Raw genomic sequence first — 56066 nt, forward strand, 5'->3', positions numbered from 1 at the left:
GTGCTCGGGGAGGCCGGCGTGTTCTCGTTGCGGCTGCCGGAGGCCGACGGTGGGGTCGGGCTCGGGCTCGCCGACGCCGCCGTCGTCTTCGAGGACCGCGATCAGAAGTAACGAGCTCCGCATCCGCGGGATCTCGGGATCCCCGGAGGCCACCATCGCGGCCAGGACCGCAAGTTCGTCCTCGGCAATCGCCCGGTCCCCGAACTCGGCAGGGTACCCGGCCAGTTCGCGCCGGAGCCGGGAGACGGCAGCGCGCAGCTCCGTGGCTCTCGGGTCCTCGCCGCTGCCTGTCACCCGCGTCTGCCCCACGCTCCGCAACAAAGCCCTGCCCCTCGCACGTCCTTGCGCCCGGCCCGACGACCCTGGGTCATCGGCCGAGCGCCCTGGGTTGCGGGCCAGTTAACGCCATCCGGCCCGCGACGCGCCACCGTACAGACAGAATTCAGTACGAGGGGGCTGGATCCATGGCGTTGCGCCACACCGTCACATCAACGGTGATGAACTGACTGGGGTCGGTGTCGGACGACTTCCCCTGGTAGGTGACCACGCCGACATGGCCGGAATCCGTCAGCACACAGATCTTCGAGCCCTTCGACAGCAGGTTCAGGTCGATGCTGTCGGTGAAGCGGGTGTCGTTCCTGCAGGTGTCCAGGTCCCCGGTCTGCCCGGTGCGCAGCAGGATCAGCCGGCCGTTCGTCGCCTCCACCTGCCGCAGGTCCCACTCGAACTCGAAGTCCGCGTTGGAGTCGTCGTTGAGGGGCTTGACCGGGTCGTCGTCGAGCCTGATGTGGTAGTCGGTCACGATGTCGAGCCCGGTGTACGTCTTGGGCGCCGGGTCCGCCGCCGGGTCGTCGGGCGGCGTGTCCAGCCCGTCGCCCTCGTCGGCCGGCGTCGATGCGTCGTCCGCGGGGGTCTCGTCCTTCGGGGTGGTGTCCGGGCTCGAGTCGCCCTTGTCCTGGCCCTGGCTGCTCTCGTCCTTGTCCTTGTCCTTGTCGGACAGGGCGAGGTACGCCCCGCCGCCGGCGGCACCGCCGAGAAGCAGCGTGACGAGCACGGCAATGACGAGGGTGCGTGTCTTCTTCTTCTTGGGCGCGGCAGGTCCGGGGGTGGCCACCGGGGTGGGGACCGTGCCGTACGGGTGGCCGGGCTGACCAGGGTGCCCCGGTTGCGTCGCCTGCGGGTATCCGTACGCCGGAGTCTGCTGCGGGGCCGTCGCCTGCGGATAGGCGTACGCATGGGGCTGCGGGTGCGGGTGCGCCTGCGGCTGCGGCTGCGGCTGCGCGGGATCCTGCGGCGCCGGGCCGAACCCGGGGGGAGGCGTCGCCGGGGCGGCGTGCGCGGTGGGCACGTACCCGGGCGCCTGTATCGGAGACGGGGTCGCGGGCGCGGTGGGCGGCTGCGCAGGCGAGGGCTGTGCGGCGACGGCCGGCTGCCCGCCGGGCGGGGTGACCGGCGGCGCCGGAGCGGCCGCACGGGTGGTGATCTCGGCGGCCACGACGCTCGGCAGCCACTCCTCGGGCCGGCGCAGCACCGTTTCACCGTTGGCGGTCTGGCAGATGCTCAGGATCTCCGCGACCGAGGGCCTGCCATCCGGCTCCTTGACCATGCAGCGGGTGACCAACTCGTGCAGCTGCGCGGGCAGTTCGGTGAGATCCGGCTCCTCGTGCACGATCCGGTAGAGCACCCCGTGCGAGGTACCCTCGCCGAACGCCGCCCTGCCGGTCGCCGCGTACGCCGCGATCTGACCGAGCGCGAAGATGTCGGTGGCCGGCGTGACATGGCTGCCTGCCGCCTGCTCCGGAGCCATGAAGGACGGTGTACCGATGGTGACGCCGCTGCTGGTGAGCGACGTGGCGTCAGCGGCGCGGGCGATGCCGAAGTCGATGACGCGGGGACCGTCGGCGGCGAGCAGGACGTTCGCGGGCTTGAGGTCGCGGTGCACGATGCCGGCCCCGTGGATCACCTGCAGCGCCTCGGCGATTCCGGCGACGAGCAGCAGCACGGTCTCGACCGGCAGCCTGCCGTGCTGGGCAACGGCTTCGGCGAGCGAGGGCCCGGGGACGTACGCGGTGGCCAGCCAGGGCTGCTCGGCCTCCGGGTCGGCGTCGATGACGGGTGCGGTGAACAGCCCCTGCACCCGCTGCGCCGCCTGCACTTCCTGGGCGAAGCGGCGACGGAACTCGGGGTCCTGGCCGAAGTCGGGCCGGATCACCTTGATGGCCACCGGGCGGCCGCCAGGTGTGTACGACAGATAGACCTTGCCCATGCCGCCGGCGCCGAGGCGGGCGGCGAGGCGGTATCCGGCGACGTTCCGCGGATCCTCGTCCCCCAGCGGCTTGAAGACCGTTCCCTGGTGCGCGCGCCCACTCATCGACTCTTGATCCCCCATGGCGAACCTCGTTGTTGAGGAAGCACCCTATCCAAGGTCGGCTCCCGCTCTCCACGTCGGACGACCGGTTCAGCCCGGGCGGTTGCAGCGCGGGCGCACATCGCCCGTTCGGCGCAACACTTCGCCCGTATATGAGGTAGGGAGTCCTTATGGCAACCCCTGAGAATTCATCGCCTCGTCAGAAACCGGTCGTGGCCGGTCTGTTGCTTGCAGCGGGTGGCGGGCGACGGCTCGGCGGCCGCCCGAAGGCGATGCTGACGTACGGCGGCCGGCCGCTCGTCGAGCATGCGGTGCGCGTGCTGCGCGAGGCCGGCTGCGCCCCGCTGCACGTGGTGCTCGGCGCGTCCGCCCAGCGCGTGCGGGAGGAGGCCGATCTGTCCGGCTGCGTGGTGACGGACAACCCGGAGTGGGAGGAAGGGATGGGTTCGTCGCTGCGGGTGGGCCTGGGGTCCCTGCCGCCCGGCGTCGACGCGGCGCTGGTCCTGCTGGTGGACCAGCCGGGCATCGGCGCCGCGGCGGTGGCGCGGATCCGGGCGGCGTACCGCGCCCGCGGTTCGCTGGTGGCGGCCGCGTACGACGGGCGGCGCGGGCACCCCGTCCTCTTCGGCGCGGAACGCTGGCGCGACATCGCGCGGAGTGCGGTCGGCGATCGCGGGGCGCGTGCGTATCTGGGGGCGCACGAGGGCGAACTCACGCTCGTCGAGTGCGGCGATGTGGCCCAGGCGTACGACATCGACACACCCGAGGACCTGAAGCACCTCGAGTGAGCGGCGTGGCACTGAGCGCCACGATATGTCGACCCAGAGAATCTCGATATCAACAAACCATTGAACTTCCACCATGCGATAACTACTATCCACTGATCAGAAGCGCCTGACCGACAAGACGGCGCCTGCGGTCGTGCTCCGGCGCTATGGCACCGAGTGCCACTCCGCGGCGACCGGCAGCCGGTCACCGCCTCGCACCACCGACATCTCGCCCCGCCACGCACCGCACCGCACCGCCCGTGAAGCCCGCTGAAGGAAGTGACAGCTCATGTCCGCACCAGCGCCGTCCCCGCTGGCCATCGTCGAAGCCGAGCCCCTGCCCCGGCAGGAAGAGGTCCTCACCGACGCGGCCCTCACCTTCGTGGCCGAGCTGCACCGACGGTTCACACCCCGGCGTGACGAGCTGCTCGCGCGCCGGGCCGAGCGCCGCGCCGAGATCGCCCGCACCTCCACGCTGGACTTCCTCCCGGAGACCGCGGCGATCCGCGCGGACGACTCCTGGAAGGTCGCCCCTGCGCCCCCGGCCCTGAACGACCGCCGCGTGGAGATCACCGGACCCACGGACCGCAAGATGACCATCAACGCGCTCAACTCAGGTGCGAAGGTCTGGCTCGCCGACTTCGAGGACGCCTCCGCTCCCACCTGGGAGAACGTCGTCCTCGGCCAGCTCAATCTGATCGACGCCTACGAGCGCCGCATCGACTTCACCGACCCGAAGTCAGGGAAGTCGTACGCCCTGCGCCCCGCCGAGGAGCTCGCGACCGTAGTGATGCGCCCGCGCGGCTGGCACCTCTCGGAGCGCCACCTGCAGGCGGACGGCGTCCCGGTGCCGGGCGCCCTGGTCGACTTCGGTCTCTACTTCTTCCACAACGCGCAGCGGCTGCTGGACCTCGGCAAGGGCCCGTACTTCTACCTCCCGAAGACCGAGTCCCACCTCGAGGCCCGGCTGTGGAACGACATCTTCGTCTTCGCGCAGGAGTACGTGGGCGTCCCGCAGGGCACCGTCCGCGCGACGGTCCTGATCGAGACGATCACGGCGGCGTACGAGATGGAGGAGATCCTCTACGAGCTGCGCGACCACGCCTCCGGCCTGAACGCCGGCCGCTGGGACTACCTCTTCTCGATCGTCAAGAACTTCCGCGACGGCGGCGAGAAGTTCGTGCTCCCGGACCGCAACGCGGTGACGATGACGGCCCCGTTCATGCGGGCGTACACCGAACTCCTCGTCCGCACCTGCCACAAGCGCGGCGCGCACGCCATCGGCGGGATGGCGGCCTTCATCCCCTCGCGCCGGGACGCCGAGGTCAACAAGGTGGCCTTCGAGAAGGTCAAGGCGGACAAGGACCGCGAGGCGGCCGACGGCTTCGACGGCTCGTGGGTCGCGCACCCGGATCTCGTCCCGATCGCGATGGCGTCGTTCGACGGGGTGCTCGGCGACAGGCCCAACCAGAAGGACCGCCTGCGCGAGGACGTCTCGGTGGCGGCGGGCGACCTGATCGCCATCGACTCGCTGGACGCGAAGCCCACCTACGAAGGCCTGCGCAACGCGGTCCAGGTCGGCATCCGCTACATCGAGGCCTGGCTGCGCGGGCTGGGCGCCGTCGCGATCTTCAACCTCATGGAGGACGCGGCGACCGCAGAGATCTCGCGCTCCCAGATCTGGCAGTGGATCAACGCGGGCGTGGTCTTCGAGAACGGCGAGCGGGCCACCCCGGAGCTGGCCCGCAGTGTGGCGGCACAGGAGCTGGCCGCGATCCGCGAGGAGATCGGCGAGGATGCGTTCGCCGCCGGCAACTGGCAGAAGGCGCACGATCTGCTGCTGAAGGTCGCGCTGGACGAGAACTACGAGGACTTCCTCACGCTTCCGGCCTACGAGCAGCTGGTCGGCTGACAGCCTGGTTCCTTCGCTCCCGCCCCCGGTACCGCCCGGGGGCGGGTGCGTTTTCGCCGCCAGGGGCTTCGTCCGCGGACCGGCGCGTGGCCGACCAGCCGGCAGGAAGGAGGCCTCGGGGGTGCGGTCCGGCAATGCAGGCGGTGGCTGTCCGCTCGCAGCGGGTGGCGGCGGAGTCCGACCGTCACTCACTGCTCGCGGCCGGCTCCATGGCGACACACGTCGGCCATGCGGGAGCCAATTACTCAACGGCGAAGGAGAGTTGCGCCTGGCGCCACAGCCGACTCCCCGGGAACCTGGAGTCGATTTGTCACGTTTGACTCCTTATGCGCATACGCCTAGTTTGGATCTAGGTTGAAAGAAGTATCCGCCTTCCCGTCTGGCGGGCAGGCGGACAATCTCAAGATCCCGTTCGACGACCACCTGGTGGTGGTTGTCCGACGGACGGAAGTCCAGTCGCCGGGTTTGCTGCACTCAGCAGCCCTGGTGGGCCCGATGCCGCGCGAGGCCTGTGAGTCGGTGATGGCAACTCGCACCAACTTCACGGCCGATGCACCGAACCCCTCGCAAACGCGTCATCGCCTCACTGGTGCTGACGTTACCTCGGCCGTGCAGGGCTCCGACCCGTCCACGCCCCGGGAAGGGAAGCACCATGCGGGTAAAGACATCGAGGATTTCCCGGCTGTTCGCCGGCCTGCTCGCCGCTCTCGCTCTGACTTTGGGCGGAGCCGGCATAGCCAGTGCCGCCGGCGCGAGCAACGCGGCTCCGTCCAACCACTCCTACGACGGCTGCCGGTCCGGGTACTACGACGACTGGCGGTACGACAGGTACTCGGACCGCTTCGACGACCGCCGCGGCTTCTATGACGACCGGCGCGGCTTCTATCGCGACAGCTGTGACTACCCTGTTGTGATCATTCTCCGGTAGCCCCCGCGTCGCGACAGCTGTGCGGGACTGGGCTGTCGCGCTCAAGAACAGACCCGGTCAGGGGATCCGGCCCTCGCACAACGCGCGGGCCGGATCCTCTGCATCGCACTCGCTGTGCGCCCGCGGCTGTGTTCCCGCTACGGAACGGCATACGGCCTGCAGGGGGCCTGACGCGCCGGCCGCCGCCTAGCCGTCCTTCTCCGCCGGGTACGCCGTTCCCCCTCTCTCGGAGTGTCCGAGGGTCCGGCCCGGCGCCACACGGTCGCGCACCAGACGCTTGACGGCCGTCGGCTCCGGAAAGCCCTGCTTGCGGCGGTCCCACACGACATCGCCGTCGACGCGCACGACGAGGACACCGCCGGTCCCGGGCTTGAGCGCGAGCTCTTCGAGCTCTGCCTCGAAGGTGATGAGGAGTTCCTGGGCGAGCCATGCGGCCCTCGGCAGCCAGCGGCACTGTGTGCAGTACTCGATCTGCACACGGTGTCCGGAGCCCGGGGACGGAGTGGGCGAGTTCACGGGGTGGCGCCACCTCTCGGTCGGTGCAGGCGTCCGGTACGGAACACCGCGGCCACTCACATTGTCGCGAACGACCCCGCCCGCCCCGAGTACCGCTCCTGCAACCGCGCGCACACGATCGGCTGCTCCGGCAGTTCAAGGCCTCGGAGCAGATAAGCCAGCCGCTGCGCCGCCGACGGCCCGTCACCGTCGGCGTTCCACTCCACGGGGGCATCCGTGTCCGGCGAATCGATCGAGCCCGCCACCGTCGAGGCATGACGCACGTGGGGCGTCTCCCAGCACCTCGGGAATCGCCCTACGCCCAGCCGACCACGTACCTACACGTCACCGCTTCCCGCCACGAACCCGACGAAGGCATCCCACGCCTGGGGCTGGAGGGTGAGCATCGGAACGGTGGCGTCCTTCGAGTCGCGGATAAGCACAACACCAGAGCAGGCCGCGACCTCCACGCACTCGCCGCCCTCGCCGCTGCTGTAGCTGCTCTTGAACCACGCCAGTACAGACGCAGTCGGCACAGACTCTTCGACGTTCATGTCACTCCAAGCAACTTCTCGATGAAGGCCAGCGATTCGCGCGGTGTGAGCGCCTGGGCCCGGAGGAGACCGTACTGCTCTTCGAGCTCCCGGACAGTCCCCCGGTCCGTGTAGAGACGGCTGTGCTTGTACGCCTCCACGTAGGCGATCCTCCGCGCATCACGGGTCTCGATCAAGGTGAACGGTCCAGCCAGCCCAGCATGCTCTTCCCGCCGGTTGGGCATGAGCTGGATCTCCACGTTGCGGCGCTCACCACTCAGCAGCAGTTGCTCAAGCTGCCCGCGCATCACACCATCGCCACCCAAGGGGCGGGTGACTACCGACTCCTCGATGACGAAGCTAATAGTGGGAAGCGGCTTCCGCGCGAAGATCTCGTGCCGAGCCAGTCGAGCGTTCACCCGCTCGTCGATCGTCTCGTCGCTCAGCAATGGCCGCCGCATGGTAAACACGGCCCGTGCGTACTCCTCCGTCTGCAGCAGGCCGGGCACAGCCTGGTTTGCATAGACATGAAGCTCGACGGCCTCGGTCTCGAACCGCAAGCCCCGACTGACGACGCTGGAGATCGTCCTGCAGTGGGCGCAACTCCCGCCCGAGCACCTGAATGTCGCCATGAACGCACTCGAACCGGAGCTCGCCCGTCAGCATCAAAGGGAGCTGGAACAGGCTCGTCTGGAAGCCGCCGACGCGAAGGACGCGCGCACCCACAGGCTCTACCTCGGCGGACTGATCGCCGGGTTCCTGCTGTCGACAGGCATGCTCACCGGCGTTGTGGTCGTCGGGGTGAACGGCCAGGCATGGCTGGCTGCCATGCTCTCCGGACCGAGCGTGTTGTCCCTGGCCGCGCTGTTCGTGCCGAGAAAGGTCGATGCGGGGGCCGCCCGACAGAGCGCGTTGCTCCACCGAAGCGCACTTGCGGCCGGCACGCAGCCGGGTGTCGACCCTGCTTTGCAGAGCACGCCCCCTGGAAGCGTCGTCTGAGCAGTTCGGGGTCCATAGGCCCTGATGATCACGCGCACGTCGGATTCCTCGTAGCGCGGGCGTAGTGGCGAGGTGTTGTCGGACAGCACCCCGCTGAACCCCACAGGGTCCGGCGCAGCACGGGATCTTCCAGCCAGACAGATGTGTCCGTCAGGAGCGCACCACGCGCCCGACCGCGTTGACCACATCATCGGCAGCAGCACGGGTCCGGGTGGAGCGGGCCGCCAAGTCCTCCTGGTCGGTGGCGTGGTGCAGGGTGAACGTCGCATCCGCCAGCTCAGCGAGCCTGCGGCGTATCTCAGCGTCGTCGGTGAGCAGTTGGACCTCAGCCAGGGCCGCGATCACTCCGGAGCGAGCCTCCAGCGCGGCGGCCGTTGCCGCGTCCTTGTCTCGGGCCGGCGCGTCACGCTGCTCCCACCGGTTGTACTGAAGGCGGCGGAACACGGTCTCGGAGGCGAGCAGACGTGCGGTCGCCTGACGGAGTTCCCGTCGGGTCTCGGCATCAAGGGCGCCTGTGTGGAGCCGGTTGGCGGTGTGGGACTGCAGGAAGTGCGAGACAACCGCACCCAGCAGTGTGCCGGTGACAGCGATTATTCCCGTCCAGAGCTCCACTATGTTTCCCCTTGACACTGCGGACCGGATGCCCCGTCCCTGCCGAGATCTCCATCGAGAGCCAAACGCGCTTCGTCGGCGGCATATTGCCGGACCATGCCGACCGCGCCGGCCTGCACTCGGCTGTGGTGGCCGACATCGGCTCCGAACCGCACCTGCCGGACCAGTTTCGCCACGCCATCTCCTCGTCACGCGCCGCTACAGGTATCAGTGACACCGTAGCGGCGGCTCACTCGCTCAGGTGACACGAGCAACGGGCGTGCCCGTCCGCCACAGGCGACTTTGCGCTTCGCCGTGCCGCGGCGACGTCGGCGCCGACGGACTTGGGCCGACCGTAAGGGCGCTTCACCTTGCCGCCGCCGCTCACTGAGCACGACGCGTTCGCGGAGAGACAGTTGATTTCGTCCGAACTCTCCCGAACTACCGCCCGGACGCCTATCGTTCTGCCCCATCAAGGACTCGCCATCCGGGGGGATCGTGTCTGACGCGTTCAAGTCGAAGCCTCTGCTCAAGCGTTGTGTCGTCTGTCGTCAGCCCGTGGCGAGGAAGAAGCTCACCTTCACCCCGGGCGGGCAGCCGGCGCACCGGGCCTGTCAGTCGGCCCCGGACCGCCCGCCGACCCGTGCGGCGGCCACGCCTGGTCCGGCTCGGGCGCCGAAAGACATCAGCCGTGCCGAACTCCTGAAGCGAATCGAAGCGCTGCGCAAGCGCGATCCGAAGATGAACCTGCGCGCCAAGAAGGCACAGCCCGGCGGCCGCCCCAAGCCTCCGCCGACAGCGCCGCGCCGCAACCAGCGGCCGGTTGCCCCGCCCCAGCCGTACTACGGCGTGGAGATGAAGTCCCTCGACGGCCGGTGGGTACAAATGCACCCTGACTCCGAGTAGTGGTCGCCGCCCCCAGCCGGCCCGATCCGGCGCATGGCCTTTGTTCCGTGTCGAGCGGGGTGAGGTCGTCCGGCTTTGGGGGCACCGATCGCACCGATCGCACATGCGACCGATATTCGACAGAAGCCTTGAGCAAGTCCGTACTGAGTTGATCGCTTGCGTCGGCAAGGGGAGGCAGCACGGTGAGGGGACTCGCACCCGGTCTACTGGACCCGGACTTCGCGGGTCGTTGATTCGTATGGTGTGACCGGTCCGGAGGCGTCCCGGGCGGGTGGTGTGGCGTTGGTCAGGGTGTGTCGATCACTTCCCGGCCCTGCGGCCACGGTCTGAGCGTCAGCGCCTCGAAGTGGTGGTGACGTCCGTGGTGGAGGAGCATCCGGGCGCTCTGCCTGCGCTGCCGGATTTCTGCGCCGGCTGGATGTGGTCGGGATCGTCGATGAGGTGTGTCCGGGCGGTGCGAGTGCGCGCCTGAGGCACGGCCAGTATGCTTCCGGCCACTTCTCATTTTGATCATCCGGAATGGAGCCCCACCATGACCATAGCCCGCTTGTCCGCAGCGACTTGGAGCCTCTCGGCCGTAGCCGCCGGCGTGCTGCTCGTCGGCTGCTCGGGTTCCGTCACCGTTGGAAACTCCGAGCCGAAACTGTCCAAGGGCAAGCTGGCCACCACAGTCGCCGAAAAGCTCGCCGCCACAACGGGCCAGCCGACGCCAGACGTCGCCTGTCCCGAGGACCTCGTCGGGAAGGTCGGCACCACCACCCGTTGCACGCTCACAGCGGACGACGGCAGCACTGTGGGCGTGTCGGTCACCGTTTCCTCTGTCGTTGGAAACCAGATCAACTTCGACATCAAGGCCGACGACACAGCTTCCCCGGCTGCGAACTGACAACCAGGACAACAAGCGCGTCGCCGCACTCATCACGGTGATCTGCCTGGCCCTGCTGTTCAGTCTGATCGAACGCCAGGTCCGCCGGCCCTGGGACCCGAGCAAATATGCAGGGGCTCTGTCCGGGCAGCCCCCGGGGCATCGAGCTCCACCTGCTCGACCTCCTCGGCCTGGAACCCACACCCCCGCTGGCCAGGCACCTGAACGAACTACCCGCGAAGTACGGAGCTAGAGCAGCCATTCGTCGGCGAGTAGCCCGACCAGCTGCTTCTGCCGTGTCCGGACGAGCTCAGGGGTCCACTCCGTGTGCTGGAGCACCTGGGTCGTCAGCGCGAAGGGCACCACCCCGTTCCGGCCGGCGAAGTAGGTGGCTTTCTTCACGGCGAAATCGTGGTTCTGCGCTGCCGAGTTCTTGGCCCGGTTGAGGAGAACCAGGTTCCCCAGCCGGTGTGTCCAGGCAAGGCGCTGCTCCTCGTCGAAGAGACGAGTCCACTGCGACTCCTGTCTCGGGTTCTGCGGCAGCACATGCTCGACGGTGATGATCGGATGGTCATAGGTGGCCCCCTGACCGCGTGCGAGCACCTCGTCGACCCTCAGGAGCACGTACTTGCGGATCTTGCCCACGAGGTAGAGGTCGCCGTCCAGCTTGGCCCGTGTCTCGGCACGCTCCGCCTCCGACAGTTCCAGAGCCTCGGCATTCAGCCCGGCTCCCTGATCGAGCTGGCGCAGCAGTTCCGCGTAACGGGTGACGCGAGGTGTGGTGTAGACGCGTCGGACGAACATGCTGGCGGAGAGCCGCTCCAACGCGCCCAGGAACCGGTCGAGCCACACGGGGTCGTTCCCGTGGTGTCGCAACGCCCAGAGGGCGGCCGGTCGCCAGTCGTTGTTGTCGACCTGCTGGAGTCGCCGGAACCAGGTGTTGACCTTCTCGGCGCCGGACGAGGCCTCGTAGACGGCGTCGCGGACCTGGACGTACGCGTCGGCGTAGGGGCGGAGGACTTCGTTGACGAAGACCTCGCCATCGCCGGGGAGGTACCGGCTGAGTACCTGCTCCGGGAACTCCTTGAGCAGTTCTTGTTCCGCCCGCTTCTTGGCATAGATCATGCGCAGGTGAAGGAACAGGTCCGCGAAGTCGTCCCGGCCGAGGTCCTCTTCGGCGTCCTCCCACTTGATTGCGCACTGCCCTGCCGCCGGCTCCGGGAGGTCGCCGATGATCCGTGCCTTGAAGATGTCCGTCGGCGACAGGTCCAGTCCGCGGGAGTTCATGACGCTGAAGATGCGGTGCGCACTGTCCAGGTCGGGGGTGCTCACGACGACCAGGTAGGTCCGCTCAACGAGCATCTGCAGCAAGTCGAGCCAGCGTGCCTCTGACCAGCCGGCCAGTGCCGTATGGAGTGCTCGCGCGTTACGAAGGACCGCCTTCTGGGCGTCCGTGCCCAGTTTTTCCGGGACCAGGGTGAGCAGCTGCGGGACGGCTCCTTTCCTCTGCACGTACTGCTCGAAGAACTCCGCGTCACGCGGGCGCAGTTTGAGGCGTGGCCGCCTGGCGAGCCCTCGGATCTTGGCGCCCGGCTCACTCACGAGTTTGTCCAAGTCGTCCCGGACCTCCGGGTCCTCGGCAAGGTCACGGATCACGGACAGCAGGATGGTCAAGGTGGTGAGCCGCTGCTGACCGTCGATGACGTCGGCGCGCGACGTCCCGCTCTCCTTGACGAGCACGATGGAGCCGAGGAAGTACGGCTCCTCCTTTCCACGGTCCAGAGCTTCCACGAGATCTGTCAGCAGTTGGACCGCCTGCTCCTCCTCCCAGGCGTAGGGGCGCTGGTAGTCCGGGATGTGGAAGACAAAGTCGCTGCTGAACACCTTGTGCAAGGGCATCTCGTGGGCCTCGAGCTTTTGCATGGCCCCATGATGGCGAGGCGGAGCGCCGGACCGCGGGCGAATGGTCAGAAAGGTGGATCATCGGCCCCTTCTCCGTGAGGCTCAGGGCGATCCGTGTGAGGTACTGGACGTGTCCCATCCTCGTCCGGGTCTCCGGGACGCCCGTGCCCGCCGCGCCTGCGCCGTGGGCGCAGGAATCCAGCCACTTGTCAGCGGTGTTCCGGTGCGGCGATGAGGGGGCGCGGCGCAAGCGTCCGCAGGTCACCGAGGAGCGAGAGCCGTGACCAGGTCGGCGGCGGCGAGCAGGCGCACCCTGGCCGCGTCCTGACTGAGCGGGTGGAGAGCGAACACCTCGCTCCCGTCAGGCAGTTCCAGGTCGCCCCGGAGCAGGTAGGCCAGCGACGGCCCCGCCGACGGTCCATCGCCCTCGACGCCCGCGCCAATGGGAGCGTCGGTGTCCGGCGAGCCGATGCGGGCGGCGAAGCCGGTCACGTCCTCTCCGTCCCTGCGCCGGTACACGCTCCGCGAGCCGTCCGTATGGCGCAGGACGACCGTGGCCGCCCGCGCCGCGGCCTGCCACACCGCGAGCTCGCCCAGGCCGACGCGCGAGCCCGAGGCGAACAGGTCCGTCAGCCGGTGCGCGAGGGTGGCCAGCGCGTCCGCGTGCCGCCACACGGCGTGGTGCGTGCCGGTGACTCCCTTGACGACGTCGAGCCAGCGCATGGTGCGCGTCTGCACGTCGATGAGCAGCGGCACGCAGGCGCGGCTGCTGCCGGTGAGGTCGAAGCGCTGCTCGACGGAGCGCGGGGCGAACACCGGTCCCTGGTTTCCGGGTTGATCCCGCACCATGAGTCCGGCGAAGGCTTCCGCCAGGTCACCGAAGGGGACGTTGTTGTACGAGTAGACGACCGCAACGACGTACCGCACCCCGGCTGCGTCGAGCAGCTCCAGGTCGAGGTCCACGAACTCGCTGGCGCCGAGCGGAGGAGGCGCGTCCTGAAGGTCACCGGAGTGGACCGCGGCCTCGCCCGCGTACCGCAGGCTGGTGTAGGCGCACTCTCCGACGTGCCGCCAGTCCGCGTCGAACATCGCGGCCGACAGGTCCAGGTCGGTCGTACCCGAGGTGGGGCTCTCCATCCAGTGCAGGAACAGGCGCAGTGTCCGGCCGTCCGGTACGGCGAGTTCGCTGCCGCGCGGCAGGGTCACCAGGGCTCGGGACGCGGTCCGTTCGGTGAACGGCGCGACGAGACCGTCCAGCGCGGCATCGACCACCGCGACGTCCACGGGAACCGCCTGCCCCGCTCTGCGCAGCAGCTCCGCCGTCAGCACGTCGACCACGGTCCGCACGAGGGGGACGGGCAGTGCCGGCCTGTTGTCGTCGGTCACATGGGTCTTCGCCGCCGCTCCCTTCGGGAAGAACACCCGTGCCACCTGCTCCCGGTCGCGGGTGCGGACGGCACCGAGCACAGACAGCAGGACGGCCGGCGCCACCCGCGGGACCACACGCTCCAGCGCGCGGACGACGGAACGGGAGCCGTTCTCGTCCTTCTCGCCGATGAGGCGCAGCAGGTGGTCGAGGCGGCGGACGAGTTCACCCGGGCGCTGCTCGAGCAGCGTGAGCGCCCCGGCGAGGTCGCGGGCCGCGAGCGCGGCCTCGACCTGGCCGCTCCAGCTGTGCGCCACGACGGTGGAGCCGGTGACGTCGATGTGGGCAGCGGTCTCCGCAGCCGTGCGCAACGTGGCGGACAAGGCGTCGTCGCCGAGCCGGGTGCCGCGCAGCGCGGCGAAGGCGAGAGCAGCGCGCGGGAAGCGATTCGCGTGCTCGAAGGGGTGCAGGCGTTCGGCCGCGTGGATCCAGGCCTGCCGGTACCGCCGCATGTCCTGGGCCGCCTGTGCCGGGTCCAGGGTGTCGAGGACGGACAGCAGGGCGCGGCGCAGGGGCCGGGGTACGGCGGCGAAGCGCGGGATCTCGACGAGTCCGGCGTCTCCGCCGGAGCGGACCGCGAGCACGCGCAGCACATCGGTGGCGGTATCGATCAGGCCGGCCGCAACGGGAAGGGCCTGTGGCACAGCAGTCGGGTCGGCAAGCAGCCACGCGACCAGGCGGGCCTTCGTCTCCCGGCCAGGCACGGTGGTCGGCAGCCGGTCGAGGTCGTCGCGCGTCCTGGCTGCCAGCAGAGCTTCCAGGTCGTCGGTGTCCTGGGGGCTGAGGGCGCCGGTGCGGGCGAGCAGCGTGTCCAGTTCACGGGTTGCGTCGGCATCGCGGGCGGTGAAGTCACCGCCGTAGGACAGGAGACGCAGCCGCTCGGGCGGCGCGGCGCGGCGGAACAGCTGCCGGCGCGGGCGCCTGGGGCGCAGGAACGGGTCGGAGGGGTCGATACGGCGCTCGCACACGGGGCACGCCGAGAAGTCGGCGCCGTCGAAGCACGAGCCGCACACAAGGTGGGCGCACGGCGATACGGGCACGACGGAGTCCACCGTGCCGCACAGCACGCACGGCTGCTCGGGGCGCTGGAACAGCACGGTGAGCACGCGGTCGACATAGTGCGCGTACGTGTCGTGCGGGGTGCTGTCCGGGAAGTCGCGCAGCAGGGGTACGTGCGGGCGGTCGGCGCCGAGGGCGCTGTCGATGTCGTGCAGCAGTGCCCGGCCCACCGCGCCCATGGCCCGTGCGTCGAGCGCGGCAAGCGCGGCGCGCAGCGGCGGGGCCAACAGGTAGCCCCGGTCGACGAGATCGGCCTCGAGCAGTGCTGCTCCCCTGTCGCCGGCCGGATCCGAGACCACTGCCGGTGTCGGCAGATACACGGCTCCACGGCGCGAAAGGAGCACGGTGGCGAGGGCCCGTGGACGGGCGGTGGTGGTGCGACCGATGACCTCGGTGGTGGACACGTCTCTTTCTCCCCCTCCCGGATGACCGGGTGTTGCGCGGGGCGGGAAGTGAGCACGCTGATTCATCGGAAAGAATGGAGAAGGAAGCACACTCGGGAGCCGCCCCGCGCCCGGCGACGATAACAGCCGGGAGTCAGACTGATCATCCGGTTTTCCGGGGACCGGCGTCGAGCCGTGCGCGAGGCCCGAACGGAGCGGCGCGCCCTCGTCAGGCGATCCGTGTGCCCGTCCCGGTGACCCGCACCCGTTTGTCGCCCTCGCGCAGTTCCACGGTCAGCACGCCCGGGCGGCCCATGTCCTCGCCCTGGTGGAGGGTGAGCACCGCCGCCTCGGGTACCAGGCCGAGTTCGCGGGCGTACGCGCCGAACGCACCTGCCGCCGCGCCCGTCGCCGGGTCCTCGACGACGCCACCCACCGGGAACGGGTCACGCACATGGAAGACGCTCTCCGACTCCCGCCACACCAACTGCACCGTGGTCAGATCGAGCCGGCGCATCAGGGCCTCGAGGCGTGCGAAGTCGTACGCCAGATCCGCCAGCCGCGCACGCGTCGCGGCGGCAAGCACCAGATGCCGGGCGCCCGCGAAGGCGATGCGTGGCGGCAGCGCGGGATCCAGATCGGCGGCCGGCCAGTCGAGCGCGGCCAGCGCCTCGGCGAGATCGGCGTCCGCGATGTCCTCTCTGTGCGGCTCGACCGTGGTGAGGGTGGCCCGCAGCGCCCCGCTCTCCTCGCTCACCGTCACCGGCACCGTCCCCGCGCGCGTCGCGAACACCAGGTCGCCGGCTCCGATGCGCTCGCCGAGGGCGATGGCCGTGGCGACCGTGGCGTGCCCGCAGAACGGCACCTCCGCCTTGGGGCTGAAGTACCGGATGGTGAACGCCCGTCCGGGCTCCCCGCCGAGCCCTTCCGGCGGATCGGACAGGAACGCGGACTCGCTGTACCCGAGGTCGGCGGCGATGGAGAGCATGTCGGCGTCGTCGAGCCCGGAAGCGTCGAGGACGACCCCGGCGGGGTTGCCCCCCTCAGGGTCGCTGGAGAAGGCGGCGTAGCGCAGGACGGCTGGCTTCGTAGTCATGATCGGCGGAACCGCGGACCGACGTGGTTTGTTCCCCGCCGAGGTCAGGAGGTGGTAGCGCCTCCGTGCGAGCCGGGTGCTCGGGGCAGGCCCGCCTGTGCGTGTGGCCCGCAGATGCGGTGTCGGGCGTCCCCTCCCCCGAGCCCGACGAGCCCGTGCTGCTGCACGTCCCGTTCGGGCGGCGACCGGTCACGCCCGCGTACACAGATCGCCGGCCCACGTACACCGCCTGACAGTCAGCGCGTCACTGCTGGTCAGCGCTGTGAGCGACGCGGAAGCGTTGGAGGCATGAAACCGGCAACCACCCCGCCCGCAAGGCTTGTTCACGATCCCACCACCACGCACGAGTTCACGATGCAGTTCACCTCGACGCCCCGCAGCGCACGGCTCGCCCGGCGGCTCGTGTCGCACCGGCTGCACGAGTGGGGTCACCCGTACGACTCCACAGCCAACGAGACGGTCACGCTGATCGCGGCGGAGCTCGTGGCGAACGCGGTGCGCCACGGTCACGTGCCCGGGCGGGACTTCCACCTCCGCCTGGCCGCGACCCCGGCCACCCTGCGTATCGACGTGACCGACACCCGCACCGAAAAGCGACCCCACCGCAACCCCGAGTCCCCTCCCCCGAGGAGGAGTCGGCCGCGGCCTGCTCCTCGTCTCCATGCTCGCAACCGACTGGGGCATCACTCCGCGTACGGCCTCGCCCGGCAAGGTGTGGGCGGTGGTCGAGCCTGTCCCGCCTCCCTCGTGAGCCACGTACGCTCCAGGACCGGCGGGCGATCGCGATGACGCCCAGGACGCGGAGCAGCAGAACCCGTGTGCGAGGCGGCAATCGGGCAGAATCAAGTCGGGACGCAGCCGGCCGACGAGGAAGCGGGGCACGAGGACACCATGTCGCTGCGCGGCTGACGGAAGCGGACAGCGGTGAGCTGTCCTTGAAGCAAGGCGTAGAGTCGGTGCGGCACGCGGCCCGCCGCGCCGACCTCGACCCGCACGAGAAGTGGGGGTGCTCCGTGGGCCTGGACGCTGTCGATTCGGCAGCGCAACTGTGGGAACAGAGAACGGACTTCTTCCCGCGACTCCAGTTCCTGCCTCGCGTCCGAGAGGATCTGGAGCGCCTGGAGTTGTGGTGGTTCATTCAGGTGCGCGGGCTCCTCGCACGTCTGCAGTCGTCGGCCGCCGCATGGGATCCGACCACCGCTGCCCTGCCGGAGTGGCAGGGCGCGAAGATCACCCCGGAGCACGAGCAGCGCAAGCGGCTCTGCGAATTCCGGGACATCGACGATGTGGACCGCTGCTTCGACCTGCACGGCCGCTTCACGCCAGGTGCCGGCCGGCTGCATTTCCGGCTGGTGCCCGAAGAGGGAGTGCTACGGATCGCCTACATCGGGCGGAAGCTGGAAAAGCAGCACCGCTCAATTACGTCTCAGCGGTCGCCGGTGGTGACGTCAAGGTCGGCTCGATGATCAAACTTCCAGTCCCTCGTCACAAACGGTCGTTAGCGTCGATGTGCTGCTGAAGCGTCTGGGCAATCTCATCGATGCTTCCGTGCGTCGGGAGAACCCAGTACGCGTCGTCGCCGTTGTTCAGCGCCAATTCGCTGGTGAAATGGATCAGGTCGGGAGCGGGGACGAACGAGTCACGCAACCAGACGGCAAATCGTGCGGCCTCGACTGCCGATGCCTGCATCACCACGACTGAGCCGATTTCCGGGTAGGGGGTGGTGGCCAACCCTTCCAGCCACAGTCCGTCGCCCAGGGGTACTTCGAAGGACAAGGCATCGGCCGACCGTGGGCCGAGATCCCCCCGCATAGAGGTGGATGAACCGGGGAACGCTTCCGTGATCTTTGCTGCGAGGTCGTCGAGCCGCAGGTGCCATGCCGCAGCGTCATCGACCGGCGGAGCGAAACTGAACGTCGTCCTCAGCGCGTCGGAATCCGTCATCGTGTCTCCGTACTTCTACGGCACGTAGCGTGCAGTGCCTGTGACGCCGCTCATGGCCATCATGCTCTGCCAGTAGGGAGCGGACCGCTTGTCGTTCGTGATGATCTCGACGCCCCGTATCTCGTCGTTGCGTGGGTCGGCGAGCGCTGCGCGGTAGCGTGCCATTTCGTTGCCGTCCGTCACGTACATGCTGTCACGGTGTGGGTCGAACTTTACTTTTCCATTCTTGTCGATCTTGGGTGGGGTGCCGAGGGTTTTGTCGACCCGGTCCAGGTCCCGGAAGGTCTTCTTGCAGTCGGGTTCCCGCACGTGCTTCGCCTCGATCGCATAGCCGTCCATGGGACGCATACCGTCGACCATGAGGCCCCTGCCGCTCGCACCGGTTGCCGCAGCGGGGAGTGGCACCTCACGTTCCGGGTAGCCGGCCACACGCATCTGATAGGCGTTGTCCGGGTTGCTCGGGCCGCCGCCGCCCGCCAAGCCCCCGGGCGGCAGGGAGTTGACCCAGGTGCGGACCGTGATCTGTTCGCCGGGCGTGAGAATGCGGGTGGTGCCAGGGGCGGGCGGCAAGGGATCGCGGTTGAGCGTCGGGTCGTAGACACTGCCCATCGGGACGATGCCGGGTGGCTGTCCGGCGTAGGCGGCAAGTGTCAGCGGCACGGGGATCGGCACGCGAATCAGCGGAGGCAGGAAGGGTACGCCGGGCCCGCGAGGGTCGCCCGAGCCGTCGGGCAACTTGACCCGCTTCTCCGATGCGTCGAGGGCGTGGGCGATGTCGCCGAGTTGGTGAATCCATGGATCCTCCAGCACGGCGGCATGGAGACCGCCGTCGTCTCCGTTCCCGCCGAATCTCGGGGCATCCCACGGCATTTCCAAGTGGAACAGGTCCAGCTTGTTCTCCTGGATCTGCCTCTTGGCGGCTTCGACGTGGTCGGCATACCGGTCGCATGCCTTGGCAAGTTGATTGCATGCCGCGACCGGATTTGTCACGAGGGGCTCGTCCGGCTGGGCACGATCCAGAGGGCATGCCCTGCCGACGCACATGCTGAAGTAGTCACGGAAGGCGTCCGCGGCCTCACCCGAGTGCGCTTTGTCAGCCGTCGACGCGAAAGCCTGGGCGTCCTCGAGGACACGCAGCAACAGTTTTCCAGCATGGCGCCAGGATCCGGCCACATCCCGCAGCTTCTCCGGCGACCCGCGGAAGCGGTCGTTCGTTCCGTACTGTTCGAGACCTGATGTCTCACCCACCACCTCGGACAACTCACGTCCGAGCCCCAGGTAGTTCTCAGGACAGTCCGCCCCCGGATCCCCCATGCCTGCCGTCACGTCGATCTGTTTGCCCAGGATGGCTGATGCGATGCTGCTCTCTCTGGCCATGAACTCGCGCGCGGTGCGCATCAAACCTCTGCCGGACTCGCCCAACAGATAGGAACTGAAACCCATCTGGTTGAGTGTGGCGGAGGCAGCGGACTTGTAGACCTTTGCGAAGTCGCGGCCGGCGTCGTCGTCTCCGGCCATGCCTTTCTGCCGATCCAGCTCGTGATACAGCCCGATCGCGGTGTCGCGGGCACCAGTCATCACGTTGGTGGCCAGGCCCATCGAGGCTCGGATCATGCCTTCCGCCATGACCTTCAGATGGGGCGGCAGCTCGCCACTCACACGGGTCCCCTCCCGTTTCCTGCGTTGCGCGCGCGAACTACCGCTCGCCTTCGCACAGTTGTGCATCATCACGAATCGGCAGCGCGAGGGGAAATGTGGACGCGGTAGCGGGTGGGGGGACTGCCCGACCGTAGCGGCCACGCCGCAGCGCCGGCACCGGCGTGCGCCTCAAGAGGACAGGGCCAGCAGGACGCTTCGGCAAGCTTGACGAGATCGGGCATCCCGACGTGCCGGCGGCGCAATGTCGGGGTCCAGGTACGCGCAGGAATTCCCCGATCCTGGAAGGACGAATACCTTGAACGGCGCAGCCATCGCCGCCCCGACAGCCAAGGCGGGACCGCAACGACCTCTTGCTCGTCGGCGACACCCACCAGCGCATCTACAGCAGCCAGGTCACCCTCGGCAGTCTCGGGATCAACATCCGGGGCCGATCCGCGAGACTGTCGCTGAGCTACCGCACCACGCGGCAGATCCTCGGTTCCGCGCTGGAGGTGCTGCGCGGGGAGGCGTTCGACGACCTCGACGGCAACGAGGAGAACCTCGCGGGCTATCGATCGGTGCTGAGCGGCGGCAGGCCGGCACTCCATCCCAGCAGCGACTGGGAGGCGGAGCATGCGAGCATCGCGGCGCTGATTGCCGAATGGGACGACATCCCGCTGGAACAGATCGGCATCTGTGTACCGACGAACGACATGGCGCGGGAAGTGGGCAACGCTCTGGCCGGGTTCGGCATCCGCGCGGTGGAGATCGGCCCTGATGGACCGCGCGGCGACGAAGGCGCGCACATCGGGACGATGTTCCGGTTCAAGGGCCTCGAGTACCAACGCGTGATCATCGCAGGGGTGACACAGGGCCTTGTACCGCGTGAGGCGATCCTGCGTCTGAAGACGGTCGATGCCCTGCGCCACCGCCGTGACATGCAGCGCGCCCGCTCGCTGCTCTTCGTCGCGGCGACGCGTGCTCGGGACAGCCTCGACATCTTCTGGCACGGCAGCCCGAGCGAGTTCCTGGAGCCGCTGCTGTCCACCTAGGCCCAATGCCGGTGACTTTGCCGCCTTCCAGAGCCCGCCAGTGAGGACATCGCCGCAGGTCAAGGGCTCGCGCGCGCCGTTAAGTCAGTGGCATTGGGCCTAGGCCCTTTCCGGGCGGTCTTCGAGGATCGGCCTGCGGCGTCGGATGCATGGGGTCTCCCCAGGCCCGACAGGGCCGAGGGGACGCATCGCAAGGCGGTCGGGGTACCGCCCCGGCCGGAGGCCGGGGGAGATCGTCCTTGTACCGGACGTACTCGGGCGACTTCGGCAACACAGCCAGGTGCCGTAGCTGTCGCCGCAGGCCCGACAAGACCGCCCGGACAGGGCACGCATAGCAGGCGCGAATTCGACAGCGTCCGAGCCGTCCCACCCCGTACCGGCTCACTGGCACATCGGTGCGACGGCAGGAGGGCAGTGCGTCGTACAGAACCGGGTGCCGTAGCCCATCTCACGTGGGCCGTCTCGCAGTTGACAGGGCGTACTCCGGTAACATCGCACGCTGCGACACGAGCACGGGGGAAGGGCGACATGGGCGATACCGGCAAGATCCTCAACATCTCGACCACGGATCTGAAGAAGGCGGCTCCGACGTTCCAGGAGCAAAGCACAGCCCTCGCCAACGCAGCGAAGGCACTCAAGGAGTCGTTGGACGCGCTGGGTTCACCTTGGGGAGACGACGAGCAGGGTCAGAAGTTCGGCGACGCGTACACCCCGAAGCGCAAGGAAATCGAGAAGGCGGTGGGCATCCTCGCTCTCGGCCTCAAGAGTATCCACGCGGCCATGACCGATATGGCTGACGGCCACATAGACAACGAGAAGCTGATCGAAGGCATGTTCACGAAGGTGGCGGTCGGCGGCGACCGTGACCGAGGCACCAAGTGAGCGTCGAGGACATAGCCAAGGACCTCCTCATGGAGGCGGGCATGTGGTGGCCGGACGCCAACTCCGGCACCCTCAGATCGGCGGCGAAGGCGTGGCGTACCTTCGCCGAAGCCGTGGACGACATCATCGGACCGGTCAACGGCAAGGCCGGCTCGATCATCCTGAACAACAAGGGTGAGGCGATCGACGCCTTCGAGACCTTCTGGGGCCGCTACCACAAGAGCGAGGGCGTCGGGTGGCTGGACGACACGGCCGAGGCTGCCCGCGCCATGGCCAAAGCACTCGAGGAGTTCGCCGACGCCGTCGATGATGCGATCGAACAGCTCTGGACCGAAATCGCCGTCGCTGCCGCCGTCATCGCCGCAGGTGTCGGACTGGCCGTGTTCACGTTCGGCGCCTCAACCGCGGCTTCGGCAGCAGCGACAGCGGCCATCATCGAGATAGCCGCCGGACTTGGCGTGACGGTGACCACCACCGTCGCCACCATCACCGCAACCACCCTGACCGGCATCGTTTTCGGCGCGATAGAGGGCATCACCATCGACCTGGCCGTCGCGCAGCCGCTCAGGATGGCCACCGGGCTGCAGGACGGCGGCTACAACCTCGCTTCCGTTGAGCAGGCCGGTCTCTACGGCGGTGCGTTCGGAGGCGCATTCGGAGGTGCGGCAGGATTTTCTCGTGCCGCGGGAGAAGCCGGAGGATTCCGGAACCTCTTGACGCAAGACATCCCCATAGGAATTGTCAATCCGAATCTCGCCGGCGCCGGGCGGCTGCCGACGGCGCTCGACGACATGGGGAACCGGCGCACGTGGAAGCTGCTGCAGAGTGAGGACTCGAGGATTCCCGTGCCCCCGAGGGTGCCGGGTGATCACGCACTCATATCCGGGGACCCCGTCTATTTCGGCAAGCGGACCACTACCATCGGATATGACGAGCGCACGCTGGGAAACGCCCAACGCGTCGCACACGAGCCAGGGAAGCACGACGTCATCGTTCACGGCACGAATCAGGGTGTGTTCCTGCCCGGCCGGGTGAACAGCCATGGCAAGACCCTCATGGACTTCGAGGTGCACCCGACGCACATCTCGGATGCCATCCGCAGCAATCCGAACTACGACGGCGGCCCGGTACGCCTCATCTCGTGCCACTCCGGATACGCCGCCCCGAACTCCGTGGAGCTTCCACTCGCCCAGAGAGTGGCCAACGACCTGGGCGTGCCAGTATATGCACCGACGAACAAAGTGGGGACATCGCCCGACCTGGGCCCCGGGCAGACGCCGCAGATCGGTAACAACGGCTACTGGCGCACATTCCTGCCGATGGCCGAATAGCGGAAGGGTGACGGAGCAACGATGATCAAGCGAGTAGGGTTCTTCAGGGAATTCGGGCCACCCGACACGGACCTCTCGGCTCCATCGATCCATGATGCCGTTCGACCGCACGGACTGGACGACGAGTCCGGAATTCTGGCATACCTGTCGTCGGGAACCGAGATCTTCAGTGCGATGGGAGCGGACCGCGATGTCGTGACGGGAGACGAGTGGATCCCTGGAGCCGGATCACTCGTCACCGACGGTACATGGATGTGGCCCGTCGAACTGCGCCACTACGTGAAGCGGTATCACGCACAATTGCCGGAGGATTTCCTGGCGGCTGTGCGCGCCGCTCGGTACGCCGCACCACCGGTGTCGCGCAAGCGCGTCGAGGAGATCGTCCAGGAAGTCTTCGGCCGGTCCCCGTTCGCCGCCGACGAGAGCACCCAGGCAAGCACCGACGGGTACTTCGCGTGGTATCTGGCAGGCCTCACCCAGCAGGACTGGAACAGGCTGCTGAAGAACCTGGAGAGCTCCGGGCTGAGCGCTCGTCACCCACTGACAGGCGACATCGTCCTATCTCGCGTGGGGCACGACGCAGGACATGGCCGGCGGCCGAGCCAGGAGGGGGCTTTGGCCGACATCCTGGCCGATCCGGGCAACTGCGAGATCACCCTCCATCTCTGGTTCGCATCGGACACCTACAGTGTGGTCCGGGTACGTCGGCTGGACGATGCGACAACGGTTGTCGTCCACGAGCTCGGCCACCTGGAGGAACCGGAACGTGAACAGGTGGTGGCGGCGCTGGTTCGGTCTCTCGACCAGCTCCATGAGAATTGCCGGGGATTCGTGCTCGATCGCGCCGGGCGCAGTTCACGTGCCGACTGGGACTCGGTGATCTGCGAAGGCCTGCCGCCGAACGCCCCCTTGCCCGACAGCATCGCCGTCGACACAACGCGTTTTCCTCAGCCGTTGGGGTTCGACGACATGTCACGCACGGCATACGGACACCTCGCGGTCTTCAACAGGAGCCCGAAAGAGGAGACTCGGGCGTAGCAGTCGAACGCGTCCGAGGGATCCCACGGCAAGCACGTTCGGCCCAACCGTCAGAAGGCAGGCCGGGCGGCGCGGCCTCACGACTACGAAACGGCCGGGGCCGTCCGGACCACGCCCAAGACCCCGCCTTCGCGGCATCTCCCGGTCCAGGCCACAACGAACGACGTCTCAGCCCGGCCGTCGTCACGAACGATCGGTCGCCTCCATGTGCTGCTGGAGCGTCCGTGCGATCTCATCGACGCTTGCGGGTGGCGGGAGTGCCCAAGAGGTGTCGTCGCCGTTGCTCAGCGCCAATTCGCTGGTGAAATGGACCAGGTCGGGAGAGGGGACGAACGAGTCGCGCAACCAGATGCCGAGTTGTGCGGCCTCGGCAGCCGATGCGTGCATCACCATGACCGAGCCGATTTCCGGATAGGGGGTGGTGGCCAGCCCCTCCAGCCACACTCCGTCGCCCAGCGGTACTTCGAAGGACAAGGCGTCGGCCGACCGCGGTCCTTGGTCTCCGCCCAAGGAGGTGGACGCTCCAGGGAAGGCTTCGATGACCTTGTTTGCGAGGTCGTCGAGCTGCAGATGCCAGGCCGCGGCGTCGTTGATCGGCGGCGCGAAGCTGAACGTTGTCCTCAGCGCGTCCTGGTCCGTCATCGTGTCCCCGTACTTCTACGGCAGCGTGCAGTGCCTGTTACGCCGCTCATGGCCATCATGCTCTGCCAGCAGGGAGCGGATCGCCGGCCGTTCATGGTGATCTCGAAGCCGCGACCCGCCGTCGGCCTGACCCGGCCTATTACCACCCGCGCTTTCGCCAGAGGTATGGATGCGCCGGCGGAAGGCTCCCCCAGAACCGCTTCACTCGATCATGGTGCGTACATCAACGTGCTCAGGGGCAGGCGCGTCCGCGCTCGGCTCGGCCAAGTGCCGGCCTGTGCGAACCGCGCGTTCACCGGTGACGGCCGAACGGCCTGCGGCCGGCCTCCCGGCCGTCACCGGGCGCAGTCCTCCCCCGCGCGTACGGCACGGACTCCCCTTGCGGGGCCCCACTTCGGACAGTCGACTCGCTCTACCGCGTGCGCCGAGGCGGTCGGTGAACAGATCAGGGCGTGCCGTCGGCACCCCTTCCCGCCGACACCACCCCTGACCGCACCCGCGGGGTCGTCGCGGCGGCCGTCTGCGCGTCCAGTGCCGCGAGCAGCCAGTCGTGCGCGGACCCGGGGGTCGGGTCCGGCCTGCCGCCCGGTGGGGTGATCACCTCGGCCACCAGTTCCCAGTACCGGTCGATCCGCGGGTCGGCCGCCAGCTGCCCGGACAGCAGGCGGCGGAAGTCCGGGGTGTCCCGGGTGCCGTACGCGCTCGCGTACGCGGCCACGAAGCTGTCCAGCGCCTCGCCCGGGTACGGCACCCGGTCCCGGCGCATCTGCGCGCCCGCCAGTTCGTAGGCCTCGGCCAGGCCGCCGTACAGCACGGCCGCCCCACGGGCCCCCGTGGCTCTGTGCGCCTCGGGCTGGGGCTGCTCGGCGCCCGTGCAGGGGCGGGCCATGAAGGCGTACAGCCGGGCGAAGGCGAGCACCTGCGCCGGGTCCGGGTCGTCGGGCGGCTGGGGGACTGCCACCTCCAGGAACGCGGCGGTGGACCGGGCCGGCATCCGCGGCGGCAGCCAGGCGCGCCAGAACCGGGCGAGCGGTGCCGTGTTCGGCGGTGCGGTCACCGCGCCGATCAGGCGCAGCCGGTCGGCACGCTCCCCAGGAGGGCACTCGTGCACAAGTCGCAGCCCCGCCTCCCTCCAGCGCAGGGCCTTGAGCTGGGAACCGAGTTCACGCAGCTGCCCGGCGACGGCGTCCTCCAGCACGCTGCCCGCCTCGTCCTCCTCTTCGAGGATGCGGTGCACCTCGGGAACCGGCAGGTCGAGGGTGCGCAGGGAACGGATCAGGCGCAGGCGTTCGAGCGCGTCAGGGCCGTACCGACGGTGCCCGCCGGCGCTGCGGGAAGCCTCCGGCAGCAGGCCGCGGTCGGAGTAGAAGCGGACCGTCTTGACGGTGACGCCGGCGCGCTCGGCCAGTTCACCGATGCTGCACAACCCGTCGTGTGACGTGAACACTTGAACCTCCCTCAGGGGGAGTTCCTACCGTACCGGCGAGCGCGGACCGGCCCGGTCGGGCCGGTCCGCGGACGGCGACGTACCGAGGAGACGGCCATGACCGCATTCATCCTTGTCCCGGGCATGTTCACCGGCCCGCACGTGTGGGAGGACGTGACCGCCCGACTGATCGCGGCGGGCGCCGAGGTGCACACGGTGGCCCTCACCGGACTCGACGGGCCCCGCGCTGCGGCGGGAGCCGGCGTCGACCTGGAGACGCACATCGCGGACGTGCTCGCGGTGATCGACTCGGTCGGTGCGGTGGCCGGACGGGAGATCGTGCTGGTCGGCCACGACTACGGCATCCACCCGGTGCTGGGTGCCGCCGACCGGCGGGCGGAGCGCATCGCCCGGATCGTCCATCTGGACGCGGGGATGCCGCAGGACGGTGTACCGGCCTTGGCCGCGGTGGCCGACCAGTCCCTGCGTCGGCAGGTGGCCGAGCGCGCCGGGACGGGCACGGCGGAGGGGGCCGACGGGGAGCTGCCGCCCCCGGCACGCGACGAATGGCAGCGCTGGGGCAGCACCGCGGGTGTCCCCGACGCGGCGCTGGACCGCCTCACCGCCCGCGCCGCGCCGCAGCCACTGGGCACCCTGCTCCAACCGCTGCGGCTGACCGGCGCGGTGGCCGCGGTGCCCACCACCGGGGTGCTGTGCACCGGCAACGGCGCGAGCATCGAGATGGTCCAGATGCGGGTGGACTTCGGCGACCCCGCCCTGCAGGCCCTGGCCGAACGCCGGGTGACCTTCTTCGAACTTCCCACCGGGCACTGGCCGATGCTGTCCTGCCCCACCGAGCTGGCGGGGGTTCTGCTGCGGGCCGCGGCCGGCGAGGGGCACCGGCTGGAGCGGGCCGGAGCCGCGGGGCCGCCCCCGCACCTGCGGCCGTTCCTGCTGGATGTGGCCGAGCTCCCCCGCGAGCGGACCGGGAACGTCGACCTGTACCTGCCCGACGCCGATGGCCCGCGGCCGGCGGTGGTGTTCGTGCACGGCGGTCCGGTGCCCGCCGAGGCCCGTCCGACGCCGCGGGACTGGCCGACCCTGATGGGGTACGGGCGGTACGCGGCCGGGCAGGGAGTGGTGGGCGTGACCCTCGACCACCGCCTGCACGATGTGGCCGACTACGAGCGAGCCGCCGGGGACGTGGCCGACGCCGTGGAGCTGGTCCGGGCCGACCCGCGGGTGGACGCGGACCGGGTCGCGCTGTGGTTCTTCTCGGGCGGCGGTCTGATCACAGCGGACTGGCTGGGATCGCCTCCGGCGTGGCTGCGCTGCCTGGCGGCCAGCTACCCGATCCTGGCACCGCTGCCGAACTGGGGGCTGGCCGGCAGCCGGTTCCACCCGGCGGACGCGGTGGCGGACGCGGGCGCCCTGCCCGTCGTGCTCACCCGGGCGGGGCTCGAGATGCCCGAGATCGCCGCCACCGTCGAGGAGTTCCTGGCCGCGGCAAAGGGCAGCGCGGCGGACGTCGAGGTGATCGACGTGCCGCACGGCCGCCACAGCTTCGAGACCCTCGACCCGACCGACGAGTCACGCGAGGCCGTGCACCGCGCGATGTGCTCGGTGCTGGCGCACCTGACGGCCTGAGCCGGGCCGCCCCCGACCGGCCCAGGGGCCCTGTACCGTCGCGAGCGAAGGCACCGGTGACGGGTGTGCTCGGCCGGGTGTCGGTGCTGCGGCCCCTGGGCCCGGCCCACCCATACCGGGGTCTGCTCACGCCGACCGGATGTGCCGGGACACGATCCCTGCCGTCCTGCTCGCCTGAACCCGCTCGGCGGTCAGTGACCCGTGCAAGGGTCTGTCCATGACGACAACACCGGACGGGCGCCGCATCCCACCTCCGCATGCTGATGAACACGCCATGCTGGACAGCTGGTTGGACTTTCAGCGGGCCACGCTCGCCTTGAAGTGCACGGGCCTCGACGGCAGTCAGCTCCGCGAGGCCTCGGTGCCCCCGTCGCCCATGACGCTGCTGGGGCTGGTCCAGCACATGGCGGAGGTGGAACGCAACTGGTTCCAGCGGGTGTTCGCCGGACAGAACGTGCCCGCGGTGTACGCGGAGTCCAAGGAGGCGTCCGGTTTCGCGCTCTCCTCGGAACGCGGTATCGACGAGGCGCTCGCCATCTGGCGCGCGGAGATCGCCCGAGGCCGCGAGCTGACCGGCGGAGCCTCGCTCACCGACTCCGGTGAGCTGTCCGGCCAGGAAGCCGCGATCGTCGGGGACAAGAGTGTTTCGCTGCGCTGGATCCTGATCCACATGATCGAGGAGTACGCGCGGCACAACGGCCACGCGGATCTGATCAGGGAGCGCATCGACGGCGTCACGGGCGCGTAGCTGCCCCGGCGCCGGTGGAGCCCTGGCTCGGACGCCGTGGGGCGGATCCCGGTCCCGGGATCCGCCCCACGCCTGCGCCGCGCCGCCTTCAGGACACGGCCGACCGCATTCGCTCGCTCACCGCGACCGCAGGGCCCGCGTCACCGGTCCCGTCGCTGCCGGGGCCGTCCACCCGTACCGCCATGGCGATCGGCCGGCCGCTCTTGTCCCGGGCGTACGACACGGACCACGCGGTCGGCTCGGAGCCGGACGATCCGGTGGGCGGCGCGACCCATCCGGTCAGACCGGCGGCGCCCTTCCCACCCGAGGCGTCCTCGATCACCGATTGCAGCTGCTCGGCGGTGCCTCGGCCGATGACCCGGCGCGGTGCCGCAGATGCTGCCCCGTCCTTGGGCTTCTGTACGGTTCCGTCGCCGAGGACGACGGTGTCGACCATCGAAGGGGCCACTGACCGACCGCCGTTGGCGATCACTGCCATGACCTCGACCATCTTGAGTGGTGTGACCCTCACTCCGCCCGAACCGATGCCGGACAGGGCGACCTCATGGCCCTTCACATCACCTGTGGGGTAGGTGCTTTCCGCCACCCGCACGGGGACACCCGCCGCGTCGTCGTTGAAGCCGAACGCCTCGGCCGTCGCGGCGAGGCTGCTGCGGCCCAGCTCGACGGCAATGCTGGCGAACACGTTGTCGCACGCCCGCCGGAGCGCGGTGCGGATCGAGGCGCGTGCGCACGGGGCGCCGTCCGAGTCGAGTTCGGTCGTCGTGCCCGGCAGGGTGTAGGGCAGCGGGGCGCGTGTGGCCTCGTCGACCGACCGGTACAGCCCCTCCTCGAGCGCGGCAGCGGCCACGACGACATGGAACGTCTCGCGCGGCTCGGCGGCCTCGCGCAGCGCCCGGTTGAGCATGGGCTTGTCGCTGTCGCCCAGTAGCTCCCTCCACGCCTTCTCGTCCGAGGAGACGTATCCGCTGAAGGCGGACGGGTCGTACGAGGGCGTGCTCACCAGCGCCAGAATGCGGCCGCTGCCTGCGTCGACGGCGACCGCGGCGCCCTTGCGGCTGCCCAGAGCGTCGGCAGCGGCCGACTGGAGTTCCGGGCGGATCGTCGTGACGACATGCCCCGAAAGGCTGCCGCGACCCTTGACGCCGGCGGACAGCACATCGTCGTAGACGGCTTCGAGGCCCGCCTGCCCGTAGGCCATCGACCGGTAGCCGGTGACGGCGGCGTACAACGGCCCCGACGCGTAGGTTCGCTGGTACGGGAGCTTCGCCTGCCCCGACGGCTTCGATCCGGTGACCGGCCGGCCGGCGACGACGATGTCCCCCAGACCCTCGACGGGACGAGGCGCATCGCCTGCCCTCCCCGACGAAGGCCCTTCCCCCTTTGCGCCGTCCGCGCCATCGGTGTCGGTGTCGGTCTGGGCCGAACACCCCAGGGCCAGCAAGGGAATCAGAGCCAGAACGGTGGGTAAGACGGTGCGGCGTCGGCGGGTCGGCTTCATGACGATCAGCGTAGCTTTCGTCGACATCGGGAGGCGGCCTCTTCTCGTCGGGACGCACACACCGCCCGCCGGGTCACGATGCCGCGAAACCCTGCGCCCAGTGATGACTGCGTTGCCGTAAGGAACGACCGTCCGGGCCGGATGACGGCTACCGCGTCATGGGTTTTCTCGACCTCTCACACCGATGCACGGATCCGCCCCCAGGGCAGGGCTCCGGCAGCGGCTGCGGGTGAGGCGCCGTGCGCCCGGCCTGTGCGCCGGAGCCCGGACGCCAGGTAGGTGGCCGCAGGCGTAGGCTGGTTTGAACGCCGTGATGCACCGCGAGTGGGTGATGGAGGCGGCGCATGACCGACCCCTTCGGCTTCATGAAAATCCCCCGCCGGCCCGTCCCGCCGCGCCCCGTCGAGGAGCGGCTGAACGACTGGAACGAGGTCTACGCGGGTCAGATCCTGCTGCCCCTCGTGTCCGAGCAGGCGTCGCGCTGCATGGACTGCGGCATACCGTTCTGCCACAGCAGTTGCCCGCTGGGGAATCTGATCCCCGAGTGGAACGCGTACGCGATGCACGGCGACTGGCGGGCGGCGGCCGAGCGGCTGCACGCGACGAACAACTTCCCCGAGTTCACCGGACGGCTCTGCCCCGCGCCGTGCGAGGACGGCTGCGTGCTGACGATCAACGCCGATCCGGTGACCATCAAGAACGTCGAGCAGGCCATCGCCGACCAGATCTGGGAGCGGGGGTACGCGCCGCCACGGCCGCCGGAGCGGCTCAGCGGGAAGACCGTCGCCGTGGTCGGCTCAGGACCGGCGGGGCTGGCGGCGGCCCAGCAGCTGACGCGTATCGGTCACACCGTCGCCGTCTACGAGCGCGACGACCGCATCGGCGGGCTGCTGCGCTACGGCATCCCCGAGTTCAAGCTGGAGAAGTGGCACCTGGAACGCCGTATCGAGCAGATGCGGCAGGAGGGCACCAAGTTCCGCACCGGTGCGGACGTCGGTAGGGATCTGAACGCCGCCGAGCTCAGGAGGCGGCACGACGCGGTGGTCCTCGCCGTCGGAGCCATGGAGCGGCGGGAGCTTCCCGTGCCCGGCCGCGAGCTGGACGGCATCCACCAGGCCATGGACTACCTCACCTTTGCCAACCGGGTCCAGGAGGGGGACTATGCCGCGCCGCCCGTCACCGCAGACGGCAAACACGTGGTGATCATCGGCGGCGGGGACACGGGCTCGGACTGTCTGGGCACCGCCCTGCGCCAGGGCGCGACCTCGGTCGTACAGCTGGACATCAATCCGGAGCCGGGTGACGTGCGGCCGGAGACCGAGCCCTGGCCCACGTACCCGAAGGTCTACCGGATCTCCCATGCCCATGAAGAGGCCCGGGGCCGGGAGGGCACGGATCCGAGGATCTTCGCCTCCGCCACCCTCCGTTTCGAGGCGGATCCCGCCGAGCACGTGTGCGCGCTGCACCTGACGGAGGTCGAGCCCGTGAACAGGAGGCCGCGACCGGACACGGAGCGGGTGATTCCGGCCGAGCTGGTCCTGCTCGCTCTCGGTTTCTCGGGTCCCGAGCGGGGCAGCGGCCTGATCGAACAGCTAGGGCTGACCCTGGACGACCGGGGGAACTTCGCCCGGGACGCCGCATTCGCCGCTCACACGGCGCGGCAGGGAAAGGCACAGGGGCACGATCGAGGAGCGGAGCACGGGCAGGGGAAGCGCCCGGGCCGTTCCCCGGCGGGCGGGGTGTTCGTCGCGGGCGACGCGGGGCGCGGCCAGTCCCTGGTGGTGTGGGCCATCGCGGAGGGACGGGCCGCGGCGGCGGCCACGGACCGTTATCTCACCGGCTTCACCGAGCTACCGGCACCCGTGGCCGCGACGGACCGGCCGATGATGGCGTGAGGTGTTCCCCCTCCCCCGCGTGATCCGGACCGGGCTCACCCAGCCCGTGGAAACCACCCATTCTCAGCGACCACCAACGGCCCCTGCCCAGGCGAGCCACGAGGGCGTGAACGCTCACGCATCCGGCAGCGACAGGCGCGCAGCGACGGCTTCGAGGCCCCGCCGCAGCCTCCGGAAGTAGGTCGCCCGGCTGAGGTGCAGCCGGCATGCCACCTGGTGGTGGGTGCTGGCCCGGCCGAGGTAGTACGCCTGGAGGATGGTGCCCGCCTCCGCGTCGGCGAGCTCGTCGCTGACCGCCATTTCGAGCACGGCGTCGTGCAGCCACGCCTGGAGGTCCGGCACGGTCGGGGTCGCCGGAAACGCCAGCAGCCGGCTGTCCGCCAGTGCGCGCGGGTCGCGGATACGGCTCAGCGCCCGCGCGACCTCCGCGACCGCGTCCGCCACGGGGGCTGCGCCCACGGCCGGGTCGAGGCTGCCCAGCCATGTCGGCAGGGCCGCCGAGGTGAAGTCGTTGGTGTACACCTCGGGGCGGCGGCCACAGCGGAAGACGTCGTCGCGGATGCTGCCGTGCGGGCGGAAGCCCAGGCCTCGTACGAGGGCCTGGTAGTCGGGGCTCGCCGTCGAGACGATGAGGTGGCCCGATCTGACCGCGCAGCCGAGGATGTGCCGCAGCAACCGGGCGTGGGTGGCGGGCTCGGCGCAGTACGCGGCGCCCAGGAACAGTCCGCCGGGCCGGGGCCCGGCCGTGAGCTTCTCGGTGTGCTGCTGGAGCAGGGGCTCCATCCCGTCCGCCGTGCGCTCGCTGACCGGCAGCAGACCGGCGAGTCCGACGGGCCGGCCCTCCGGGTCGCGAGCGAGATGGAACGCGGAGATCTCGTGTCCCATCCAGCGGTCCGCGATCCGCGCGGCGCGCCGCGGATCGAAGTCGCTGCGCAGTGCCCATCGGCGCATGAGCCTGCTGATGTCGTCGGCGTCCTCGGGCCGTGCCGGAGCGACCCGGGCGGCGGAGTCCACGGCCGGGAAGAGCGCGCTGCGCAGCACCGGATCTCCTGTCAAGAACAGGCGCTGCTCGGCAAGTTGGGCACGCTCGGCCGGTTCCGTCGCACGGGCGAGGAGGGTGTGGCGGTAGGCAGCCGCCCGGGACCGTACGGTGTGGTGGGCGAGCGGCCGCCGCCAGCGGTAGGCCGTCTCCAGGATCGTACGGAAGGGTTCGCGTACGGTCAGCCCGAGCGCGCCCCGGGTCACGAGGCTCAGCTCGCCGAGCCTGGTGAACAGGTCGGGTCCGCCCGCGAGCAGTTGCTCGTCGCCCGAGCCGACGGTGGCCAGCAGCCTGAGCGCGTGCCGCCACCGGCCGCCGGGAAGTTCCCGGTCGAGCCGGTCGAGTATCTCGCCCGCCACCCGGTCCGCCACCGCGCCGGGCACGTCCGGAGCTGCCCCTGTGTGCAGGGCGCGGCAGACCGCTTCGGCGATCAGCGGCACGCCACCTGACATGCGTGTCACGAGGGCGCGCCCGTCGGGACTGTCGATGCCTGCCGCACCGGCGAGTACCTCGACGCCGGCGCACGGGACCGGTGACAGGTCGAGGGTCGCTGCCCCGCCGCCGGTCCAGCCCCTGGCGGACCTGAGCGGCCTCCGGCTGACCAGGAGGAGGCGGCCGTGGCGTTCCGCCTCGTCAAGCACCGTGCGTACTGCGGCAGTACGGGCCGCGCCATCCACGCCGTCGACGACGATCAGCGTCTCCGGGTCCTGTGCGGCGAGCAGCCTCGGTAACTTCCCCATGCCGCCGGGACGGCACAGGTCAACCGTCGCCGCGTCCTCCAACTTCTGTGCCAGCCAGGTCTTTCCCGCTCCCAGCACCCCGGTGAGATTGACCAGCCGGTGCGCCGCCACGGTCGCCCGCAGCCGCTCAAGGTCTGCCGCCCGCAGCCCGGTTCTGTCCCCTGCCGCTTCCACGCCTTCCAAGCCCCCCTCGGCCGTACGGCCCGGGTCCCCACCCCGGCCGCCGGTGAACATACCGAGGGCCGTCGGCCGCCACCAGGAGGACGGAAGCCGTCCGGGCAAGGGAAGTTGAGACTCCGGTGAGACTTCGCACGGCCGTCGCGTCGGTAGCGTCCCGTCCGTCGCAGGACACGGGCTCCTTTGCCTGCGCTCTCCGCAAGGCAACCGACCGAAAGGAACGACCGTGAGATTGGCTCGATGGCTGGCCACGACGGCAGCGACCGTGATCGCCGGGGCGTCACTGTTCACCGGTACGGCAACGGCGGCGCCGGGGAACGCCGCTCCCGCCGCAGCCCCCGCGGCGGCGGCCGCCGCTCCGGCCGCCCCGAAGTACTTCACCGGCGCCGGCTACGGACCGTACAACATCGCGGTGCAGGCCGCCTGGAACAGCGCGTACGCCCAGGCTGCCAACGAGGGCTACCCGGCCGCCAACTGCAGCCGGACCCGGGGTCCGGTCGGCAATGAGCTGAGCCCCGGCTACTGGCAGCTCCTCGTCCAGATCTACTGCGTGCCGCCGCCGCCCCCGGGTTCCGGCCAGATCGCCGGGGTCCACTCGGGCAAGTGCGTCGACGTCAAGGGCGCCGGCACGTCCGACGGCACTCCGATCCAGCTGTACGCCTGCAACGGCACCGCTGCCCAGTCCTGGAAACTCGAGCCGGACGGCACTCTGCGCGCCCTCGGCAAGTGCCTCGACGTGCAGTACGCCAAGACCGAGAACGGCTCACTGCTGGGCCTCAACACCTGCCACGGTGCGGGCAACCAGCGCTGGGAGAAGCTCCCCGGCGGCCTGCTGCGCAGCGTCCACTCCGGCCGCTGCCTGGACGCACTGGGCTGGGCCACGGGCAACGGCGCACGCCTGGGCATCTGGGACTGCACCCCGCACCACACGAACCAGCAGTGGACGGGCCCCGGGCTCGGCGGGTGACCTGCCCTGAGGCCGCATCGTCGTGGTGAACCGGCCGCCCCGGCCGCCGTGCCTGCGCACGGGGCCGGGGCGGCCGCACACGGTGAACTGCCGCTGCGTGCTCTCCATTGGAGACGGCAGGCGCAGCAGTGCCGGGTGGAGTCAAAAGGTTGTGGCGGACAGTGGCTGTTGGGTCCAGACGGTCTTGCCCTCGCGGGTGTAGCGAGTTCCCCAGCGTTCGGTCATCTGGGCCACGAGAAACAGTCCGCGGCCGCCCTCGTCGTTGGTGCGGGCCCTGCGCAGATGCGGTGAGGTGTGGCTGGCGTCGCTGACCTCGCAGATGAGGTGGTTCTCACGGATGAGCCGAAGGGTCATGGGGCCGCCGGCGTACCGATATGCGTTGGTGACCAGCTCGCTGGCGATCAGCTCGGTGGTGAACGCCAGGTGCTCCAGGCCCCATTCGGTGAGTTTGGCAGTCGTCAGCTGCCTGGCCAGGGCAGCGGTGGTCGGTTCCAGCGGGAGTTGCCAGGAGGCGACGTTCTGCGGCGGCAGCACGAGGGTGCGAGCGACGAGCAGGGCGATGTCGTCGGTGGGGTTGGCGGGCACGAGGGCATCGACGACTGCCTGGCACGTGAGCTCCAACGCGTCCTCAGGGCGCGTGAGCACCGCGCGCAGCCGCTCCAGGCGCAGGTCGACATCGACGTGACGTTCGCCGATGAGTCCGTTGGTGTAGAGCGTGAGCAGGCTTCCCTCGGCCAGTTCGATCTCCTCGGACTCGAACGGCAGGCCGCCCAGGCCGAGCGGTGGGCCGGCGGGCAGGTCGAACAGGCTGACCTGTCCGTCGGGCGTGGTCACCATCGGTGAGGGGTGGCCCGCACGCGCCGCGGAGCACCGCCGGGAGACGGGATCGTAGACGGCGTAGAGGCAGGTGGCGCCGATCACCTGCTCACCCACGGTCAGCTCGCCGTCCTCCTCCTGTTCGGCGGCCAACAGGTTGACCAGATCGTCCAGGCGGGCGAGGACCTCGTCGGGCTCCAGGTCGAGGCTGGCCAGCGTGTGCACAGCTGTCCGCAGTCGGCCCATCGTGGCCGCGGCGTGGACGCCGTGGCCCACCACGTCACCGACGACGAGGGCGACCCGGGCGCCGGACAGAGGGATGATGTCGAACCAGTCACCGCCCACGCCCTGGGCCGTCCTGGCCGGGAAGTACCGAGGCGCCACCTCGACGGCGGGCTGGCGCGGAACCGCCCTCGGCAGCAGGCTGCGTTGCAGGGCGAACGCGGTCTGCTGCTGCTGGGTGAAGCGCCGGGCGTTGTCGATACAGACCGCGGCGCGGGAGGCGAGTTCCTGGGCCAGCGTCAGATCATCCGCCTCGAACGGCTCGGGACGCCGCGAACGCCACAGGCTCAGCACGCCCAGCACCAGGCCCCGCGCGGCCAGCGGCACCACGATCAGGGAGTGGACGCTCAGTTCCGGGGCGTGCTCACCCAGATGCGCCTGCGTGGAGTGCCAGTCGGGCGGGAGAACCGGTTCGAGGACGGGCCGCCCGTCGGCCAGGCATGTGGCCTGTGGTGTGCCCGCAGCGAGCTCGACCGGCTCCGCGTCCGGGTGCGGCGGACCGGGCTCCTGGGCCAGGACGCTGCGGACCGCCACCCGTGCGACAGGACCCGCCAGGGGACGCGTCGGCTCCTCACCGCGCGTCACCGGCTGCGACAGGTCCACCCATGCGTGGTCGGCGAGGTCGGGGACCATCACATCAGCGAGTTCCCAGGCCGTTTCGCGCACGTCGAGCGTGGTCCCGATGCGTGTGCCGGCCTCGTCGAGGAGTGCGAGCCGACGCCGGGCACGATGGCGTTCGGTGACGTCCTCGACCGTTTCGGCCACTCCCAGCACCTGTCCGGCGGAATCCTCGATCCGGAAGGCCGAGACGGTCACGATCTGCTCTCGTGTCGGATTCCGCTCCAGGCGCGCGTACTGCTCGGTGAAGAGTGACGTTCCCGTCTCCAGCACCTGGCGCACCCGGTGCCGGGCGGCCCGCGCGTCCTCCTCGACCAGCAGGTCGCCGGTACGCATGCCCCGGTGCTCGGCGTCCGGGACTCCGCTGAACCGTTCGATCGCCCGGTTGACCCGGAGAATCCTCATCTCGGGGCTGTGGACGGCGAGGCCGATGGGGCACCGTCGGAACAGCCCTTCGAGGAGGGCGCGGTCCCTCCTCCACTCGAGGACTCTCGCCGCGGGCGCCCCGACAAGGACCCACTCGCGGACAAGGTCGTTGCGCAGGAGCTCACGCGCCCTGAACCCCATCTCCACGAACTGCCCGCTGCGATGTCGCACCGCGAGTACCCCGAGCCAGCCGCCCGCTCTCCTGCACGTCGCCGCGGCGTCCCTGGCAGCGGGCAGGTCACGGGGATCCATCAGGACGTCGAGCGCCGAACGGCCGATCACTTCCGTCCCCGGGTAGCCGAGCAGGTCCTCGGCCTGCCGACTCCACGCGACCACGGTTCCCCGGTCGTCGAGCACTGCCGAGGCGGCGAGGTGCTGAGCGAACGGATCCTCCCGGCTCTCGCTGAGCGCCGTCACCCGCTTCTCCACCGCCGGCCACCACCTCGTACTCGGCTACCGCTGCTCTCCCCCGGTCCTTGCACGCGGTCGGCTCCCGGCCAGACTCCGTCCCGGCGGGCCGCTCGCTGTTCCAGATGCCCAACCCGAGAACCAGGCTGATGCCATGTGGGCCTATTGAACCCCGTTTGCGTCCCGCGGCCTTCCTGGTCATGTGTCACGGCGTGGCGCATACGTAGGCCCGGCTGACCACCCCAGGGTTCGGACGGGGCGGCGGGGGCCCGGTCACCGGTCGATGTCTCGGGCCGGCCCGACGGCCGCCGCCCCCACCACCGTGCAGCGGGGCAACGAGCGCACCGAGTGCAGCAGCTGACCAGGGGCCGGCGCCCCACGTCCGGAGAGGACGCCACCAGGCCGCGCAGACTTGACGCATCGCGTCTCGGCGGGTGCCATGGGCGTAGAAGCTGACGGGGGGATCCACCATGACCGAACAGTCGAAACCGCCGGACCTGAACGGCATCGCGCCGGGGAATTGTCCCGAGACGCCCAAGGCCGCAGCCGACGGTCCGGCCGACGAGCGCTGGAAACTGTCCGATCGGCCCGGCACCGTGACGGCCATCGTGCTGCTCTTCGTCGTACTGTGCCTGGGGATCGCCGGGATGACGTCGAACGACCGGCCAGGTACCAGCACTTGCTACGGAACGTGCGGTTCGCGTTGATGCCGTCCCCGCCCGGCCACCACCGGCGGCCCTTGACCGGTACCAGTGAGACGTCCTCGGCAAAGCGGCTCCTGATCCGTCAGCTGCTCATCGTGACAGCGGTTCTTGGGGGCACCGCGGCTGCCGGCGTTCCGGCACTCGCGTTGCTCTCGGCGAAGGTGGACGCTGACCTGACGAAGCAGGAAATGGAGTGCTGTTGGGAGGACGGCGCCACTTTCGCCTGGATGAGCGACGTCATGGGTGTGCGGGTACCGGACAAGGCCGCTGACCGGCGTGCGGGGTACAAGGTCGGCATGCGCTTCGACTCCGGGCTGCTCGCGTTCACACTGCCCAGCCCACAAGCGGAGAAGTACCTCGTGGCGCTGAGGCCCGCAGGCGTGGTGGCGATCGAGAATCTGCATCCCGAGGACAAGAACTACAAACCCGCGGCGGGCTTCCGGCACCTGGGACTGCCGGAACCGGAGACCTTCGAAGAGACGCGGCTCGGCGGCCTTTGCGAAGGCGATGTCAACACGCCCGAAGGGAAGGAGGTCACCTACTGCGTCGATATTTTCGCGCACGAGTTCCAGCCGGGCACCACGCGGATCTACATGCGGTCGACCATCGAGCCGAGCTTGACCCCGCCGCCCGCGACGCCGAAGACGTGACACGGCACGATCCTGCCGTCGTAGCCCTGCCGGCCTGTCGGTCCGACTACGCGACCACCACCGTCCGCTGTGCCGAGAAGTCACCCCACTTGCCGTCGGGGAGCTTCGCCCGCAGTTTGACGCTGTAGCGCGTGCCCGGCTTGTCGGTGACCGTCATCGTGTACGTCGCCGTTCCGGCGGGCGGCGTGGCGCCCCAGACGATCGTCGTGGCCGGCTTGCCGTTGAGGAAGAGCTGGTGCTCCTTGACCGGGGCCCCGGTCCGGGGTGGCGTCCAGGAGAGTTCGATGCTCCCTTTGCGGGCGGTGGCCTTGAGGGCGGTCGGAGCGGTGCTGGGGCCGTCGCCGGGTGCCGAGGTGGTGGTGAGGTCGACGGCCCCGCTGTCCGGGGAGGAGTTCTCGGCGGCATCGCGCGCCCGGACCGTGAAGGAGTAGACGGTGCCGGGCCGCAGCCCCGTGACCCGTGCCGTCGTCTGCGTACCGGACACGCTGTGGATGCGGGAGTCCTCCTGGTAGATGTCGTACGACGTGACGCCTACGTCGTCGCGGGAGCGTGCCCAGACCAAGGTCACCGCCCGGGCCCCGTCCACGCGCCCCTTCAGGGAGGCCGGACGGGTGGGGGCGGTGCGGTCGTCCGGTGTGGGGGCCGGGGTGGTGACGGAGACGGCCGGGCCGGCGGCGGAGAGATTCCCGGCGGCGTCGCGCGCGCGGACGGTGAAGCTGTACGCGGTCCCGGGGGTCAGGCGGTCGATGTCCACCATGTGCCTGGCAGCGGGCAGGGACTTGACCCTGGTGCCCTTCTCGTAGACCTCGTAGCCGGTCACCGCCTTGTTGTCGGTGGCCTGCTCCCACATGACGTGCACCGACGTGGCGCTGCCTGCCTGGGCGGTGACGCCGGCGGGTGTGGAAGGGCGTTCGGTGTCCTTGTCCTCGCCGCTGCACGCGGCGCATCCGGTGAGCAGGAGTACGGCTGAGCATGTCAACACGACGGTGGTGGGGGGACGTTGCACGGTCGGGCCTCCGCGGACGAACGACATTGGTCCAGACCTATATGGCACAGGTATCGGGCGGCTGCAAGGGCTCAGCCACCGGAAATGGGCCATGAACTCCGTGACGGTGGAAGGCTCCACTGCCCGGGATGGCCCGCGGGGAGGCCCATGTCACGGCGGACCGCCCCGTAGTACCGCGTGCGCGCGTCACGCTGCTTCTCCAGCATGGCCGACCAGGCGTCCCGGTCACGCGTCCCTTCTCGCAGGAACCCTTCCATCTCGATGACGGCCAGAACCCACTCCCGCGCCCGCTGCACCACGTCCGGGGTGCCGAGCATCAGCAGGGCTTCCCCGACCGGATCCCGCGCATCGGTCGCCTCGGCCAGGAGGGGAGCCGCCTCTTCGGGCGACAAGGGGTGCGGATGCGGGTCGTTGCCAAGGTGAGCGGCCACCCGGTAGGTCAGTGTGACGGTCTTCTTCAGCGACCTCGCGTAGTCGGCGTAGACGGTCAGCCGCCTCTCTTCCCAACGGGCCCCCTCCTCGCGCCGGAAGCGGGCCCGGTCCCCGCGCACGATCGCCAAGTACGAGCCGAGAGCGCCGATGACAACACCGAGGAGGGCGGGAAGCTGTTGTATGAACGCGGACATGACGACACGTTATACACGCGAAGGGGACAACGAGGCGTGAGGACAGACCCCGAGGAGCGCTACCCCCGCGACGGCCGTCCGCTGGGCCGGAGCGTGGAGAACGCATGGACCGGGTACCAGCTGCTCCACGGAGACTTCGCGATTCCGGCGGCTCCGGTGGCGGGTCCGGGAACTGTTGCGCAGGCCGGTACGAAACCGGCGCCGGAGCCGCCGGCGCGGGCCCTGAGCACCACCTCGGGGCACCTTCAGACCCAACCGGTCGCAGCCACCACCTCGCCCGCGATGTCGATGACCGACCTCCCGTCGGTCGTCACCCTCACCGTGCCCGCGACCGCCCGAGCATCCAGCATCCGCGCCTTGCGGGCGCTGCCTTCGATCTCCTGTCGCAGCTCCGAGCCGAGCTCACGGCCCGTCAGCCTCGCTTCGGCGGTGACGTCGGTGGCGGTGAGCAGGACCCGTACGATCCGCACGTCGGCGCCCATGGCGCGCACGAACATGCCGGTCGCCCCGGGCAGGACACTCGCCGTGTTCGTGTAGACCAGGCGGCGATGGCCGAGCCGGGCGAAGTTCGCCCACACGGCCGTCAGATTGCGCTCGGTGATCTCCGAGCGGTGAGGATCCCCTTCGGGTGCCGGATGCACCTGGCCCATGAAGTCACCCTCGATGATGGCGTGGGAGACCGGCACGGCACGCAGCCGGGCCGAAACCTCCCACCCCACCGTCGACTTGCCGACGCCTGAGCGCCCGCCGATGAGCAGTACCTCGGCCCTGTCCATGGCGTCAGCGTGCCAGTCGGCGGGCGCCTCGCGCGACCTGTTACCGCCGCGGGTGACGATCACCGCAGATCAGCCGTAGTCACCCCGATCACAGAGGCGAGTGTGCGGCACGAGCCCTCGGCCCCCGGTGTTCCGGGCGGACCTGAGCCGGATCCGCGTCAGCGATGACGAGGCTTCGCCGACTTCATCTCGTGTGCCGCCGTGTCCCGCACCCGGCCGTCCGGATGCCGGTCCTGGAGGTCACCCAGAATGCGCACGGCGTCGGTCGGGTTCGCCGCGGCGAGTGCCCTGACCAGTGCCGCCGGACCGTCCGGCCAGGTCGCCGCAGCGGCGTCGAATGCGTCCAGGAGGGCCGTGGGCAGCGGGTCGGGGTCGCGTTCCTCGGCCGCGGCCGCCACGTAGACGCGCATGTCGTCGATCCAGCGCTGGTCCAGGTCTTCGAGGAGCAACGTCGCCCGTGCGTTGGGTGGCACCTGTTCCTCCGGGACCGCTTCGCCTCGGGCGCCGAGCAGACGCGCGGCGTGGGCACCGGTCACCGGGTCGTCGAGAGCTGTGCGCAGGGCCACGGTCGGCACTCCGGCCTCGTCGAGGTGGTCGAAGTGGCGGGAGAGCTCGACATTGAGGAAGTCCGCCGACTTGGCCGCGGACACCGCCCCGAGCAGTTCCGACCAGGCCGCGTCCGTGCCCCCGCGGGCGGCTGCCCACGCGTTCAGAGCGGTGGCCGCGATCTTGTGCGGCCAGTGGTAGATCCCCTCGATGGTCTCCGCCGCGTTCCATGCGGCGACGGCCTTCTGATCGGGTGCCGCGCAGTGGCCCACGGTCAGAATGTGGCGCAGCACGGCGCTGCCGAGCGGGGTGAGGCCGTACGCGTCGCCTGCGCGGAAGACGAAGCCGGTCGCGCCGAGCCGGTCGACGGTGGCGGCCAGGGCCTTGGCCTGGGTGTCGAGTTCGGCGCGTTCGGGCTCGGTCAGGTCGGGCCTGCCGAGGACGGCGGCCAGTTCCGGCAGGGGCGGTAGCTCGTACGCGGCGGGCTGCGCGGTGGGGACGGAGACCGGGTCGTCCTCCAGTTCCGGGGCGATGTTCCCGTCCGAGACATCGGCTGCCTTGCGCGCCACCGAGTCGGGTGTGCTGCCCCGCTCGTAGAGCGTGTAGAGGAGGTGCGCACCGTCGAGGAGGTAGCGCTGGTCCGGGTCGTCCGGTACGGGCATGGAGTCCATGACCGCGGCGAGCAGGTCGGCGGCGAGTTCGGTCAGCTCCTGCGGGGTGCCTTCGTTCCAGACGGTCATCGCGGGTTCGGGGAAGCCGCAGCGTTCAGCGATGTCGCGCTGCGCGTCGGTCAGGTCGTCGCCGCCCGCGGCGAGGGCGGCCGGGAGCGGGGCCGCGTGCAGCAGGTCCCGGATCTCCTCAGGCGCGGGCAGCTCGGGGGGCGGCGGCAGGGGGATACCGGAGTTGCCGTAGTAGTCGAGGTGCTCGTCGAGCAGCCGGTCCGCGAGAGCGGCGTGCGGCATCGCCTCCGGCCCCGGAGCGAGGAACGCGTACGGTCCGGCGAGGGCCTCACCGAGTCCCGCGGCGGTCCAGCGGTCGCTCAGCGCCGACGCGATCCGGTCCAGGTGCTCGGCGAGGGCGTCGTCAGGGTGGTCCGCGCCGAGCGGCGGGGCCGGGAGCAGAGCGCCGCCCCGGGCGGCCGGCCCGGCCGCGTCGCGGGCGAAGGCGGCGAGCAGTGCCTCCGACAGCTGCTCCCGCGCCGCGAAGGTCCGCGCGGTCAGGTCCGGGCGCTGCAGCGGCTCGGGCAGCGCGGGGCGGTCGGCGTGCGGGCTCTGGTCGTGGGCGGCGAGCCAGGCACGTACGGCTTCGGCGTCGTCCGCGTCCACACCGTCGGCCCGCAGCAGCGATGCGTACCAGCGGGGCCAGGTCAGGTTCCACGGGTCGTCCATCGCCGTACGGAAGTCCCCGCTCGCCTCGTCGATCGCGGCGAGCAGCCGTGTGTGGCGCTTCGTGTTCAGCCGTCCGGCAGCCCTGACGCGGTCGGCGAGCGCGCGGAGGATGTCCGGTACGGCGTCGAGTTCGGCCGCCGTGGCGCACAGCAGCACGGGCAGGTCCTTGTGCAGCACGCTGCGCACCAGCTGCGGTGTCGGCTCCGGGACCCCCGCCCGGCGGTCCGCGCCGCGCAGCGCGAGGAGGGTGAGCACTGCATCGGAGGCACGAGCGGGCAGGGCGGTGCCCCGTTCCTGCTCGGCCCAGGCGAGGAAGTCGGCATGTCCGGTGTTCAGGGCAGTCGTACTGATCACCCGGTGAGCGTATGAGCGTCAGGCCCCGCGGACCGGCCCTGCCACGTCCGGATAGCCCGAACGGGGGACCGATGAGTTTCCGTGGCGGGGAAAGTCTCGACTTCATGAACGCGAACACGATGGACCCGACAGGATCACACGTGCCGGACACGCCGGATCTGGGACCGGTCGCAGCCGGGATGGCACAGCTGGCGGCCGGGATCGACGAGGCCAGGCTGGATGATCCGACGCCCTGTCCGAAGTACGCCGTACGGGAGATGCTGGCCCATGTCGTCGGGCTGTCCTCGGCATTCCGGGACGCCGCGCGCAAGGACCTCGGGCCGACCACGAACACCGATCCGGGCACCGTGACGTGGGTACTGGCGGACGACTGGCGGGCAGAACTCCCCCGCCTGCTGGACGAGTTGGTCACGGCCTGGCGTACGCCGGGGGCCTGGGACGGCGACACCCAGGCGGGCGGCATCACCTTTCCGGCCGCGATCGCCGGGCGGGTCGCCCTCAACGAGCTGCTGGTGCACGGGTGGGACCTGGCGCGGGCGACCGGGCAGGACTACGACCCGGACGAGGCGAGCCTCCGGGTGTCGTACGCGCTGCTGGCGCCGGCCGCGGAGGATCCGGACCGCGGCGGGATGTTCGGTCCGGTCGTGCCGGTGCCCGGGAGCGCGCCGCTGCTGGACCGGGTCATCGGGCTCAGCGGGCGTCGTCCCGACTGGTCGCCCCAGGGTGCCGGCTGACGGCGGGTACGGGCGGGGTCTGCACCGGACCCCGCCGCGGGGGGTGCTCACCGCCCGGGGTCCTCACCCGCGGGGGCCGGGCCGCTCGCCGTGCGGCCGGGAAATCAGGTGAGCGGAGGGTCTGCAAGCTGCCATGCTCGCGCCATGGCACGCACAATCAGACCCAGCCTGTACATCTCCGTCGACATCGAGGCCGACGGACCGATCCCCGGCCCGTATTCGATGATCAGCCTCGGCGCAGCGGTGGCCGGCCGGCAGGACGCCGCCGGTTACGCCGCCGAGGCCGACCCCGAGGCTCATACTTTCTACCGCGAACTGCGCCCCATCAGCGACACCTTCGTCCCGGAGGCACTGGCCGTGAGCGGCCTGGACCGTGACCGTCTCGTCCGCGAGGGCAGCGAACCGGCCGCCGCCATGGCCGAGTTCACCGCCTGGGTGCGCGAAGTGGCCGTGGGCGCACAGCCGGTGATGTGCGGGTACCCGGCGTCGTACGACTGGACCTTCCTGTACTGGTATCTGATGCGCTTCACCGGCGCCAGCCCGTTCGGCCATTCCGGCTGTATGGACATGAAGACCCTGTACGCGACGAAGGCCCGGCTCCCGCTGCGCGCCGTCGCCAAGGGCACGATGCCGCGCTCACTGCTGTCGCGGAGGCGGCACACCCATCACGCGCTGGACGACGCCGTGGAGCAGGCGGAGCTGTTCAGCAACCTCATGACCTGGGATCCGGCGCCACCGGCGTAGCGGCGGCGTCGTGCGGGCGGGAGTGAGAATGGGGGCATGGCAATGAACCAGACCCCGGCCACGCCCATGACCCCGGCCGCCTCGATGACCCTCGACGATCAGTTGTGCTTCGCGCTGTACTCCGCGTCGCGGGCGGTGACGGCGGCCTACCGGCCGGTGCTGGCCGAGCTGGACCTCACGTATCCGCAGTATCTGGTGATGCTCGCGGTGTGGGAGCGCGGACCGGTGCCGATGAAGGAACTGGGCGTGATGCTCGGGCTCGACTACGGCACGCTGTCGCCGCTGCTCAAGCGGCTGGAGGCAGCAGGGCTGCTGCTGCGCGAACGACAGGCCGCCGACGAGCGTCTGGTGACCGTGGAGGCGACGGAGCAGGGCCGGGCGCTCCGGGAGCGGGCCGAGGGGATTCCGGGGTCGATGGGCCGGATCTACGGCCTCACGGCCGAGGAAGCGGTGCAGCTGCGGGACCGGCTGCGCGCGCTGATCGACCGGCTGGGTACACCGGCGGCTTGACGGAGGCTCGATCACTTTCGTGGGGATCATCACGTCCAGTTACATCGTGCACAATTGAATTGTGCGCTATGTTTCATGGAGAACGGTGAGCACGAAGGAGAGAGCCACGATGGAATTCGTCAGGTACGAGCAGTACACCCCCGTCGAACGCCCCACCTACCAGCGGGAACTGGACGAGGTCGTCGGCAACGTCGCCCGCCGCACCCGTGAGTCCGTCGAACGGCAGGGCGTGGGCCGCGCGGTCCGGACCGCCCACGGCAAGACGTACGGCCTCATGAAGGCGACCGTCACGGTCGGTGATGCACCGGGCCCGTACGCTCAGGGGATCTTCGCCACCCCGGCGACGTACGACGCGGTCGTGCGCTACTCCAACGGGCTCGGACATCTGCGCGCCGATTCACTGCTGGGCGCGGCGTGCGGCATGGGCATCAAGATGTTCGGCGTCCCTGGCCGGTCCCTGCTGGCGGACGAGGCCGAGGCGACCACCTTCGACCTCAACCTGATCAACAACACGGTGTTCTTCGCCAACACCGCCTATGACTACATGGTCATCGAGGAACTCTTCGCCGAACTCCCGGATGCCCTGGTGAACCCGGCCCGGCGCAAGTCCTGGATGGGAGAGTTCCTCACCCGCCGCGGCACCCTGGCGAGTGCGGACGAGTGGCTGTGGGACGAGCTGTTCGCGATGCTGTCGTTCACGCAGGTGCAGCGCCGCAACCTGCTCTCGTACACGTACAACAGCATGGGCGCCTTCCGGTACGGCGATCACATCGCCAAGATCCGTACGCTCCCGGTCTCCCCCGTCACCCACCTCGACGTCGATGTGCGCGCGGACGGCGAGGCCTTCCGCAACACTCTGGTGGCGGAGGCGGGCGAGCGCGACCATGCCTTCGAACTCCAGGTCCAGCTCAACGCCGACCTCATGCGGATGCCCGTGGACAACACGTCGGTCGAGTGGCCGGAGCAGCTCTCGCCGTGGGTGACGGTCGCCCGGATCGACGTGCCGCGCCAGGACATCGGCGGCGAGGAGAACCTCACGGCCGCGGACGGGACGTCGATCACTCCCTGGCGCTCGCGCGAGGACCACCGGCCCATCGGGGAGATCCAGCGGGTGCGCGAAGAGGTCTACCGCCGATCCTCCATCGAGCGGCACCGCATCAACGACCAGCCGCGCCAGGAGCCGGCGAGCAGCGCCGAACTGCTCTGAAGACCGGGTGGGGAGGCGAACAGAAGGGGGATCCGCCACCACAGATCGTGGGTGGTCCGGAACGGGCGGCAGCGCACACCGAAGCCCCGGACGTACCCCTCCTCGACCTCTCCGACTCCGGGCGCCCGAAGGGGTGTACGTGGCTCACGCGACTCTGGTAGGAAAGTTTACTAACAGAGCACGTCCAGACGTACTCCCCCCATGGAGGCAAGGTGTCCGCCCCCCACAAGCGCACCCTTCGTCCGCTCAGGTTTCTCCCGCGTGTACTGCTCGGAGTGACGCTGGTCGCCGTACCTGTGACGGCGTTCGCCACACCGTCCGATCAGCCCCCCGTGCCGTCGCGCGCGACGGCCGCCCAGGACCCCGCACCGGCGGCCGCCGGGCTGGACGACCCGGCGAAGAAGGAGATCGCCATGCAGCTCGTCTCCAGCGCGGAGAACTCCTCGCTGGACTGGAAGGCCCAGTACGAGTACATCGAGGACATCGGCGACGGCCGCGGCTACACCGCCGGAATCATCGGCTTCTGCTCGGGCACCGGCGACATGCTGGGCCTCGTCGAGCTCTACACGCAGCGCCGGCCGGGCAACGTACTGGCGAGGTACCTGCCGGCGCTGCGCGAGGTCGACGGCAGCGACTCGCACGAGGGACTGGACCCGGACTTCACCCGCGACTGGAAGCGGGCCGCCCGGGACCCGGCGTTCAAGGAGGCCCAGAACGACGAGCGCGACCGCGTCTACTTCGACCCGGCGGTAGGCCGCGGCAAGCAGGACGGCGTCGGTGTCCTCGGGCAGTTCATCTATTACGACGCGATCGTGATGCACGGCGACGGCAGCGACAGCACCAGCTTCAGCAGCATCCGCCGCATGGCACTCGCGAGGGCGAGGCCACCGGCCCAGGGCGGCGACGAGCGGGCGTATCTGCACGCGTTCCTGGACGCCCGTGTGTGGGCGATGAAGCAGGAGGAGGCGCATGAGGACACCAGCCGGGTGGACACCGCGCAGCGGGTGTTCCTCGACAGGGGCAACCTCGACCTGAACACGCCGCTGGACTGGAAGGTGTACGGCGACAGTTACCACATCGACTGACGCACAGGCAGCGCAGGCCGCACAAGGGCCGGGCGCCCGGGGAACGTCGGTTCCCCGGGTGCCCGGGCCCGTCGGCGTCAGTGGGCAGCGGCCGGCTGCGGGGCCTTCCCTGTCCCCGCCGGCTGCTCCTCGTCCGAACCCGCCCGCTTCCCCAGGTGGTTGAAGGCCAGGTTCAGCACGATCGCCACGATGCACCCGGTCGAGATGCCCGAGTCCAGCACCACCAGCAGGTCCTTGGGAAACGCGTGGTAGAACTCCGGCGCGGCGATGGGGATCAGGCCGATACCCACAGCGGCGGCCACGATCAGCGCGTTCTCGCCCTTGTCCAGGGCGGCGGCGGCCAGCGTCTGGATGCCGCTGGCGGCGACCGAGCCGAACAGGACGATGCCCGCGCCGCCGAGCACCGGCAACGGTACGAGGGCGATCACCGAGGCGGCGAGCGGACACAGGCCCAGCAGGAGCAGGATCCCGCCGCCGGCGGCGACGACGAAACGGCTGCGTACCTTGGTCATCGCGACGAGGCCGATGTTCTGTGCGAAGGCGCTGCACATGAAGCCGTTGAACAGCGGGCTGACAGCGCTGCCCAGGGTGTCGGCACGCAGCCCGCCCTCGATGATCCGCTCGTCGGCCGGCCTGCCGACGATCCTGCCGAGTGCCAGCATGTCGGCCGTCGACTCGGTCATGCACACCAGCATCACGATGCACATCGACACGATCGCGGCGATCTCGAACTGCGGTGCGCCGAAGTGGAACGGCGTCGGGAAGCCGACGAGTTCGGCGTCCTTGAAGGCGCCGAAGTCGGCCATGCCGAGGGGAAGGGCGATCACGGTCCCCGCCACCAGGCCGAGCAGGATGGCGATCTGCTGCAGGAACCCGCGCAGCAGCCTGCGCAGTGCCAGCACGATGACCAGTGTGAGGGCGGCCATCCCGATGTTCTTCATGGAGCCGTAGCCGTCGGCCGCGGGGTTGCCGCCCTGGGACCAGTTGAAGGCGACGGGCAGCAGCGAGACGCCGATCAGTGTGATGACGGTACCGGTGACGACGGGCGGGAAGAACCGGACGAGTTTGGAGAAGTACGGGGTGAGGACGAAACCCAGCAGGCTGGCGACGATGATCGCGCCGAAGATGACGGCGACTCCGTCGTAGCCGCGGTCCTTGCCGATGGCGATCATCGGGGTCACTCCGGCGAAGGACACGCCGTTGACGAACGGGAGCCGGGCTCCGACCCGCCAGAAGCCGAGGGTCTGGAGCAGGGTCGCGATACCCGCGGTGAACAGGCTCGCGCCCATCAGGAACGCGGTGTCCTTGGCGCTGAGGCCCACGGCGGGCCCCACGATCATCGGTGGGGCCACAACCCCCGCGTACATGGCGGCGACATGCTGCAGGCCGCTGGTGAACATCTTGAAAGGGGGCAGGGTTTCGTCGACCGGATGCTTCCGGTCCTGCGCGTCGGCGGTCTGTGCATCAGAGGCGGTTCGGGCGGCCACAGTGGGTCCTCCGGTCGGTTACACGTCAGCGGGTGACGTGGGTGTCATGGAGGTGGTGCAGGGGTACAGCTGATGCCCAGTTGGGGGGTGGCACGAGTCACCGCCCCCGGAGGGCACGCACGTTCTGACGTGCGTGCCCCCCGGTGACAGCTGCCAGGGACCCCGCTCGGGTCCTTGGCCGCCGGTCGAGGGCCGTCCCCCTCGACCGGACTGCTGGAAGTCGTTCGGTCAGGCCTCGGCGGCGATCCGCGCCAGGCGCTGTGCCTCGTCCCGCGTCGAGCGGGCGATGGCGTCCTCGTCGACTGTCGTCAGGCGGCCCGCTTCGACGACCGTCCTGCCGTTCACAAGTGAGATGCTCACCGGGGCGGCCGCGCCGAGGACGAGCGCGACGACCGGGTCGGCGATGGAGGAGTGGGCCAGGGTGTCCAGCTTCCACAGCACCAGGTCGGCGAGCTTCCCGGCCTCCAGCGAACCGATCTGGTCCGCGCGGCCGAGGACCTGCGCGCCGCCGTACGTACCCAGGCGCAGCGCCTGTCGGGCGTTCAGCGCCGACTCGCGGTGGGCGCCGAGACGGTTGATCAGGAGCGCGTTGCGCAGTTCGGTGTGGAGCTCGCCGGACTCGTTGGAGGCGGTGCCGTCGACACCGAGGCCGACCGGGACGCCGGCCCTGAGCATGTCGGGTACGCGGGCGATACCGGCGGCAAGGCGCGCGTTGGAGGACGGGCAGTGGGCGACGCCGGTGCCGGTACGGCCGAAGGCGGCGATGTCGGAGTCGTTCATGTGGACGCAGTGGGCCATCCACACGTCCTGGCCCAGCCAGCCTGTCGACTCGAAGTAGTCGGTCGGGCCCATCCCGAAGAGTTCCTTGCAGAACTCCTCCTCCTCGACGGTCTCCGAGCCGTGGGTGTGCAGCCGCACGCCCTTGCGGCGGGCCAGCTCGGCGCCCTGCCGCAGCAGTTCGGTGGAGACGGAGAAGGGCGAGCAGGGCGCGACGGCGATCTGCGTCATCGCGTCGAAGGAGGCGTCGTGGTGCTTGTCGATGGTCTCCTCGGTGGCGGCGAGCGCGCCGTCGAGGGTCTCGACGGCGAAATCCGGCGGCAGCCCGCCGTCCGACGCGCCGCGGTCCATGGAGCCGCGCGCGAGGGTGAACCGTACGCCCATCTCGCTCGCCGCACCGATGATCGCGCCGGACAGGTCGCCGGCGCCCCGCGGGTAGACGTAGTGGTGGTCCATCGCGGTGGTGACGCCGCCGCGGGCCATCATGGCCAGCGAGCCCTGCGCGGCGGCGCGGGCCATCGGCTCGTCGATGCGCGCCCAGGTCGGGTAGAGCGCGACCAGCCAGTTGAAGAGGTTGTGGTCGGTGGCGAGTCCCCGGGTGATCCACTGGTAGAAGTGGTGGTGGGTGTTGACCAGGCCCGGCGTGGCCAGATGGCCGGTGCCGTCGATGCGGCGGACCACGTTCTCCAGGTTCTCGGGGGCCGCGCCCGCTCCCACCGACTCGATCCGGTTGTCCGCCACGACGATGTGGCCGCGGGCGTACTCGGTGTCGTTCGCGTCCACGGTCGCGATGGCACAGTTCTCGATGACGATGCGCGAAGCCGCCATGGCAGGTCCTCGTCTTCCAAGTGGTGGAACGGACCCGGGGGTCGAGCGGGGTGACGACCGGATCCGCGGTTGAAGTTGTTGCGCAGATGCCCCCGCTCTCCCCCTTGGACCTGACGCCGGCGCGAACGTCGGGGGTGAAGCGGCGTTACTGCAGGTTGGTCATGTCGACCGGGATCTGCGGCTCGATGCCGTCCCGCAGGACGGTCGCCTCGATCAGGCCGTAGGGACGGTCCGCCGCGAAGTAGACCTCATTGTCGTTCTTGAGGCCGAACGGCTCGAGGTCCACCAGGAAGTGGTGCTTGTTCGGCAGCGAGAAGCGGATCTCGTCGATCTCGCTGCGGCTGTTGATGATGCGCGCCCCCATTTGGTACAGGGTCTGCTGCAGCGAGAGGGAGTAGGTCTCGGCGAAGGCCTGCAGCATGTGCTTCCTGGCCTGGTCGTAGGACTTGTCCCAGTTGGGCATCCGGGCCTCGTCGGAGGTCCAGTTGTAGCGCCACTGGGCAGCGACCTGGGTGGCCAGGATGCGGTCGTACGCCTCCGGGAGCGTCGTGTACTTGTCCTTGACGTAACCCCAGAACTCGGAGTTGGTCGAGTTCATCACGACAAGGTCCTTGAGCCCGGAGATGATCTGCCACCGCTCACCGTCGTAGGTGATCTGCGTGGTGCGGGTCTCCTGGCCCTTGCGTACGAAGGAGTGCTTGACCTCGTCGGCTCCGATGAACTTGGAGTTGCCGTCGGAGGCGGCGATGCGCTCCCAGGCGTACTCCTCGATGCGGATGCGCGCCCGGTGGATCGGCTCCTGCGAGGTGACGAAGTGGCGGGCGAGGTGGATGCCGAACTGCTCGGCGGACTCGATGCCGTATTCCTTGGCGAACGCGTACACCGTGTTCTTCGTGGTGTCGGTCGGCAGGACGTTGGCGTTGGAGCCGGAGTAGTGCACCTCGTCCATGTCGCCGGAGAGGGCTACCGAGACGTTCAGGTCCTTGATGTGGTGGGTGTCGCCGTCCCGCGTGATCCTGACGACGCGGTTCTCTGCTTTCCCGTACTGGTTCTGGCCGAGAATCGTGGGCATTTTCTGCTAGCTCCCTCGGTAAACGGAGTAGCCGAACGGGTTGAGCAGCAGCGGTACGTGGTAGTGCTCGCCCGGCACGACGGCGAATGTGATCGCCACCTCCGGGAAGAACGCACCGCTGTCCCTTACGCGGGGGGCGTCCTGCTGCGCCTCGGCTTGCTTCTTGTTCGAGAAGTACGCCTCGGTCTCGAAATCGAGACGTACATGGGTCGTTCCTTCCGGCAGCGCCGGCAGGTCCTTGCACCGCCCGTCCGCGTCGGTCGCGGATCCGCCGAGTGCCACCCACTGCGCGGCGGAGCCGCTGCGGGCCGCGAGCGAGATGGCGACGCCTTCGGCGGGGCGGCCGATGCTGGTGTCCAGGATGTGGGTGGACACGGAACTTCTCGGCGATGCCGCGGTCTCAGTGCTCATGCGTTCTCTTCCTCCACGAGACGGGCCAGCCGGATACGGTTGATCTTGCCCAGTTCGGTGCGGACGATCTCCCGTTCCTGCTCCGGCGAGTTGCCGATCCGCTCGCGGACCGCGTCCCTCATCTGGTCCCCGGTCCGGCCGGTGGCGCAGATCAGGAAGACATGGCCGAACTTCTCCTGGTAGGCCAGGTTCAGTTCGAGCATCTCGGTCCTGAGTGCGTCGGAGGCGCCGGCCATCCCGCTCTGCTCGCGGGAGGAGGTCGGATCCCCCGGCTTCGGGCGCCCGATCGGCGGGTGCCCCGCCATCGCCTCGGCCAGATCTTCCGCGGTCAGCTCGGCCATGGCGGCGTCGCTTGCGGCGAAGAGGGCTTCCACGGTGGCGTACGGGCGCTGGACGAGCAGCTTGCTCCCCCAGGCCGAGCTGGCGCACACCTCGTGCAGAGCGGCCTGGGCCGTGCTGTCCTCGAAGGCGTTGAACCGGGCGAGTGCCGGGGTGGACGTCGAAGTCACGGGAGCCTCCGCGGCTGTTCTTCGCGCTCTGTGCGTCGGACGGGCTGCGGACAGCTAACGCCCTCACACAACATCACGTCAACACTTTGTTGAAAAATTGGGGACGCGAAAGCCGCCGCCCGATGGACCGGACGGCGGCCTTCCGCCGGCACCCCAGGGCCGACGGCTACTGGCCCTTCGCCACGTTCTCCCTGTTCAGGTAGTTGTAGACGGTGAAGCGGCTGACTCCCAGCGCACTCGCCACCGTCTCCACACCGTGCCGGACCGAGAAGGCGCCGCGCGCCTCCAGCGTCCGCACGACGGACTGCTTGGTCTTGCGGTCCAGCTCGGCGAGGGGTCTGCCGTGCTGCCGTTCCAGCGCGGCCAGGATGTGGTCCAGGGAGTCCGCGAGCTGCGGGAGCCGTACGGCGAGCACCTCCTCGCCTTCCCAGCTCAGTATGACGTCGTCCTCGCGGGCCTCGGCGGGCGCGATCAGCACCCCGCCCATGGCGTCCACGAGCGGCTTGACCGCCTGGGCGAGTGCGTGGTCGGCGGGCCCGGTCACCCCTCGCCCTCCAGGACGTTGACCTGCAAGGAGACGCGAGTGGCCCCGGCCTCCAGGGCCTTGCGCAGCAGCGCGTCGACCGCGCCCAGCACCTCGTCGGCACCGCCTTCGGCCGTGTTGCCGAAGGGTCCGACGTCCACCTTGTCCAGACCCGCGCGCTGCACGACCTCGCGGACGGCCAGCGCGTGCGCCGGCGGCTCGTCCAGGTCGAACGGCTCGGTCGTGAACTCCACTCTCAGTCGCACCATGCCCCCACGTTAGCCGCGCCCTCGCGCACGGTCCTCGGCCCTCCCGTTCCACCAAGAGTCCACATCGGCCACGGGCAGCGGCGGACGGCCGCGAACAGGTCGCGGACTGGTCGCATCTCCGTGCGACGGAACCGCGCGGGTGCCACGTAGAGCAGGTGAACAAGCGCCGCGCGGCAGCGGCGCAGGGAGGGGTCCGCATCATGACAGGGCACACGCGCAGAGGTGTCAAGGCGACGGCGATCGCCACGGCGGCCATGGCGGCACTGACCGCCTCACAGGCGCCGGGACCGGTGGCACACGCCGCGGCCCCGGCCCGGCGTCCGGCCGCGCCCGGGCCGAGCGTCTTGGGCGACACCGCGTACCGCACGGAGCTTCCGCCGCTGCGGGAGTCCCGCACGGCCGGCGGCGCGAGGGGCGCGGAGGGTTCCGGTGTGATGGCAGGCGGCGCACTGCCCGCGACGGTGTTCGCGGCCTACCGGCACGCGGAGGAGGAGCTGGCCGGCAGCAGGCCCGGCTGCCGGCTGCGACGGCAGTTGCTCGCCGCGATCGGCCAGGTGGAGTCCGGGCAGGCACGCGGCGGCCGGGTGAGCGCGGACGGCACGTCGCTCACCCCGATCCTCGGTCCGCGCCTGGACGGCAACGGCTTCGCCGTCATCACCGACACCGACGGCGGGCTGTACGACGGCGACACGGAGTACGACCGTGCGGTGGGCCCGATGCAGTTCATCCCGTCGACGTGGGCTCTGTGGGGCGCCGACGGCAACGGCGACGGACGCAGCGATCCGGGCAACGTCTTCGATGCCGCCCTCGCCGCCGGGCGCCATCTGTGCGCGGGCGGGCGGGACCTGTCCCACGGGGCGGACCTCGACCGGGCGATCCTCGGCTACAACCACTCCGGCGCGTATCTGCGCACGGTCAAGGCATGGTTCGCGTACTACCTCGAAGGCCTCCGGGTCGTACCGGACCACGGCTTGCCGCCGCAGGAACACCGCCTCGACCGCAAGCCGTCCGCCGAGCCTGCGCCGCCCGCTGCCGCGGCGCGCCCCGGCAAGGACCGTGGCACCGGCACCGCGGCGCCCTCCCCCTCCCGCTCGCCCGGACCCGCTCCCTCCCCTTCGCCGACCCGGGGCGGCGAAGAAGACCGCCCGGCGCTGCCCCCGGTGCCGGAGCTCCCCACCGAGCTCCCCAGCCTCGGTGCGCTGACCAGCAAGGAAACCGAATCGATGCATCCCGCCCCCTCCACAACCCCGGATACCGAGCGGTAATCTCCCCGGCGCCGGACCGACCAGCACCCTTTCCGGCCGGGTGAGAGCGAGGGGCCCTCATGGCGACGGAGACGGAGGCGGCCCATGCGCGGTGGCAGCGCGCGTGGGCCCACCGCGAGCAACTGCTCAAGGTGGCCCGCCGCAGGTCAGTGAGCCTGGAGGATGCCGAGGACGCCGTGCACGAGGCGATGCTGCGTGCCGCCGAGAACCCTCATCTCGACGACGAGCGCCTGGGTGCCTGGCTGACCACGGTGACCATGCGGCTGTGCGTGGACCGCTACCGGCAGGTCAACCGTGAGAACGAGGTGCGCAGCAGCCCCAGACTGCTCGCACCGGTCCCCGTACCGGTCGAGGAGGCGGTCTGCGACCGCGCCGAGGCGATGTGGCTGGCCCGCCGCAGCGACGAACTGCCCGCCCGCCAGGCCGAGGCCCTGTGGCTGAAGTCCGAGGATCTGGACGTCGGTCAGGTCGCCGTGAAGATGGGCCTGAGCTACCGGACGGTCGAGTCGCTGCTGGCGCGGGCCCGCCGGACCCTGCGCAATTCGCTGGCCGCCACGCTGGGGCTCGCGCTGTGGCTGATCGGACGCGGCCGGCCACAGGGCGGGAACGCCCAGGCAGTGGCGGTGGTCTCCACCGCGGCGACACTGGCGGTCGCCGGCCTGATCCTGCCGCACGTCCGTGACGTGGACGGGCCCCCTTCGTCGCGACCCCCGTTCCCCGCGATCTCGCAGGCTGCGGAGGCGCAGTCCCCCGGGGCGGGCGGCCCGCCGACCGCCCCCGGCAGCCGTACGGACGCCGGGCAGCGGTCCGGCACGACCGGACCGCAGCAGTCCGGCGCGCCGGGGCTCGACGTGCCCGTGCTGCCCGGACTGCCACTGCCCACACCCGCCGTCCCGGACGTCCCGGCTGTGCCGGGGGGACTTGTGTCCGGCCTGCCCTCCCTGCCGTCCGCACCGGATCTGCCGGCCGTGCCCGGCGGACCTGGTGCAGCTGCTGTGCCCGACGTGCCCGCCGAACCGAAGGTGCCCGGCGTGCCCGCCGAGCCCTCGGCCTCCGGACTGCCGTCCGTGCGGGCCCGGGAAGGGGCACTGCCCGGCGATACGCCGGACGCGCCTGTGCCGCAGACGGCCGGAGCGCCGCAGGTGCTC

Annotated in this window: 50 protein-coding genes and 3 pseudogenes (1 of these 53 running past the window's edge); 25 read left to right on the forward strand and 28 right to left on the reverse strand. The window is 70.0% G+C overall.

Annotated elements, in window-relative coordinates:
- Window positions 1-96: 96 nt before the first annotated feature.
- Window positions 97-321, reverse strand: a pseudogene (locus ABZ208_RS17330) (DUF5955 family protein); the annotation flags it as partial.
- A 121-nt stretch (window positions 322-442) separates the two neighbouring features.
- Window positions 443-2389, reverse strand: coding sequence for a serine/threonine-protein kinase (locus ABZ208_RS17335; protein ID WP_356910309.1), 1947 nt, complete (start codon window positions 2387-2389; stop codon window positions 443-445).
- Window positions 2390-2538: 149 nt separating this feature from the next.
- Between ABZ208_RS17335 and ABZ208_RS17340 the strand changes: the two genes are divergently transcribed.
- The 3 genes from ABZ208_RS17340 (at window position 2539) to ABZ208_RS17350 (ending at window position 5975) form a co-directional block, all read left to right on the forward strand.
- Window positions 2539-3156 carry a nucleotidyltransferase family protein gene (locus tag ABZ208_RS17340; RefSeq protein WP_356910310.1) on the forward strand — a complete coding sequence of 206 codons (618 nt, stop codon included), beginning with the start codon at window positions 2539-2541 and terminating at the stop codon, window positions 3154-3156.
- Between the two features lie 268 nt (window positions 3157-3424).
- Window positions 3425-5047 carry a malate synthase A gene (gene aceB / locus ABZ208_RS17345; RefSeq protein ID WP_356910311.1) on the forward strand — a complete coding sequence of 541 codons (1623 nt, stop codon included), beginning with the start codon at window positions 3425-3427 and terminating at the stop codon, window positions 5045-5047.
- A gap of 652 nt (window positions 5048-5699) precedes the next feature.
- Window positions 5700-5975, forward strand: coding sequence for a hypothetical protein (locus ABZ208_RS17350; protein WP_356910312.1), 276 nt, complete (start codon window positions 5700-5702; stop codon window positions 5973-5975).
- Between the two features lie 186 nt (window positions 5976-6161).
- Here the strand turns inward: ABZ208_RS17350 and ABZ208_RS17355 are convergent, their stop codons facing one another.
- The 4 genes and pseudogenes from ABZ208_RS17355 to ABZ208_RS17370 form a co-directional block, all read right to left on the reverse strand.
- On the reverse strand, window positions 6162-6491 hold the full coding sequence (locus ABZ208_RS17355; RefSeq protein WP_356910313.1) for a SelT/SelW/SelH family protein: 330 nt from the start codon (window positions 6489-6491) through the stop codon (window positions 6162-6164).
- A 56-nt stretch (window positions 6492-6547) separates the two neighbouring features.
- Window positions 6548-6754 (reverse strand): hypothetical protein, encoded by a 207-nt coding sequence (locus ABZ208_RS17360; RefSeq protein ID WP_356910314.1) that lies wholly within the window; start codon window positions 6752-6754, stop codon window positions 6548-6550.
- A 54-nt stretch (window positions 6755-6808) separates the two neighbouring features.
- Window positions 6809-7024: a DUF397 domain-containing protein gene (locus tag ABZ208_RS17365; RefSeq protein WP_356910315.1), complete on the reverse strand. Its 216-nt coding sequence runs from the start codon at window positions 7022-7024 to the stop codon at window positions 6809-6811.
- Window positions 7021-7560, reverse strand: a pseudogene (locus tag ABZ208_RS17370) (DUF5753 domain-containing protein); the annotation flags it as partial. The pseudogene ABZ208_RS17370 and the gene ABZ208_RS17365, both read right to left, overlap by 4 nt.
- A 73-nt stretch (window positions 7561-7633) precedes the next feature.
- Here ABZ208_RS17370 and ABZ208_RS17375 point away from each other — a divergent pair.
- Window positions 7634-8002, forward strand: coding sequence for a hypothetical protein (locus ABZ208_RS17375; RefSeq protein ID WP_356910316.1), 369 nt, complete (start codon window positions 7634-7636; stop codon window positions 8000-8002).
- Between the two features lie 150 nt (window positions 8003-8152).
- Here ABZ208_RS17375 and ABZ208_RS17380 read toward each other — a convergent pair whose 3' ends face one another.
- Window positions 8153-8614 carry a hypothetical protein gene (locus ABZ208_RS17380; RefSeq protein ID WP_356910317.1) on the reverse strand — a complete coding sequence of 154 codons (462 nt, stop codon included), beginning with the start codon at window positions 8612-8614 and terminating at the stop codon, window positions 8153-8155.
- 537 nt (window positions 8615-9151) lie between these two features.
- Between ABZ208_RS17380 and ABZ208_RS17385 the strand changes: the two genes are divergently transcribed.
- On the forward strand, window positions 9152-9499 hold the full coding sequence (locus ABZ208_RS17385) for a hypothetical protein (protein WP_356910318.1): 348 nt from the start codon (window positions 9152-9154) through the stop codon (window positions 9497-9499).
- A gap of 532 nt (window positions 9500-10031) precedes the next feature.
- Complete coding sequence (locus ABZ208_RS17390; RefSeq protein ID WP_356910319.1) at window positions 10032-10385, forward strand: DUF4333 domain-containing protein; 354 nt, start codon at window positions 10032-10034, stop codon at window positions 10383-10385.
- A gap of 228 nt (window positions 10386-10613) precedes the next feature.
- On the opposite strand, the gene ABZ208_RS17395 is transcribed toward ABZ208_RS17390, so the two are convergent.
- From ABZ208_RS17395 to ABZ208_RS17405, 3 genes are all read right to left on the reverse strand, one after another.
- Window positions 10614-12287: a DUF262 domain-containing protein gene (locus tag ABZ208_RS17395; protein ID WP_356910320.1), complete on the reverse strand. Its 1674-nt coding sequence runs from the start codon at window positions 12285-12287 to the stop codon at window positions 10614-10616.
- Window positions 12288-12527: 240 nt separating this feature from the next.
- Entirely contained in the window at window positions 12528-15155 is a 2628-nt protein-coding gene (locus tag ABZ208_RS17400; RefSeq protein WP_356910321.1) for an MXAN_6230/SCO0854 family RING domain-containing protein, read from the reverse strand.
- 208 nt (window positions 15156-15363) lie between these two features.
- Entirely contained in the window at window positions 15364-16230 is an 867-nt protein-coding gene (locus ABZ208_RS17405; protein ID WP_356910322.1) for a PhzF family phenazine biosynthesis isomerase, read from the reverse strand.
- Between the two features lie 354 nt (window positions 16231-16584).
- Between ABZ208_RS17405 and ABZ208_RS17410 the strand changes: the two genes are divergently transcribed.
- Window positions 16585-17019, forward strand: a complete 435-nt coding sequence (locus ABZ208_RS17410) for an ATP-binding protein (RefSeq protein WP_356910419.1) — start codon at window positions 16585-16587, stop codon at window positions 17017-17019.
- 146 nt (window positions 17020-17165) lie between these two features.
- The gene (locus tag ABZ208_RS17415; RefSeq protein ID WP_356910323.1) at window positions 17166-17696 is read left to right on the forward strand and encodes a hypothetical protein; all 531 of its coding nucleotides are present in this window, start codon (window positions 17166-17168) and stop codon (window positions 17694-17696) included.
- Window positions 17697-17715: 19 nt separating this feature from the next.
- Here the strand turns inward: ABZ208_RS17415 and ABZ208_RS17420 are convergent, their stop codons facing one another.
- Both ABZ208_RS17420 and ABZ208_RS17425 read right to left on the reverse strand, forming a co-directional pair.
- A complete protein-coding gene (locus ABZ208_RS17420) occupies window positions 17716-18174 on the reverse strand; it encodes a hypothetical protein (protein WP_356910324.1) in 459 nt (152 codons plus the stop codon).
- A gap of 15 nt (window positions 18175-18189) precedes the next feature.
- A complete protein-coding gene (locus ABZ208_RS17425) occupies window positions 18190-19833 on the reverse strand; it encodes a restriction endonuclease fold toxin-2 domain-containing protein (protein WP_356910325.1) in 1644 nt (547 codons plus the stop codon).
- A gap of 335 nt (window positions 19834-20168) precedes the next feature.
- Here ABZ208_RS17425 and ABZ208_RS17430 point away from each other — a divergent pair.
- The 4 genes and pseudogenes from ABZ208_RS17430 to ABZ208_RS17445 form a co-directional block, all read left to right on the forward strand.
- Window positions 20169-20864: pseudogene (locus ABZ208_RS17430) on the forward strand (3'-5' exonuclease); the annotation flags it as partial.
- Window positions 20865-21392: 528 nt separating this feature from the next.
- The gene (locus ABZ208_RS17435; RefSeq protein ID WP_356910326.1) at window positions 21393-21746 is read left to right on the forward strand and encodes a hypothetical protein; all 354 of its coding nucleotides are present in this window, start codon (window positions 21393-21395) and stop codon (window positions 21744-21746) included.
- 29 nt (window positions 21747-21775) lie between these two features.
- Window positions 21776-23077, forward strand: coding sequence for a hypothetical protein (locus ABZ208_RS17440; protein WP_356910327.1), 1302 nt, complete (start codon window positions 21776-21778; stop codon window positions 23075-23077).
- A 21-nt stretch (window positions 23078-23098) separates the two neighbouring features.
- Window positions 23099-24115: a hypothetical protein gene (locus ABZ208_RS17445; protein ID WP_356910328.1), complete on the forward strand. Its 1017-nt coding sequence runs from the start codon at window positions 23099-23101 to the stop codon at window positions 24113-24115.
- A gap of 183 nt (window positions 24116-24298) precedes the next feature.
- Here ABZ208_RS17445 and ABZ208_RS17450 read toward each other — a convergent pair whose 3' ends face one another.
- Window positions 24299-24757 carry a hypothetical protein gene (locus tag ABZ208_RS17450; protein ID WP_356910329.1) on the reverse strand — a complete coding sequence of 153 codons (459 nt, stop codon included), beginning with the start codon at window positions 24755-24757 and terminating at the stop codon, window positions 24299-24301.
- A gap of 445 nt (window positions 24758-25202) precedes the next feature.
- Window positions 25203-26204, reverse strand: coding sequence for a MerR family transcriptional regulator (locus ABZ208_RS17455; protein ID WP_356910330.1), 1002 nt, complete (start codon window positions 26202-26204; stop codon window positions 25203-25205).
- Window positions 26205-26300: 96 nt separating this feature from the next.
- On the opposite strand from ABZ208_RS17455, the gene ABZ208_RS17460 reads away from it, so the two are divergent.
- A complete protein-coding gene (locus tag ABZ208_RS17460; protein WP_356910331.1) occupies window positions 26301-27830 on the forward strand; it encodes an alpha/beta hydrolase in 1530 nt (509 codons plus the stop codon).
- A 217-nt stretch (window positions 27831-28047) separates the two neighbouring features.
- Window positions 28048-28578: a DinB family protein gene (locus tag ABZ208_RS17465; protein WP_356910332.1), complete on the forward strand. Its 531-nt coding sequence runs from the start codon at window positions 28048-28050 to the stop codon at window positions 28576-28578.
- Between the two features lie 88 nt (window positions 28579-28666).
- Here ABZ208_RS17465 and ABZ208_RS17470 read toward each other — a convergent pair whose 3' ends face one another.
- Window positions 28667-30079 carry a penicillin-binding transpeptidase domain-containing protein gene (locus ABZ208_RS17470; protein WP_356910333.1) on the reverse strand — a complete coding sequence of 471 codons (1413 nt, stop codon included), beginning with the start codon at window positions 30077-30079 and terminating at the stop codon, window positions 28667-28669.
- 344 nt (window positions 30080-30423) lie between these two features.
- Between ABZ208_RS17470 and ABZ208_RS17475 the strand changes: the two genes are divergently transcribed.
- The gene (locus ABZ208_RS17475; RefSeq protein WP_356910334.1) at window positions 30424-31974 is read left to right on the forward strand and encodes a glutamate synthase subunit beta; all 1551 of its coding nucleotides are present in this window, start codon (window positions 30424-30426) and stop codon (window positions 31972-31974) included.
- 114 nt (window positions 31975-32088) lie between these two features.
- On the opposite strand, the gene ABZ208_RS17480 is transcribed toward ABZ208_RS17475, so the two are convergent.
- Entirely contained in the window at window positions 32089-33927 is a 1839-nt protein-coding gene (locus ABZ208_RS17480) for a hypothetical protein (RefSeq protein ID WP_356910335.1), read from the reverse strand.
- Window positions 33928-34156: 229 nt separating this feature from the next.
- Here ABZ208_RS17480 and ABZ208_RS17485 point away from each other — a divergent pair, with 229 nt between their 5' ends.
- A complete protein-coding gene (locus ABZ208_RS17485) occupies window positions 34157-34897 on the forward strand; it encodes an RICIN domain-containing protein (protein WP_356910336.1) in 741 nt (246 codons plus the stop codon).
- Between the two features lie 141 nt (window positions 34898-35038).
- Here the strand turns inward: ABZ208_RS17485 and ABZ208_RS17490 are convergent, their stop codons facing one another.
- On the reverse strand, window positions 35039-37468 hold the full coding sequence (locus tag ABZ208_RS17490; RefSeq protein WP_356910337.1) for a SpoIIE family protein phosphatase: 2430 nt from the start codon (window positions 37466-37468) through the stop codon (window positions 35039-35041).
- 449 nt (window positions 37469-37917) lie between these two features.
- Between ABZ208_RS17490 and ABZ208_RS17495 the strand changes: the two genes are divergently transcribed.
- Entirely contained in the window at window positions 37918-38154 is a 237-nt protein-coding gene (locus ABZ208_RS17495) for a hypothetical protein (protein WP_356910338.1), read from the forward strand.
- Between the two features lie 158 nt (window positions 38155-38312).
- Window positions 38313-38801, forward strand: coding sequence for a hypothetical protein (locus ABZ208_RS17500; RefSeq protein ID WP_356910339.1), 489 nt, complete (start codon window positions 38313-38315; stop codon window positions 38799-38801).
- A gap of 46 nt (window positions 38802-38847) precedes the next feature.
- Here ABZ208_RS17500 and ABZ208_RS17505 read toward each other — a convergent pair whose 3' ends face one another.
- The 4 genes from ABZ208_RS17505 to ABZ208_RS17520 form a co-directional block, all read right to left on the reverse strand.
- Window positions 38848-39834, reverse strand: coding sequence for a fibronectin type III domain-containing protein (locus tag ABZ208_RS17505; protein WP_356910340.1), 987 nt, complete (start codon window positions 39832-39834; stop codon window positions 38848-38850).
- A gap of 44 nt (window positions 39835-39878) precedes the next feature.
- On the reverse strand, window positions 39879-40433 hold the full coding sequence (locus ABZ208_RS17510) for a hypothetical protein (protein WP_356910341.1): 555 nt from the start codon (window positions 40431-40433) through the stop codon (window positions 39879-39881).
- Between the two features lie 245 nt (window positions 40434-40678).
- A complete protein-coding gene (locus ABZ208_RS17515) occupies window positions 40679-41209 on the reverse strand; it encodes a hypothetical protein (RefSeq protein ID WP_356910342.1) in 531 nt (176 codons plus the stop codon).
- A gap of 158 nt (window positions 41210-41367) precedes the next feature.
- Window positions 41368-43497: a hypothetical protein gene (locus ABZ208_RS17520; protein WP_356910343.1), complete on the reverse strand. Its 2130-nt coding sequence runs from the start codon at window positions 43495-43497 to the stop codon at window positions 41368-41370.
- 104 nt (window positions 43498-43601) lie between these two features.
- Here ABZ208_RS17520 and ABZ208_RS17525 point away from each other — a divergent pair, with 104 nt between their 5' ends.
- The 5 genes from ABZ208_RS17525 (at window position 43602) to ABZ208_RS17545 (ending at window position 47777) form a co-directional block, all read left to right on the forward strand.
- Complete coding sequence (locus ABZ208_RS17525) at window positions 43602-44231, forward strand: TIGR03086 family metal-binding protein (RefSeq protein WP_356910344.1); 630 nt, start codon at window positions 43602-43604, stop codon at window positions 44229-44231.
- A gap of 144 nt (window positions 44232-44375) precedes the next feature.
- The gene (locus ABZ208_RS17530; protein WP_356910345.1) at window positions 44376-44975 is read left to right on the forward strand and encodes a 3'-5' exoribonuclease; all 600 of its coding nucleotides are present in this window, start codon (window positions 44376-44378) and stop codon (window positions 44973-44975) included.
- Between the two features lie 36 nt (window positions 44976-45011).
- Window positions 45012-45485 (forward strand): MarR family transcriptional regulator, encoded by a 474-nt coding sequence (locus ABZ208_RS17535; protein ID WP_356910346.1) that lies wholly within the window; start codon window positions 45012-45014, stop codon window positions 45483-45485.
- A gap of 109 nt (window positions 45486-45594) precedes the next feature.
- Complete coding sequence (locus ABZ208_RS17540; protein WP_356910347.1) at window positions 45595-46692, forward strand: catalase family protein; 1098 nt, start codon at window positions 45595-45597, stop codon at window positions 46690-46692.
- 212 nt (window positions 46693-46904) lie between these two features.
- Window positions 46905-47777: a chitosanase gene (locus ABZ208_RS17545; RefSeq protein WP_356910348.1), complete on the forward strand. Its 873-nt coding sequence runs from the start codon at window positions 46905-46907 to the stop codon at window positions 47775-47777.
- Window positions 47778-47854: 77 nt separating this feature from the next.
- Here the strand turns inward: ABZ208_RS17545 and ABZ208_RS17550 are convergent, their stop codons facing one another.
- From ABZ208_RS17550 to ABZ208_RS17580, 7 genes are all read right to left on the reverse strand, one after another.
- Window positions 47855-49264, reverse strand: coding sequence for a nucleobase:cation symporter-2 family protein (locus ABZ208_RS17550; RefSeq protein WP_356910349.1), 1410 nt, complete (start codon window positions 49262-49264; stop codon window positions 47855-47857).
- 228 nt (window positions 49265-49492) lie between these two features.
- On the reverse strand, window positions 49493-50869 hold the full coding sequence (locus tag ABZ208_RS17555) for an 8-oxoguanine deaminase (RefSeq protein WP_356910350.1): 1377 nt from the start codon (window positions 50867-50869) through the stop codon (window positions 49493-49495).
- A gap of 145 nt (window positions 50870-51014) precedes the next feature.
- A complete protein-coding gene (gene pucL, locus ABZ208_RS17560; RefSeq protein WP_356910351.1) occupies window positions 51015-51941 on the reverse strand; it encodes a factor-independent urate hydroxylase in 927 nt (308 codons plus the stop codon).
- A 6-nt stretch (window positions 51942-51947) separates the two neighbouring features.
- A complete protein-coding gene (gene uraH, locus ABZ208_RS17565; protein WP_356910352.1) occupies window positions 51948-52352 on the reverse strand; it encodes a hydroxyisourate hydrolase in 405 nt (134 codons plus the stop codon).
- Window positions 52349-52861 carry a 2-oxo-4-hydroxy-4-carboxy-5-ureidoimidazoline decarboxylase gene (gene uraD / locus ABZ208_RS17570; RefSeq protein WP_356910353.1) on the reverse strand — a complete coding sequence of 171 codons (513 nt, stop codon included), beginning with the start codon at window positions 52859-52861 and terminating at the stop codon, window positions 52349-52351. Before uraD ends, uraH begins: the two co-directional genes overlap by 4 nt.
- A gap of 166 nt (window positions 52862-53027) precedes the next feature.
- Window positions 53028-53405, reverse strand: coding sequence for a helix-turn-helix domain-containing protein (locus tag ABZ208_RS17575; RefSeq protein WP_356910354.1), 378 nt, complete (start codon window positions 53403-53405; stop codon window positions 53028-53030).
- Complete coding sequence (locus ABZ208_RS17580; RefSeq protein WP_356910420.1) at window positions 53402-53650, reverse strand: thiamine-binding protein; 249 nt, start codon at window positions 53648-53650, stop codon at window positions 53402-53404. The genes ABZ208_RS17575 and ABZ208_RS17580 overlap by 4 nt, the downstream gene beginning before the upstream one ends.
- Window positions 53651-53853: 203 nt before the next feature.
- Here ABZ208_RS17580 and ABZ208_RS17585 point away from each other — a divergent pair, with 203 nt between their 5' ends.
- Both ABZ208_RS17585 and ABZ208_RS17590 read left to right on the forward strand, forming a co-directional pair.
- Window positions 53854-54918, forward strand: a complete 1065-nt coding sequence (locus ABZ208_RS17585) for a lytic transglycosylase domain-containing protein (RefSeq protein ID WP_356910355.1) — start codon at window positions 53854-53856, stop codon at window positions 54916-54918.
- A 59-nt stretch (window positions 54919-54977) separates the two neighbouring features.
- Window positions 54978-56066: the 5' portion of a sigma-70 family RNA polymerase sigma factor gene (locus tag ABZ208_RS17590; protein ID WP_356910356.1), read on the forward strand. The gene runs 12 nt beyond the window's last position; 1089 of the gene's 1101 nt are visible here — the first part of the coding sequence; it begins with the start codon at window positions 54978-54980; its stop codon lies off the right edge, out of view.

It is taken from the genome of Streptomyces sp. NPDC006208 (assembly GCF_040613775.1).
In the GTDB taxonomy this organism is placed as follows: domain Bacteria; phylum Actinomycetota; class Actinomycetes; order Streptomycetales; family Streptomycetaceae; genus Streptomyces.

Excerpts from the sequence above, each read along its gene's own strand:
- ABZ208_RS17495 (WP_356910338.1), top strand. The coding sequence starts at position 37,918 with ATGACCGAACAGTCGAAACCGCCGGACCTGAACGGCATCGCGCCGGGG.
- aceB (WP_356910311.1), top strand. The coding sequence starts at position 3,425 with ATGTCCGCACCAGCGCCGTCCCCGCTGGCCATCGTCGAAGCCGAGCCC.
- ABZ208_RS17510 (WP_356910341.1), bottom strand. The coding sequence starts at position 40,433 with ATGTCCGCGTTCATACAACAGCTTCCCGCCCTCCTCGGTGTTGTCATC.
- ABZ208_RS17435 (WP_356910326.1), top strand. The coding sequence starts at position 21,393 with ATGGGCGATACCGGCAAGATCCTCAACATCTCGACCACGGATCTGAAG.
- ABZ208_RS17535 (WP_356910346.1), top strand. The coding sequence starts at position 45,012 with ATGGCAATGAACCAGACCCCGGCCACGCCCATGACCCCGGCCGCCTCG.
- ABZ208_RS17470 (WP_356910333.1), bottom strand. The coding sequence starts at position 30,079 with ATGAAGCCGACCCGCCGACGCCGCACCGTCTTACCCACCGTTCTGGCT.
- ABZ208_RS17440 (WP_356910327.1), top strand. The coding sequence starts at position 21,776 with ATGGAGGCGGGCATGTGGTGGCCGGACGCCAACTCCGGCACCCTCAGA.
- ABZ208_RS17335 (WP_356910309.1), bottom strand. The coding sequence starts at position 2,389 with ATGGGGGATCAAGAGTCGATGAGTGGGCGCGCGCACCAGGGAACGGTC.
- ABZ208_RS17585 (WP_356910355.1), top strand. The coding sequence starts at position 53,854 with ATGACAGGGCACACGCGCAGAGGTGTCAAGGCGACGGCGATCGCCACG.
- ABZ208_RS17450 (WP_356910329.1), bottom strand. The coding sequence starts at position 24,757 with ATGACGGACCAGGACGCGCTGAGGACAACGTTCAGCTTCGCGCCGCCG.
- ABZ208_RS17340 (WP_356910310.1), top strand. The coding sequence starts at position 2,539 with ATGGCAACCCCTGAGAATTCATCGCCTCGTCAGAAACCGGTCGTGGCC.
- pucL (WP_356910351.1), bottom strand. The coding sequence starts at position 51,941 with ATGCCCACGATTCTCGGCCAGAACCAGTACGGGAAAGCAGAGAACCGC.
- ABZ208_RS17405 (WP_356910322.1), bottom strand. The coding sequence starts at position 16,230 with ATGACTACGAAGCCAGCCGTCCTGCGCTACGCCGCCTTCTCCAGCGAC.
- ABZ208_RS17395 (WP_356910320.1), bottom strand. The coding sequence starts at position 12,287 with ATGCAAAAGCTCGAGGCCCACGAGATGCCCTTGCACAAGGTGTTCAGC.
- ABZ208_RS17460 (WP_356910331.1), top strand. The coding sequence starts at position 26,301 with ATGACCGCATTCATCCTTGTCCCGGGCATGTTCACCGGCCCGCACGTG.
- ABZ208_RS17375 (WP_356910316.1), top strand. The coding sequence starts at position 7,634 with ATGAACGCACTCGAACCGGAGCTCGCCCGTCAGCATCAAAGGGAGCTG.
- ABZ208_RS17475 (WP_356910334.1), top strand. The coding sequence starts at position 30,424 with ATGACCGACCCCTTCGGCTTCATGAAAATCCCCCGCCGGCCCGTCCCG.
- ABZ208_RS17420 (WP_356910324.1), bottom strand. The coding sequence starts at position 18,174 with ATGACGGATTCCGACGCGCTGAGGACGACGTTCAGTTTCGCTCCGCCG.
- ABZ208_RS17445 (WP_356910328.1), top strand. The coding sequence starts at position 23,099 with ATGATCAAGCGAGTAGGGTTCTTCAGGGAATTCGGGCCACCCGACACG.
- ABZ208_RS17505 (WP_356910340.1), bottom strand. The coding sequence starts at position 39,834 with ATGTCGTTCGTCCGCGGAGGCCCGACCGTGCAACGTCCCCCCACCACC.
- ABZ208_RS17540 (WP_356910347.1), top strand. The coding sequence starts at position 45,595 with ATGGAATTCGTCAGGTACGAGCAGTACACCCCCGTCGAACGCCCCACC.
- ABZ208_RS17350 (WP_356910312.1), top strand. The coding sequence starts at position 5,700 with ATGCGGGTAAAGACATCGAGGATTTCCCGGCTGTTCGCCGGCCTGCTC.
- ABZ208_RS17365 (WP_356910315.1), bottom strand. The coding sequence starts at position 7,024 with ATGAACGTCGAAGAGTCTGTGCCGACTGCGTCTGTACTGGCGTGGTTC.
- ABZ208_RS17465 (WP_356910332.1), top strand. The coding sequence starts at position 28,048 with ATGACGACAACACCGGACGGGCGCCGCATCCCACCTCCGCATGCTGAT.
- ABZ208_RS17555 (WP_356910350.1), bottom strand. The coding sequence starts at position 50,869 with ATGGCGGCTTCGCGCATCGTCATCGAGAACTGTGCCATCGCGACCGTG.
- ABZ208_RS17390 (WP_356910319.1), top strand. The coding sequence starts at position 10,032 with ATGACCATAGCCCGCTTGTCCGCAGCGACTTGGAGCCTCTCGGCCGTA.
- ABZ208_RS17530 (WP_356910345.1), top strand. The coding sequence starts at position 44,376 with ATGGCACGCACAATCAGACCCAGCCTGTACATCTCCGTCGACATCGAG.
- ABZ208_RS17410 (WP_356910419.1), top strand. The coding sequence starts at position 16,585 with ATGCAGTTCACCTCGACGCCCCGCAGCGCACGGCTCGCCCGGCGGCTC.
- uraH (WP_356910352.1), bottom strand. The coding sequence starts at position 52,352 with ATGAGCACTGAGACCGCGGCATCGCCGAGAAGTTCCGTGTCCACCCAC.
- ABZ208_RS17525 (WP_356910344.1), top strand. The coding sequence starts at position 43,602 with ATGAACGCGAACACGATGGACCCGACAGGATCACACGTGCCGGACACG.
- ABZ208_RS17515 (WP_356910342.1), bottom strand. The coding sequence starts at position 41,209 with ATGGACAGGGCCGAGGTACTGCTCATCGGCGGGCGCTCAGGCGTCGGC.